Source organism: Streptomyces mangrovisoli, assembly GCF_000974985.2.
GTDB classification, from domain to species: domain Bacteria; phylum Actinomycetota; class Actinomycetes; order Streptomycetales; family Streptomycetaceae; genus Streptomyces; species Streptomyces mangrovisoli.
This window is the reverse complement of the sequence record NZ_LAVA02000015.1, coordinates 1-56595: the sequence shown is the minus strand read 5'-3', so window position 1 is coordinate 56595 and position 56595 is coordinate 1. Positions and strand designations below refer to the sequence as shown.

The following is a 56595-nucleotide window of genomic DNA, read 5'->3' as shown; positions in this document are numbered from 1 at the left end:
GCGCGGCCCGCCGCGGCGGCACCGCGCGCGGCGGACGACGCCGCCCCGGCCGACGGCACCCTCGCCCTCCCGGACACGGGCCGGCGTCCCGCCTTCCGGTACTGGTGGCCGGGCGGGGGCGTGACCCCGCAGCAGATCGCCAAGGAGGTCGACGCGATGGCGGACGCGGGCTTCGGCGGCTTCGAGATAGCCGACGTCCGCAACAGCGAGATGGTCCCCATGCCGGTCCGCAGCTACGGATGGGGAACCCCCGCCTGGAAGGAGGGGGTCATCGCCGCCCTGCGCACCGCCGAGCGGCGCGGGCTGCACGTGGACCTGACCCTGGGCCCGTACTGGCCCGCCGTGGTCCCCGGGGTGCGGCCCGACGACGACGCGGCCATGAAGGAACTGACGTACGGTCAGGTCGCCGTCACCGGAGGGGAGATGTTCGACGCGGCCGTGCCCGCGCCGCACTCGGCGCCGAGCGGGGTCAAGGACGGACTCCCCGCCGTCGCCGTGACATTGGTCCTCCAGGCCGTGCACGCCGCCCGCGTCTCGGGGTCCGCCACCGCGACCCCGCTCGTGCTCGAACAGGCGTCGCTGACCGACCTCACGGACCGGGTGCGCGACGGCCGTCTCCGCTGGACCGCGCCCCCGGGCGGCCGGTGGGTCATCGTGGCGAGCTGGTCCCGCGGCACCGCCATGATCGAGCGACAGGCCTACTACCAGGGCTACTTCTACTCGTTCACCGACCCGCAGGCGTATGTCGTCGACCACTTCGGCGCGGGAGGAGCCGAGGCGATCACCGACTGGTGGGACAAGGACCTGCTCACGCCCGAGATGCGCTCCCTGCTGCGGTCGGTGGGCCGGGACTTCTTCGAGGACTCCCTGGAGTTCCTCACCGAACTGCACTGGACACCGCTGATGCAGCAGGAGTTCGCGGCCCGCCGCGGGTACCGGCTGCGGTCCTTGCTCCCGCTCGTCCACGGGCAGTCCACCGCGGTCTACGTCTTCGAGGACGCGACGGTCGGACAGCGGGTGCGCCGGGACTACTTCCAGACCCTCGCCGACCTCTACCTCGACCACCACCTCGCCCCGCTGGACGACTGGGCCGCGGGCCACGGCATGAGCCTGCGCGTCCAGCCGTACGGCGCCCCGCTCGACTCGGGACTGGCCGCCGCGCGGGCGGGTGTGCCCGAGGGCGAGTCCCTGGCGTTCGGCTCGGAGCCCGACTCCTTCCGCCTGCTCGCGGCGGGCCGAGACCTCGGCCGCCGCGGCCGGGTGCTCTCCAGCGAGATGGGCGCGGTCATCAACGGCGCCTACCGGCTCAGCCTCGCCGACCTCGTCACCACCGCCAACCCCGGCTACGCGCTCGGCGTCAACCAGGTGCGCGTGCACGGCTTTCCGTACGCCTCCTCGCCCGCGGGCCAGTGGCCCGGCTTCTACCCGTGGGCGCCGCTGGGCGAGAACACCATCAACTTCGCCGAGGCGTGGGGGCCGCGGCAGCCGCAGTGGCGGCACGCGGCCGGCACCTCCGGCTATCTGGCCCGGGTCCACGCGCTGTTGCAGTCCGGCACCGGGAAGGTCGATGTCGCCGTCTACCACGAGGAGTTCGACGCGGCGAGCACCCAGTTCGACGGCGCCTCGCTGACCGCGTCCGGCTACTCGTACCAGCGGCTGAGCTGGGGGCTGCTCGGGCTGCCCACGGCCACGGTGAGCGGCGGGCGGCTCGACGCCAAGGGCGGCGCGTACAAGGCGCTGGTGGTTCCGCAGTCGTCGACCATGCTGCTCGACAGCGCACGGCGCATCCTCGCCCTCGCGCGCGCCGGACTGCCCGTCGTCCTGGTCGGCGACCTGCCCACCACGGCCTCCGGTTACGGCGACGTGGCGCGGCGGGATGCCGAACTGGAGTCGGTGCTGGCCCGGTTGACCGCCGACGCGCACGTCAGCCGGGTGGCCGACCCGGCCGGCGTCCCGGCCGCCCTCGGCCGGCGCGGGCTGACCGGCTCCGCCGTACCCGACGGCATCGGCGGCCTGCTCCACGTCCGCCGCGCCGAGGGCGACACCACCCACTACTTCCTGCTCAACACCACCGGCGCCGCCGTGCGCGGGACGGTCACCCTGGAGGGCGGCGGCAGCCCGTACCTCGTCGACCCCTGGACCGGGAACGTCGTACCCGTCGCGGTCCACCACGCCCCGCAGCCCGGTCGCGTCGCCCTGGAGATCGCGGCGCAGGCCGGCGAGGCCGTGCTCGTCACGCTCTCCCCGCGCCCCTTCCACGGCGCGCGCGGCGGCGCGACGCACGCCGTCTCGGCCGGCACCACCGTCCGGTACGCCGGGCGCGGGCTGGTCGCGCGGGCGGCGAAGGCGGGGACGTACAGCGCGCGCCTGAGCGACGGGAGGACGGCGACCGCCACGATCGGCAGGGTTCCCGAGGCGCTGACCCTGTCGTCCTGGAAGCTCACCGTCGAGGACTGGCGCCCGGCGCACCCCGGCGAGACCGAGGCCGCGGCCACCGGCACCGTCCGGACCGTGCACCACGCCTCGCTGAGCGAACTGGTCTCCTGGCAGCACATCGACGGGCTCGCGGACGTGTCCGGCGTGGGCACGTACACCGCGACCTTCCCGCTCTCGACGGCGCAGGTCCCGTCGGCGGGCGCCGTGCTCGACCTCGGAGGGATCGGCGCGGGCAGCGTCGCGGTCCGGGTCAACGGCCACGACCTGCCGCCGCTCAACCAGCTGCATCCGGTGGCCGACCTCGGCACACGGCTGCGGGCGGGCACCAACACCGTCGAGGTCGTCGTCGCCACCACCCTGCTCAACCGCCTCAAGGTCACCCGGCCCACGGTCTACAGCCAGCCGAAGCAGGAGTACGGCCTGCTGGGACCGGTCACGGTGACGCCGTACGGGGAGGGTGCCCTGCGGTGACCCGGGCCGCCGACGGTGACGGAACGGGCGGCGGCGACCGGGTGAGCCGGTAGCCGCCGTCGCCCGTCCCCGGGGCGCCCGGAGGTCGCATGCCGGGCGCCCCGACCGGTCGGCTTTGGTAATCAAACCGCACAGCGCGATACTGGCCGGGTGACGACGACACGAATCGATCCCGCCGGACTGACGGGACGCCCCTGCGCGCTCACCGCCTCCCTCCAGCTCATCGGCGATCGATGGGCCCTGCTGGCGATCCGCGAGGTCATGCTGGGCAACCACCGTTTCCGGCAGATCGCCCGCAACACCGGCGCCCCCACCGACCGCCTGTCCGCCCGCCTGAAGGACCTGGTCGCCGCCGGCGTCCTGGAGCGGCGCCCGCTGCCCGACGAGTCCCGGCACGAGGGCTACCACCTCACCGAGGCGGGCCGCGACCTGACCGGGGTGGTGCGCGAGCTGCTGCGCTGGGGCGACCGGTGGGCCGTGACCTCGCAGCCGATGCGGATCATGCACCACGAGCACGAGTTCGAGCCGCGTACGGCGTGCGCGGCGTGCGGCGAGACGGTCGACCAGAGCGAGCTGCGCACGGAAGTGATCGCGCCGGGCTGGGACGCGGCAGGGCCGGTGGCCTGAGCCGGGTCCAGTGGGCTGGTCCGCTCCCGTGTGAGGGTGTGTGATCCGCTCCCGCGAGGGTGCGACCCTGATGGTTTGAATTTCAAATCGTCCTGTGCTTGGGTGGCCCCATGCCCAAGGTGATTGGACTTTCAAAGCGCACCGTCGCCACGACGGTGATCCTCCTCGCGGTCTTCATGACCAACCTCGACCTGTGGATCGTCAACGTGGCGCTGCCCGCCATGGGGACCTCCTTCGCGTCGCACCCCGGCGGCGCCGCGAGCCTCGGTTCCCTGTCCTGGGTCCTCAACGCCTACGCCATCGCCCTGGCCGCCCTCCTGGTGGTGGCGGGCCGGGCCGGGGACCGGCTGGGCCAGCGGCCCGTCTTCCTCGCCGGGGTCTCCGTCTTCACGCTCGCCTCGCTCGCCTGCGCCCTCGCGCCCGACCTGGGAAGCCTGGTGGCGGCAGGGCGGTGCAGGCGGTCGGCGCGGCCGCCCAGCTGCCGACCTCGCTGGCGCTGCTGCTGGCCGCCGTACCGGCCGAGGACCGCACCCGCGCCACCCGCAACTGGGCGGCGATCGGCGGGCTCGCCGCGGCGGCCGGACCGGTCGCGGGCGGCCTGCTGGTCCAGGTCGACTGGCGCTGGGTGTTCGTGATCAACGTGCCCATCGGCATCGCGGCGGTGCTCGCGGGCCGCGCGGTACTGCCGCGGACCACCGCGCGGGAGAAGGGCCCGCTCCCCGACGTCCTGGGCGCCGTCCTCGTCACGATCGCGGTCGCGGCCCTCTCCGGGGCGCTCGTGCAGGCCCCGGACTGGGGCTGGCTGGACGGGCGCATCCTGCTGCTGTTCGCCGTGGCGGCGGCCGGCGCCGCGGTGTTCGTGCTGCGCTCCCTGCGGCACAGCCACCCGCTGTTCGAGCTGCACCTGCTGCGTCTGCCGCGCTTCGGCACCGCGAACGTGGGCACCTTCCTCTTCGGCATCGCCTTCGCGATCATGCTGCTGTCGAACGTCCTCTGGTGCCAGGAGGTGTGGCACTGGAGCGCCCTGCGGACCGGCGTGGCGATGGTGCCGGGGCCCGCGCTGGTGCCCGTGGTCACACTGCTCACCGCCCGCGCGGCGCAGCGCCTGGGACACGGCCCGCTGGTCGCCACGGGCGGTCTCCTCTTCGCCGCCGCCATGGTCTGGCGCGCCTGCTTCGCGTCCCTCACCCCGGAGTACTGGCTCGACCTGTTCCCCAGTCAGGTCCTCGGCGGCGTCGGAGTCGGCCTGACCCTGGGCACGCTGGTGGCCGCGGGCGTCAGTGCGCTGCCGGGACACCGCTCCGCGACCGGCTCCGCGCTCGTCAACTCCACCCGTCAGATCGCCGCCACGGTCGGGGTCGCGCTGCTCGTGGCCATCGTCGGCGCGCAGGTGGGGCCGGAGCGGCGCCAGGACTTCCGGGCCGCCTGGGTGGTCGCGGCGGCGCTGGCCCTGCTCTGCACGGCGGTGGGCGTACGCCTGACGCGCGACGCGACGCGGGAGCGCGCGGCGGCGGAGCGCGGGACGGACCTCGCGGCGGACGGCGCCGGGCCGGGGGCCACGGACGCGGCCCCGGCTCCGGCCCTGGCTCCGGCTCCGGCTCCGGCTCCGGCGGACACCCCCTGACCTGCCGAAACCGCCCGCACGCGCCGCCCGCTGAGGGATTGTCAGTGGCGGATGGCAGGGTTGTCCCCATGACCGACCGCAGCCTCACCTGGGCCGAGACCGTCGCCGTGTTCGAGCGCCGGGGCCTGCCGGAGTCGTCGTACGGCAATCTCTACGACGAGAGCTACGACGTGCGCCCCGGCCCGCTCGCGATACCGGGCCCGCTCGATCTCGACGCGAAGGGGTGGACGTCCGCCACCGGGGTCGTCGTCGACGGCGACCTGACCGTCGACGGCGCTCTGCTCAACGTGGACGACGGCTGCCCGGCGCTGATCGTGCTCGGTGACCTGAAGGCCGCCGACGTCTACCTGGAGGGGGACGTGAAGCTGCTGGTGCTCGGCGATGTCACGGTGACCGGCGCGTTCATCGGCAACATGACCGAGAAGCTGGTGATGGTCCACGGCGACCTCAGCGCCGCGGTGACCGTGCTGTCCGACGAGTTCGCCCCCGACCTGATAGGGGGGACACTGCACGGCCCGGTCCTCGCACCCGCGTATCTCGGCTACGACCAGGACACCGACCCGGCAGCCGTCCTCGTCCCCGAGGTGCTGCGCGCCGACGGCGCGGACGGTGACGGACAGGACGGCGACGACGAGGACGGCGACGACGGCGGCCTGCGCTGCTTCGACGCTCCGCGAGTGCACGGCGGCAGGCTGCTGCGGCGCGTCGTGGAGGGGCTGCCGGTCGCGCTGCGCTGAGGCCCCGCGCGGGCCGGTCCGGACGTGGCGGGCTGGGCTATCGTCGGCACATGCGGATCTCCGTCTCCTCCGACATGGACGAACCCGTGGCCCGCTCCCTAGTCGCGCAACTGCGGGAGCGGGGGCACGAGGTGCGGACACACGGGGCGCTGCGCCCGGGGGCCGACCCGCAGTGGGCCGTGTGCTCCGAGACGGCGGCCCGGGACGTCGCCGAGGGGCGGGCCGACCAGGCCGTCGTGTGCTGCTGGACCGGGACCGGCGCGTCGATCGCCGCGAACAAGGTGCCGGGCGTCCGCGCGGCCCTGTGCGCGGACGCCTACACCGCCGACGGCGCTCGCCGCTGGAACGACGCCAACGTCCTCGCCCTCAGCCTGCGGCTGACGTCGCAGCCGCTGCTGGCGGAGATCCTCGACGCCTGGTTCGGCGCCGCGGCCAGTGAGGACGCGGAGGACCGGGGCAACGTGGCACACGTCGAAGGGCTGGACGGCGCGCGGCGCGCCTGAGGCGGCCTGGTCCGTCGAGCCGTCGGACTGCGGACTCCGGCTTGCGGACCGCGGACTCCGGACCGCGGCCTGCGGCCTCCGGCCCGCGGACTGCGGTTGCGCGGGCAGACCGCGGCCCGCGGCCCGCTCCTCCGTCCGCGGGCACTGCGGCCCGCGGACGGCCTGGTGCGGATGACCTGGCTTGCGGTAGAGGTCAGCCCGCCGTGGCGTGCCGGGCGCCGAAACCGATCGCGGCGGCGACGGCGGCCAGCAGCGCCACACTGGTGAGCGCGATCGGCAGGGAGAGCCCCTCGGCCAGGAACCCGATCGCGGGCGGTCCGAGGAGCAGGCCGCCGTAGCCGAGGGTGGACGCGGTCGCCACGCCGCTCGGACCGGCGAGCGCCCCCGCGCGCTCGATGGCGATCGGGAAGATGTTGGCCAGCCCGAGCCCGGTGACGGCGAAGCCCAGCAGCACCGCCCAGGTGGCCGGGGCGAGCGAGCCGAGCAGCATCCCCGCTGCGGCCGTGGAGCCGCCGACGACCAGGGTGCGGGAGCGGCCCAGGCGTTCGAGGAGAGTCGTGCCGCAGAGCCGGCCGACCGTCATGGCGAGCGCGAAACAGGAGTAGCCCGCGGCGGCCAGGCCGGGGGAGGTGTGGAGGTCCTGGGTGAGATGCAGGGCGCCCCAGTCGGCGAGGGCGCCCTCGCCGTAGGCGGTGCACAGCGCGATCAGCCCGAGGACCAGCACGATCGTGCGGGTACCGGAGTCGAGCCCGCGCCGGTCGGCGGCGCGGGCGGGTGTGTCGGGTGCGTGGGACGTGTCGGGCGCGTCGCCGTCCTGCGGGCGCTTCGCGGGCGGCGGTGGCTCGCAGCGCAGCAGCACGCGCCCGGCCACGGCCGTCACGACCAGGCCGACGACGGCCAGCCCGAGGAGATGGCGGGTCGGCGACAGTGAGCCCGCGACCAGCCCGCCCAGGGCGGCCCCGGTCATGCCGCCCAGGCTGAAGGCCCCGTGGAAACTGGGCATGACCGGTCGCCGCAGCGCGGCCACGATGTCCACGGCGGCGCTGTTGATGGCGACGTTCAGACCGCCGTAGGCCGCGCCGAACAGCAGCAGCACGGAGCCGAGGGCGAGTACCGAGTGGGTGAGCGGGGGCAGCGCCACGCCGAGACAGAGCAGCAGCGCGCAGACGACGGTCATCGGGTGGCTGCCGTAGCGGCGGCAGAGGCGGCCGGTCAGGGTCATGGTGACGACGGCGCCGGCGGACACCCCGAGGAGGGCGAGCCCGAGGGCACCGGCGGAGGCACCGGTCTGGTGCTTGATGGCGGGGATACGGACGACCCAGCCCGCGAAGACGAAGCCGTCGAGAGCGAAGAAGACGGTCACGACGGCGCGCAGCCGGGCGAGGTCGGTCCCGCGCACGACGCTGTGCGTACGGGTTTTGTTTATTAGCGGCACAAAGTCAGGCTAGGTGGCGGCCGGAGCGGGGGCAAGGTCGGGGTGCGTTTGTGGGGGCGATGGGCGATGGGCGAGGCACAGGACGCCGACCTTGCCCTGCCCTGGGGTGGCCCCCGAATATCCGGTCGCCCCGCGCCCGGCCCCCGCCTACCGTGGTGCCCCGTGCTGAGCGACGAGCAACTCGACGAGTTCGCCGAGCGGGGTTTCGTGCTGGTCCCGCACGCGGTGCCGGACGACGTCCTGGGGCGGGCGGGGCGCCGCCTGGACGAGGTCGTGGCGGCCGATCCGCCCACGGCCGGGACCCACGGCAACCACTTCTACTTCCTGCCCACCGAGGACGAGCCCGCGCTGCTCGCGCCCCTCGTCGAGGGTCCCGCGTTCCGGCTCGCCGAGGAGCTGGCCGGGGCGGGCACGCTGGAGCCGCCCGTCCAGGTCCAGGTCGCGCTGAACATCCCGCCGTTCCCGCACCGGCCCGGCATCCCCCATATCGACGCGCCCCACGCGGAGCCGAGCGGCGAGCCGGTGCGGAACACGTTCACCCTCCTCGCCGGGGTCCTGATGACCGACCAGCTCGCCGAGAACTCGGGCAACCTCTGGGTCTGGCCGGGCACCCATCTCACCCACGCCGCCCACTTCCGGGAACACGGCCCGGGGAGCTTCTGCGCGTACCCGCCGATCGAGCTGCCCGAGCCCGAGCAGATCACCGGGCGCGCCGGTGACCTGCTGCTCGCGCACTACCTGCTCGGCCACAACATCGGCGGCAACTACGCCTCGGAGCGGACCCGCCGGGCGCTGTACTACCGGATCAGCGCGGCCGGCCACGCGGACCACCGGGAAGCGTTCCTCCAGGACCCCTGGCTGGACTACCCGGCCCTGCGTTCCCGGACGGCGTCCCGGACGGCGTCCCGGACCGGGCGGCCGGAGGCCCGCCGGGCGCCCGAGGCGACCTGATGGCCACCGGCTGGGAGTGGGACGAGACGCTGTTCGCGGGTACGGCCACCCACTACCGGCGCGGGCGGCTGCCGTACGCCCCCGGGCTCACCGCCCTGCTCGCCGAGGCCCTGCGTCCCGACGGCCGTGGCCGACTGCTCGACGTCGGCTGCGGGCCGGGCGTCCTCGCCCTGGACCTGGCCGGACACTTCCGTGAGACGGTCGGCGTGGACCCGGACACCGGGATGATCGCCGAGGCCCGGCGGGCGGCGGCCGAGCGCGGTCTGTCCGGCCGGACGCGCTGGGTGCGGGCCCGGGCCGAGGAACTGCCCGCGGGACTCGGCATCTTCACCGTGGCGACGTTCGGCCAGTCCTTCCACTGGATGGACCGCGCGCTCGTGGCGGCGACGGTCCGCGGGATGCTCGCGCCGGGCGGGGCCCTGGTGCACGTCTCCGACCTGAAGACGCAGAGCCCGCCGGCCGGCGGCCCACCGGGTGGAGTACCTCCGAGGCCGGCCGATCCGGGGCCTGGCGATCCGTGTGCGGCCGATCCGGGGCTGGGCGATACCGGGGCCGCCGATCGGTGTGCGGCCGATCCGGGACCCGGCGTTCCAGAGCCGGGCGATCCCCGCGCGACCGATCCCGCTCCCGCCGATCCGTCCCCGGAGGCGCTCCACGTGGAGGCACCCCACCCGGAGGCGCTCCACGTGGAGGCACCCCACTCGGAGGCGCTCCACGTGGAGGCACCCCACTCGGAGGCGCTCCACGTGGAGGCACCCCACTCGGAGGCGCTCCACGTGGAGGCACCCCACTCGGAGGCGCTCCACCCGCAGGCGCCCCACCCGAAGGCGCTCCACAAGGAGGCCCTCCACCCGGACGCGCTCCACCTGGAGATGCCCGACCCGAAGGCGCCCCACCCGCACCCGCCCCACCCGGCCGTCCCTCACCCGGCCGTCGCGGAGCTGATCGCGCACTACCTGGGACCCGTGCGCCGGGCCGGACGCGGGGTACTGACCGCGGGGACCCCCGGCGGGGAGGCGGGGATTCTGGCCGGTGCCGGGTTCGGCGGGCCGCGCCGTCTCGTCGTTCCGGGCGGCCAGGTGATCGAGCGGACCAGCGACGACGTCGTGGACTGGGTCTTCTCGATGTCGTACGCGGCACCCCCGCTCTTCGGCCCGCGGCGCGGCGCGTTCGAGACGGAGCTGCGCCGGCTGCTCCGGGAGACTTCACCGACGCACCTGTTCTCCGAACGGCAGCCGGACACCGAGGTGTTCATCTGGACCCGCGACGCCACCGCGTACACCTGAGAGGGGCGTGGGGCCGTGGTCCGCGGGACGTGGAGCCACCCGGCGTACGGCAACCAGACGCAGGACTGCGCCATGCGAGCGAACGCGCGGCCGAGGCTGCCCACCGGGTCGGCGGGCGCCCCGTCACCGTGGACGGGCGCCTCACGCGGGCGCACCGGATCCACGCTCCCCTGGAAGGCCCCCATGCCCCGATTGCCCCGCCTGGCCGGTCTGGCCACGGCCACCCTCGCGCTCGGCCTCGTCGCCGCCGCCCCGCCCGCCGCGGGCCGCCCCGCGGTCCCCGACGCGCGCTCCGCGGCCCACCCCACCGTCGCGGGCTCGCGCATCGTCGCCCACTTCGATCTGGCCAAGGGCCAGACCCCGGAGAACATCGCGCTCGAACCCGACGGCTCGGCCGACCTCACGTTCGCCTACGCCCACCAGGTCGCCCACGTCACCCTGGACGGGCACACCCACCGGCGCGCCACGCTGCCCACCGTGACGAACCCGGCCACGCCCGTCATCGGCAGCGCCATCGCCACCGGCATCGCCCGCGCCCACGACGGCACCCTCTACGTCGGCTACGCCACCGGCACCCGCGCCACCGGCATCTGGCGCATCGCGCCCGGCGGCGGACGGCCCCGGCAGATCGCCGAACTGCCGCCGAACGGCCTGCCCAACGGGCTGGTCCTCGACGAGCGCCGGCACGTGCTCTACGCCGCCGACTCCGCGCTCGGCATGGTCTGGCGCATCCCGCAGCGGGGCGGCACGCCCACCGCGTGGGCCAGGGCCACGGCCCTCGACCCGCTGCCCGCGCCGCCCGCGAGCGGCTTCGGCGCCAACGGCATCAAACTGCACGGCGACGCCGTATGGGTCTCCAACACCGACCGCGGGACGCTGCTGCGCATCCCCGTCCGCGACGACGGCTCCGCCGGCCGGATCGAGACCCGCGCGACGGGGCTCGACGGCATCGACGACTTCGCCTTCCCCGGACACGGCGAGAACGTGCTCGCCGCGCTCAACCCGAGCAGCCGGCTGGCCCTGGTGCGTCCCGACGGCAGTCACACGATCGTGCTGACCGGCGACGACGGCCTGTCCAACCCGACCTCCGTCGCCGTGCGCAACTGGACGGTCTACGTGCCCAGCGCGGCGTACTTCACCCAGCACGACCCGAACCTGCTCCTCGCGAGCCTCCACCACTGGACCCGCGACTAGGGCCTGTCCGGCGCCACCCCTCGCCCGCGCCCGGTGCGCGCGTCCGGGCAGGCCGACGCTCCTGAAGCGGCCGCCCGCGACACCCGTACCGGGCACCGGCTCCGCCCGGGGGCGCCGTGCGCTCAGTTGCGCCGCAGCACCCGCCCCGCACCCGCCGCCACCGTCGTCGCGAGCAGCCAGCCCGTGCCGATGAGCGTGATCGCGCACCACTGCATGACGCCCGACGGGGCGTACGCCCGTTCCTGTCCCAGGTCGACCAGGGGCAGCAGCAGATCGAGGGTGTAGACGAGCGGCTGGAAGTGCGGGTAGGGGCCGCCGCCCACCGGTGTCGGGGGACGCAGCGCGAAGAGTGCCGAGCCCGCCGCGAGCAGGCACAGCAGGACCCACAGGGCGCGCAGCGGGCGGTACCCGTAGCCGACGGTGGCGTCCTGCAGGAGGCTCCACAGGCGGGCGGGCGGCGCGAGGGTCGGGCGCAGGCCGCGCTGCTTGGCGACCAGCACGGTCCGCGCCTCGGCGTCACGGCCGTGCCGCTGGTGGACGGCCGCCAGCTGCTCGTACGGCTGCGGCGTGAACCCGGCCGGGTCCCGGCCGAGCCACGGCAGGCGCGCCTTCGCGGTCAGGGCCGGGCGGAGGGTGTCGTAGACGGTGCCGTCCAGGACGAGCGAGGCGGGCCAGCGGGTCGGTTCGTCGTGGAGCAGGCCCACGGACATCCGGCCGAGATCGACCGTGCCGAGCGGGGCCCGACGGGGTCTCAGGAGGAGTACCGCGGCCGTCGTGCCCCAGCAGACGAGGGCCTTCTCGTCGGCCGTCGTGTCCAGGTGCGCCCCCAGGAAGCACAGCGTGCTGCGGATGGTGGCGCTGCTCAGCCGGATCGTGCCGTGCGCGGTGAAGCCGTCGCAGAGGTTCACCACGCCGCCGACGTCGATGCCGTTGGCCCGCAGCACGTGCCCGCCGCCGTCGGGCGCGGTGAGTTCCGCCGCCTCGAACCGGACGGACCCGCCGATCCGGGCGTCGCACAGGTCGATGGTGCCGTGCGCGGTCGTTCCGTCCCGGCAGTCGAGGTCGCCCCCGATGTGCGTGCGGCCCGCGGTGAGCGCCGTGCCGGAAGGGACGGACAGGCGGGCGCCGCGCAGGACGACGCTGCCGCGTACGGACGTGTCGTCGAGTGTGACGGGGCCGTTGACGACGAGCCCCCGTTCGGCCTGGATGTCGCCGCCGATCCGCGCGCAGCCGAGATGGAGGGCGTGCCGTCCGGCGTCGAGGCCCGGTCCGTCGAGGGTGGCGTCGAGCAGTTCCACCGTGGCCCCGATCGAAGCGCCGCAGAGGTTGACCGTCCCCGCGCAGCGGAAGCCGCGTCCGAGGTACAGGCCGCCGCCGACGTTGATCTCGGACATCTGGAGGTTGCCGCGGGGGCCGGTGATCGCCGCTCCGCGCAGCACGAGCGCGTCCTGCACACGGGCGTTGCCGAGGTCGAGGGTGCCCGAGCAGTCCAGGCCCGTCGCCCGCAGGGACTCGTCCACGGCGACGGACCGCGCCATGACGGCGGCATCTCCGGGCGCCGGGCGCACCGTTGTGCCGTCGAGGCAGAGGTGGGCGCCGACGCCGACGGACTCGAGGTTCACGGTGCCGTCCACGGTGCAGCGGGTCAGCCTCATCTCCCGCGCGAAGCGGGCGCCGTGTGCGAACAGCCCCGGCAGCCGGCACTCGTCGAGCTCCAGCGCCTCGAACCGGCCGCCCTCCAGGCGCGGTTCGGCGTCGAAGCGGCAACCGCGCAGCCGTACGGGGGAGTCGACCGTGACCTCGGCCAGGTCGAGGACGCCCCGGACGCGCACGTCGCGCAGACGCAGCCGGGCCAGGTGGCCCGGGTGCGCGGGCGGCGCGGTCAGCAGCAGGACGCGGATCGCCTCCCCGCGCACCTCCGGCACCTGCTCGCACCAGTCCCCGCGGCGGTAGGCCTCCCACATGCGGCGCTCACCCGCGCTCCAACCCTCCGGCGGACGACCCTCGTTGTGCGCCACTCGTGTCCCCTTCCGTCGCGCCCGATCCGTCGGGGCACCCCTTCGCTGCCCACCCCGGGCCGCGCGTATCCGCCGGGCGGCCGCTCGTCCCCGACCGCCGGTGCGCCGCTCTCGCGAGGACCGCCACCAGCGCGGCGAGGTCGGCGGCTCCGGCCGGATCGTCGGCGTGGCGCGCGACGGCGAGCGGGCCGACCTCGTCCAGGCGCACCCCCGCGGACTCCAGGACGTACCCCAGGACCAGCAGGGCCAGTCGGGCGTTGCCGTCGGGAAAGGGGTGGAAGAAGGCCACGTCGAGGTAGGCGCGGGCGGCGCGGGTCGGCGGCGGGAGCGCGAGGTCGCCGCTCTGGCGCAGGCAGCGCGTGAAGTCGCGCCAGGTGGACGGCGTCAGGCCGTAGCGCTCGCGCCCGCCCTTGGCGAAGGCGTCGGTCCGCCGCAGCCGGGCCACGGGCACCCCGAGTACCTGGCGCTGCCAGCCCGCCAGCAGCGGCACGGTGAGCGGCGCGCCCCGGGCCGCGTCGGCGCGGCTCAGGGCCAGCGCGCCGAGCAGCCGGTCGGCCCGCACCGGGTCGCGACGCCGGACCGGACCGTCGCACCAGGCGGCGAGCCCGTCCGCGGGCCGTGGCGAGGGGGCGTGCGCGGCCGCGAGCCCGTCCCGGTCCGGTTGGTGCGGCGGGGGTTCGTGCCGAGCCGCCGGCCCGGCGGGACGGCGCCGCGGCGGTGCGGGCGCCGCCGCCGTCGTCCAGTCCACCTGCTCCCTGACGCGGCACCAGGCCGCCAGCGCGTCGGCCGTCATGGCGCCTCAGAAATCGCGGTAGGGGCGGGTACCGGTCAGGCCGACGGCCAGGTCCTCGCCCACGGAGTCGATCAGCGTGGCCGGCGGGGCCACCCAGCTCTTGAACCGGCCGTCGATCGCCGATTCCGCCGCGGTCCGGGCCTCGTCGGGCGTCAGGCCGGCCGAGGTGAGGAACCAGATGAGCACCAGGCGGCACGTCCTGTACCAGCCGGCCTCGGCGCCGGTGCGGTCGACGACGACCGTCACCAGCCGGGTGGCGGCCCGCTCCAGATGCCAACTGCGGTCCTCGGGGCTCGCGTCGGACGGCGGGGCCAGGGCCGCGAACCGGTCGGCCAGTTCCTCGATCCAGTCCCGCCACTCCCGCAGCGACGCCACGACCCGGGCCGCCGTGTCCGCGGGTTCACCCACCGAATGGCTGTCGCAGCACCAGCTCGCGACCACCCCGCCGCCGCCTCCCTCGCCGATGCCCCAGTCCCAGCCGCAGGCCCACCGGCCGTAGCGGGCCGCGAGGACGACGGTGACCTCGTCCACGAAGCGCAGCGTGTCCGTGCGCGTGGCGCCCCGATCGGGCGTCATGTCCGCGATCAGAGCGGTGAGTCGGGCCTCCTCCTCCGCGTCCAGGGCAAAGGCGTTGACCTGCGGGTCCGCCGTCTGCCACGGCAGGCTGCCGGGGGAGAGTTCGGGGTCGTACGGCGACGTGATGCACCTCCGGGTGCGGGGCGGACGGGGGCCTCGGGCCCGATGGTGCCCGAGGAGCGAGACGACGGCACGCGTATTTCGAGTCGCGCAAGAGGACAAGGCCGAACATTTCGGTACGCACTGACTGAGGCCTGGCGGTTAATAGTTGCTCACGTCCTGGTTGCCGGGCGGTGAGCGGTCCATGATGGGGCCATGACGTTGGCCCTGCGCGCTTTCACGCGCTTGTCGACCTGGCCGGACCTGAGGCAGGTCGCACCCAGCTGCGGTCTGGGTCAGGCGCTCGGCTCGCCGCAGGGGGAGATCGCGCACTTCCACTCGGAGCGGGACGTCGATCTGCACCTCACGGAGCAGGCCATCCGGCGGCTCTCCCGCGACCTGCGCGCCGCGGGCGCGGTGCGGATCGTGCCCGGTTCGCAGTGGGTGACCATACGTCTCGACGCCGTCTCGGACGTCGATCTGCTGATCACCCTCGTGAGCGTCGCGCTCCAGGCCCACCAGGCGCGGCCCGTGCCTCCCGAGGGGACCGCCGGCCCCGGCTGCAACGACCAGCGCGGCGCGGGGTTCGTCAAGGTCGACTTCGGCAGCGTCTGAGGCCGGTCGGCCCCGGCGGCTTCTGCATCCGGTCGGCCCCGGCGGCTTCCGACCCTGCGTCCGGGTGGAGCCTCGGGCCGCGCCCGGGGGAGTCTGGGACCGCGCCAGGGGGGAGCCTCAGACCGCGATCACTTCGACCCCCGCCTCCTCGAACCGCCGTACCGCCTCCGGTGCCGCCGCCGTGTCCGTCACCAGGGTGTCCACCGCGTCGGCCGCGCAGATCCGGGCGAACGCCCGCCGGTCCAGCTTGCTGGAGTCCGCCGCCACGACCACGCGCTCCGCCCGATCGCACAGCAGCCGGTTGATCGCGGCCTCCGCCTCGTCGTGTGCCGCCGCGCCGTGCGTGGCGTCGAAGGCGACCACGCCCAGCACCGCCACGTCGACCGTGATCTGCCCCAGCACCCCGTCCGCGAGCGGCCCGACGAGTTCGTACGACTGCGGGCGGGCCACCCCGCCGGTCACCACGATCTTGAACTGGGGCCGTACAGCCAGCTCGTTGGCGATGTTCAGCGCATTGGTGACCACGGTCAACGCCGGTGTGCCGGAGGCGAGGTCGGCGCGCACGGCCAGCGCGCGCGCCACCTCGGTGGTGGTCGTGCCGCCGGTCAGGCCCACCGCGTCGCCCGGCGCGACGAGTCCGGCGACCGCCCGCGCGATGCGCTGCTTCTCCGAGGCGCGGCGGGCGGTCTTGTAGCGCAGCGGCAGTTCGTAGGAGACGCCGTGCACCACGGCGCCGCCGCGGGTGCGCACCAGCATCTGCTGGTCGGCCAGTTGGTCGAAGTCGCGGCGGATCGTCGCCGCGGAGACGTCCAGTTCGGCCGCCGCCGCCTCGACGTCCAGCCGGCCGCGCTCCACGAGCAGCTCCAGCAGCGCCTTCCAGCGGGCGTCCCGCGACATGCGGCCTCTCCGTTCCTCTCCGCTTCTCTCTGTTTCCCGATCTCCGAGTGACCCTAGCGCACCCCATTGCGGCGCCCTATGCTTGTTTCTGCTTGAAAGCTCGCTGATTCTTGCAAGAAACGTCATGAGAGTCGCGTCCTCGGGCGCGTCCTCGACGTTCGACCGGGAGGGGCCGGGCATGACCCATGTCGAGGACGAACTGCGCAGCCAGCCCGCGTGCTGGACGCGGGCGGCACAGGAGGCGGCCGGTCACGGCGGCGCACTGCCCGCACCGGGGGAGCGGGTCGCGATCGTCGGCTGCGGCACCTCCTGGTTCATGGCCCAGTCGGCCGCCGCGCTGCGCGAGGGCGCGGGCCAGGGGGAGACCGACGCCTTCGCCGCCTCCGAGTTCCCCCACCACCGCGCCTACGACCGGGTCCTCGCCCTGACCCGCTCCGGCACCACCACCGAAGTGCTCACTCTGCTACGGCGGTTGCGCGGCCGCGTCCGCACCACGGCGATCACGGCCGACCCCGGGACGCCCGTCATGGCGGCCGCCGACGAGGTGGTGGTGCTCGGCTTCGCGGACGAACGCTCCGTCGTGCAGACCCGGTTCGCCACCACCGCCCTCACCCTGCTCCGCTCCCACCTCGGGCTGCACGACGAGGCCGCCGTGGCCGACGCCCGGACCGCCCTCGACGCGCCGCTGCCCGAAGGACTGGTGGAGTGCGGGCAGTTCACCTTCCTCGGCCGGGGCTGGACGGTCGGCCTCGCCAACGAGGCGGCGCTGAAGATGCGCGAGGCGTCGCTGTCGTGGACGGAGTCCTATCCGGCCATGGAGTACCGGCACGGCCCCATCAGCGTCACCACGAAGTCCACGGCCACCTGGATGTTCGGCGAGGCGCCCGACGGACTCGCCGAACAGGTGCGCGCCACGGGCGGGTTGTGGGTGAGCGGAACCCTGGACCCGCTCGCCGAACTCGTCCGCGCCCAGCGTCTGGCGGTCGCCGTCGCCGCCGCGCGCGGACTGGACCCCGACCGCCCGCGCCACCTCACCCGCTCGGTGATCCTCGGGCCGTGAGCTCCGGCGATCCGCCCGCCTGGATTCCCGGTGACTCCCCCGCCTTGAGCCCCGCCGGTCCTCGCGCCTCGGCCCCGCCCGTCCTCGTCGGTCCGCGCGCCCGGACGCCCGCTGATTCCCGCGCCCCGAGCCCGAGCGGCTCGGGGCTCCCACACCCTGAGCCGCCCCGCGGAGGAGACCGCACGTGCCCCTCGTACCGACCGGTGAGCTGATCACCCGGGCCGCCGCCGCGCGCACGGCGGTGGCCGCCTTCAACATCATCACCCTCGAACACGCCGAGGCCGTCGTCGCCGGCGCCGAGGCGGCCGGCGCCCCCGTCGTGCTCCAAGTCAGCGAGAACGCCGTCAGGTTCCGCCTCGGCCGGCTCCGGCCGCTCGCCCGCGCCGCCGCCGAGGCGGCCCGGAGCGCCGCCGTACCCGTCGCGTTGCACCTCGACCACGTGCAGAGCGACGAGCTGCTGCGGCAGGCCGCCGACGCCGGGTTCGGCTCCGTGATGTACGACGCCTCCCGCCTGCCGTACGCCGAGAACCTCGCCGCCACCCGCGCCGCCGCCGACTACGCGCACGCCCAAGGGCTCTGGATCGAGGCCGAGTTGGGGGAGATCGGCGGCAAGGCGGGCCGGCCCGCGCTGGACGCCCACGCACCCGGCGCGCGGACCGACCCCGCCGAGGCGCACGCCTTCGTCCGCGATGCCCGGGTGGACGCCCTGGCCGTAGCGATCGGCAGCGCGCACGCCATGACCACCCGCACCGCCACCCTCGACCACGACCTGCTCAAACGCCTCGCGACGGCGCTCGGCGTGCCGCTCGTCCTGCACGGCTCCTCGGGGGTCGCCGACGGCGAACTGGGCAGGGCGGTCGTCGGCGGCATCGCCAAGGTCAACGTCGGCACCGCCCTCAACCTCGCCATGACGGCCGCGATCCGCGACCATCTCGCCGTCCACCCGGACGCCGTCGACCCGCGCCGCTATCTCGCCGCCGCCCGCGAGGCGATGACGGGGGAGGTGGCCCGGATCATCGCGGTGCTGGGCACGGCCTGAGCGTCCGGGGACGTCCGGGGACTTCCGGAGGCTTCCGGGGACGGCGAGGTGTCAGAGGGGGCGCCCGTTACCGCTTCACCGCGCGCAGCAGCACGAACTTCGGGTCGCTGGCCACCAGTTCGCAGGTGCCGAACAGCCGCTTCAGCTTGACGTGGTAGCCGAGGTGCCGGTTGCCGACCACCCACAGCTCGCCGCCGGGCCGCAGCACCCGCTGCGCCCCGGTGAACATCCGCCACGCCGTCGCGTCCGTCGTCGCCTGGTGCGAGTGGAACGGCGGGTTGTTCAGCACGAGGTCGACGCTGCCCGCCGACACGCCCGCGAGGCCGTCCCCGACGCGGAACTCCGCGTGTCCGGGCACCCCGTTGGCCTTGAAGGTGGCCTCGGCCGACGCCACCGCCTGGAACGACTCGTCCACGAACAGCACTTCGGCCTCCGGGTCGGCCATCGCCACCGCCGTGCCGACCACTCCGTTGCCGCAGCCGAGGTCCACCACCCGGCGGGCGTCCCGCGTGGGCGGCAGATGCCGGAGCAGGAACCGGGTGCCGATGTCGAGCCGGTCGGCGCAGAACACACCCGCGTGGTTGACGACCATGCCGCCCGAGACCGCGCCGATGTCCCCGGGGAGCGTGTACTCGTACGGCCACGGGTTCGCGGGCCGGTCGAGCGAGGGGTCCGGGGCGGTGTGGATCAGCCGGGCCTTGCGGACCGCGAGCGAGGTCCGGGTGGGGCCGAGGATCTGCTCGAACAGGCGGAGCGTGGAGGTGTGGATCTCCTTCACCATGCCGGTGCCGACCACGACCGTGCCCGCGTGCACGGCGGGCGCGAGCCGCAGCAGCTGGTCCTCCAGCAGCGCGAGGCTCTTGGGCACCCGTACCAGCAGCACGTCGATCCGCTCGGGCGGCGGGTCCTGCGTGGTCAGCAGGGACACGGCACCGGGCTCGGCGCCGGCCCGCGCGAGGTTCGCCCGGGTCGCCTCGCGGGTCAGGAAGGAGTCGGTGATCTGCACCAGGTGCGCGCCGCCGTCCCGCGCCGCCTCGTCGTGCGCCGGCTCGTCCCGCGCCGCCTCGGGCTGCGCCGCTTCCCGTGCCTGTTCCCGCGCCGCGCGCCGGGCCGCGAGTGCCGTGGCCAGCGCGCCCCAGCGGTCCCCGAGGACCACGACCGTGCCGTCGAGCGGCACCCGCTCCTCGACGAGATGCGTCAGCAGATAGGCGTCGGAGGCGTCCCAGGCGCGCAGCCGGTCGCGCGGATCCTCCGGGAACCTGTCCAGGTCGAGCTCGCCCCACGGCGTCGTCATACGGTCGTTCATCGTGCGTCCAGGCTATCCGAGGCGCGGGGGCGCACCGCGTCCGGCGGAGCCCGCCCCTGCCGGGGCGTCGGCGCCGAGCACCCTGCGGGCAGGATGGAGGGCATGGACGCCGAGCTGTTTCCCCGTGAGCGCGTCGAGGTCGCCCCCGGCGCGGTGCATGTGCCGGACTGGCTGTCCGCCGACCGGCAGCGCGCCCTCCTCGACGCCTGCCGGGAGTGGGCGCGGCCGCCCGCCGGACTGCGCACCGTCCGCACCCCCGGCGGCGGCACGATGACCGCCCGGCAGGTCTGCCTGGGATGGCACTGGTACCCGTACGCCTATGCCCGCACGGTCGTCGACGGCGACGGGGCGCCCGTCAAGCCGTTCCCGGAGTGGCTCGGCGACCTCGGCCGCCGCGCGGTGACCGACGCCCTCGGCCCGCCGGGGACCTCGCACGACACCGAGGGCGCGGGGACCTCGCGCGACACCGAGGGCGCGTCGACGGCGCCGTACGACATCGCGCTGATCAATTTCTACGACGGCGACGCGCGGATGGGGATGCACCGCGACGCCGACGAGCGCTCGCCCGACCCCGTGGTCTCGCTGAGCCTCGGCGACACGTGTGTCTTCCGCTTCGGCAACACCGAGAACCGGGCGAAGCCCTACACCGACGTGGAGCTGCGCAGCGGCGACCTGTTCGTCTTCGGCGGGCCCGCCCGGCTCGCCTTCCACGGTGTGCCGCGGGTCTGCCCGGGCACCGCGCCGCCCGGCCTCGGACTCACCGGGCGGCTCAACGTCACCCTGCGGGTCGGCGGGCTGCCGGGGGCGTGAGTCCGGCCCGTGGGCCCGCCGCAGACGCGGTGCTGGTCACCCCGTGTGCGGATCATGGGAGACTCGCCCTCATGAGCGGTACGGCGGACCCCCGGCACGCGGGGGATGGGACCACCTCGAGAACGCGGCTGGACCGAGGGCGCGGCGCGCTCGGGCCCGCGTTGGAGCTCGTCCACACCGGGCGGGCGCCGACCCGGGCCGTGCTCACCGCCGAACTGGGCGTGACCCGGGCGACGGCCGGCGCGGTCGCCGCCGAGCTGGAGGCGCTCGGCCTGATCCGGGTGGACGCCCGGCCCGGCGCGGCGGCCGGTTCCCAGGGCCGCCCCTCGCACCGGCTCGCGGTCGCCGAGGACGGCCCCGTCGTGCTGGCCGTGCAGATCCACGCCGACGGCTTCCGCGCGGCGCTCGTCGGCCTGGGCGGCCGTATCGTCGCCACCGCCCCCGGCTGCGAGACCGTCGACTCCGATCCGTCGAAGGTGCTCGCCGCCGTCGTGGAGGTCGGCGCGGACCTGCTGCGCACGACCGGCCGCCGATGCGTCGGCGCGGGCCTCGCCGTGCCGTCCGCCGTCGCCGAACCGGACGGGCGCGCCCTCAACCCGCTGCATCTCGCCTGGCCGGTGGGCGCGCCCGTGCGGCGGCTGTTCACGGAGTGCGTGCGCGCGGCGGGTCTCACCGGTCCCGCCTTCGCGGGCAACGACGTCAACCTCGCCGCGCTCGCCGAGCACCGGCACGGCGCCGGGCGCGGCGCACGGGACCTGCTGTGCGTGGCCACCGGGCACCGGGGCGTCGGTGGCGCGCTGGTCCTGGACGGGCGCCTGCACACCGGGAGTTCGGGCCTGGCACTGGAGGTCGGCCATCTCACGGTCAACCCGGAGGGGCGCCCCTGTCACTGCGGCAGCCGGGGCTGCCTGGACGTCGAGGCCGACCCGCTGGCGCTGCTCACCGCGGCCGGCCGGGTCCCGGGCCCCGAGGTGTCGCTGCTGCGGCAGGCCGACGACCTCGTCCGCCACCACTACGACGACCCCGCCGTCCGCACCGCGACCGAGGCGCTCATCGACCGTCTGGGCCTCGGCCTCGCCGGCCTGGTGAACATCCTCAACCCGGACCGGATCATCCTCGGCGGGCTGCACCGCACGCTGCTGGACGTCGACCCGGAGCGGCTGCGCGCGGTCGTCGCGGACCGCAGCCTGTGGGGGCAGAGCGGTGGAGTGCCCATCCTGGCCTGCACGTTGGAGCACAACAGCCTGGTCGGCGCGGCCGAGCTGGCCTGGCAGCCGGTCCTCGACGACCCGCTGGCGGCACTGAGTTGATCAGGACCGGGTGACGCGGGCGGGGCGGCGGCCCGGGTGAGCCCAGCGGGCCGGCGTCACCGGGGTCCGTGCCGGTGCCGTGGCCACCGAGGAGGTCAGCCCTCCGCGGCCCACTCCACCGCGAACGCCTCCGCCGGATTGGCCGTGAGGATCCGTTCCACCGCCTCCGTGCCGAACTCCGCGGCCAGCCGGGGCCGCAGCCGCCGCAGCAGATAGGGCATCCCGGGCCCGCCGTCCACCGAGCGTGCGCCCGCGACGACCGTGTCGCCGCCCAGCAGCAGCCGGTCGCCGTACCCGGCGTCCACCAGGGCCGCCATCGCCTCCGGCATCCGCCAGTCCGTGGCGTGATGGGCCCGGGAGGGGCCGTCGAAGGCCAGATAACAGCCGACGGCCGCGGCCTGGCGATGCACCACGGGGTCGGGGGAGCGGTTGAGATGCCCGAGGATCACCCGGTGCGGCGGCACGCCCCCGGCGCCGCACAGCAGGTCCAGCACGTCGAGCGCGGCGGTGCCGTGTTCCAGGTGGACGGCGACGGGCGCACCCGTCGCCCGGTGCGCCTCGGCCGCGGCCGTCATGGTCCAGCGGGCGTGCGCGTCCAGACCGTGGAAGCCGCCCGCGACCTTGATGAGCCCGGCCCGCACCCCCGACGTGCCGATCCCGTCGGTCAGTTCGGAGACGAACAGGTCGGGAAGCCGGCCGCGCAGCGCGTCGAGCGTGTCCGGGGTGTAGTGCGCGGCCTGGTGCAGCCCGGTCGCGCACACCACGTGCACCCCCGCCGCACGGGACAGTGCCGGCAGGTCCGCGGCCCGCCGCCCCATGCCGTACGGCGTCCACTGCACGACGGCCGCCCCGCCCGCCGCGCCGAACGCGGCCAGTTCGGCCCGCGCCGCGGCCGCGTCGTTCAGCTCCCGTCCCGCCAACTGCGGGCTGCCGAGGAAGAGATGGTCGTGCGCGTCGCACACGCCGAGGCGGTCGGCGGGCAGGTCCCCGAGGACCGTGCGCACGGCGCTCACCACTGGCGCCCCCGCCGCAGACCGGCCGCCCCGGGGGCCGACAGGTGCAGCACCTCGAACACGTCGCCCTCGGCCTTCGGGGCGTCCCCCTCCGCGAAGGTCTCCCAGAGCGAGAAGTGCACGAGTTCCCAGGCGCGCGTGTCCACGGCGGCGGCCGCGAGGACGGCCCCGTCCAGCCCGGCCAGCCGCCGGGTCTCGGCCACCGCGTCCGCCGCCCACTCCGCCAACTCCCTCTGAGGGACGGGCTGTCGATGCCGTACGGCGAAGGCTGTCGCCGAACGCGGCGCGCTTCCCTCCTCGTACGCGAGCCCCGTCCACTGGCGTACGTCCGGGCGCCCGAAGTCGTTCGCGAGCCCCTGGAAGGCCCCGCCGAAGAGGAAGGCGTTCATGCCCTCGACGGTGTCCCAGAGATAGAACGGCGCGTACTGGTTGACCCGTGAGCCGTGCCGGCCGCGCTCCCGCAGCAGGTAGGCCTTGGTGCCGAGGCCGTCCCACGTGTCGAGCAGATGGCCGACGCGGGCGACGCGGGCGCGGATGATCCCCATGTCGTGGTCGGCGGGCAGGGTCAGTTCGTACTGCATGGCGTGCATGTCTCGTCCTCCGACGGGTCGGTGGGGCGGCGGGTGCGTGGGTCGTCACGTGTCCATGGGGCGGCGGGTGCGTGGGTCGTCACGTGTCCGTGGGCGGCGGGTCGGCGAGCGCGGCCGGGGCGGGTGACGCGGCCGGTCAGCAGGGGTACTCGGGCACGTGCGCGTGCTCGTGCCACTCGATGGTCGTGCCGTCCTCGGCGGCCTCCACGACCGCGAGATGGGTCATGAACGTGCGGGGCGCGGCGCCGTGCCAGTGCCATTCGTCCGGCTCGATCGACACGGTGTCGCCCGCCCGGATCTCCTCCACCTCCCCGCCCCTGCGCTGCACCAGCCCCTCGCCCTCCAGGACATGCAGCACCTGGCCGTGCGGATGCCGGTGCCAGGCGGTGTGCGCGCCGGGCGCGAAGTGCACGTTGAACATCCGCAGCCGGGACGGGGGTTCGGGGGCGGCGACCACGTCCATCCACACCGTGCCGTTGAAGTTCTCTGCGGGGCCCTGCTGTGTGTCGGGGCGCTGTCTCGTGATGTGCACGGGTACGGACTCCTGTCGGGGTGTGCTTCAGGGGTGTGGGGTGCCGCGGGGTTCGAGGAGCGACAGCAGTCCGCGCACCCCCGCGTCGAACGCGGCGGGGGAGCCGGAGGCGCGGGCGAGGACATAGCCGCCCTGCACGGTCGCCAGTACGGTCGCCGCGATCTCCGCGCCGTCCAGCGAGGGCGCGAACTGGCCCTGCTCCTTGCCCTCTTCGACGATCGCCGCGATCAACTCACGGATGCGGTCGAGGGTTTCGTCGACCGGTGCGCGCAACTCGTCGTTCGCGACGATGTCCGGGTCCATCGTCAGCCGGCCGACCGGGCAGCCGCGCAGCACGTCGCGCTCGCGGGTGAGATACGCCGTGATCCTGTCGTACGGCGTGCCCGGCCCGGTGAGCACGGCCTCGGCGGTGGCGCCGAGTTCCTCGGCCGTCCGCCGGATCGCGGCCAGCGCCAGATCGGGCTTGCCCTTGAAGTGGTGGTACATGCTGCCCTGCCCGGCGCCCGACCGCTCCAGGATCGCCTTGGGGCTGGTGCCCACGTAGCCGCGCTCCCAGAGCAGCTCCCGGGTCGACTCGATCAGCCGCTCCGAAGTGCTCATGCGCTCACTGTACATACTAGTAGTTACAGAAACCACTCCGATCGGAGCAGCCGCGGCGGCCCCCCGTACTCCCGGGGAGGTACCCGCACTGCCGCTGGCCGTACGACGACCGGGACCCCCCTTCCGCGACAGTCTCGAGGCATCCCTGGAGGACCGTGAACGAGGAGATGACCCGAGATGGAGACCCTGGCGAACTGGGGCGGTGGCGGACCCGGCCCGTGGATCCTGTTCTTCCCGCTGATCTGGGCGGTCGTGGTGTTCGGCGGCATCCGGCTGCTGCGCCGCACCGCCTGGCGCGGCCGGGGCGGCGGCCCCTGGCGGCCGACCGCGGGCGACAACTCGCCGCTCGCCGTGCTCGGCCGCCGGTTCGCGGCGGGCGAGATCGACGAGGAGGAGTACTGGCGCCGGATGTCCGTCCTGGAGGAGCACTTCGGCCGGATCGGCAAGGGGGGACCGGCATGACGGGCACGGCTCCCGACGTTCGTACGACATCGGCCACGGCCACGGCGGGGCGGGTGAGTCCGGCGGACCGGGCGAGCGCGGACCCCGGCGACCCCGGCGAATCCGGCGCGTCCCCCGTGGCCGCCCGGGTCACCGACGCCGTGAAGGTCTACGGCCGCGGCGACACCACCGTGCGGGCCCTGGACGGGGTGAGCGTCGGCTTCCCGGCCGGACGCTTCACCGCGATCATGGGCCCCTCCGGCTCCGGCAAGTCCACCTTGATGCACTGCGCGGCCGGCCTCGACACGCTCACCTCGGGCACCGCCCGCATCGGCGACACCGATCTGGGCGACCTCGACGACCGCCGCCTGACCCTGCTGCGCCGCGACCGCGTCGGATTCGTCTTCCAGGCGTTCAACCTGGTGCCCACGCTCACGGTCGCCGAGAACATCACCCTGCCGCTGGACCTCGCGGGCCGCGGCGGCGACCCGGAGTGGATCGACGCCCTCGTCGACGTCGTGGGCCTGCGCGACCGGCTGCGCCACCGGCCCGCCGAACTCTCCGGCGGGCAGCAGCAACGCGTCGCCGTGGCACGGGCGTTCGCCGGACGGCCGGAAGTCGTCTTCGCCGACGAACCCACCGGCAACCTGGACTCCCGCTCCGGGCAGGAGGTGCTCGGCCTGCTCGGCCGCGCCGTACGCGACATGCGGCGCACGGTCGTCATGGTCACGCACGACCCGGTGGCTGCCGCCCACGCGGACGAGGTCGTCTTCCTGGCCGACGGCCGACTGGTCGACCGGATGGCGTCGCCGACCGCGGACAAGGTCCTGGACCGGCTGAAGGCGTTCGAGGTGAGGTCGCCGTGAGAACCCTGCTGCGCCTGAGCCGGTCCTCCCTGCGCGCCGACAAGCGCCGCTTCGCCGGCACCTTCCTCGCCGTGTTCCTCGGCGTCGCCTTCCTGGCCGGCACCCTCGTCATGGGCGACACGCTGCGCTCCGCGTTCGGCACGATGTTCGGTGACGCGACGGCGGGGACCGACGCGGTGGTGCGCGGCGCCGACGTCATCACCACCCCCGGCGACAGCCGCGGTCAGCGCAGCCCCGTCGACACCTCGCTCGTGCGGACCGTCGAGCGGGTCCCCGGCGTCGCGGCCGCCGCGCCGCAGATCCAGGGCGCGGGGCAACTGATCGGCTCCGACGGCAAGCCCGTCGGCGGCCAGGGGCCGCCCACCCTCGCCGGGAACTGGATCACCGACACCCGGCTCAACCCCTACCGGCTCGCCGAGGGCCGCGCGCCCGCCCGGTCCGGCGAGGTCGTGGTCAACCGCGGCACCGCCGAGAAAGGCCGTCTCAAGATCGGCGACACCACGGTCCTGCGCACCCCCGACCCGGTGCGGGTGACCGTCGTCGGCCTCGCCACCTTCGGCGGCGAGAACGGCATGGGGCAGGTGACGTACACCGGCATGACCCAGACCGACGCGGAGAAGTACCTGACCGCGCGACCGGGCCGGGCGTCGAGCATCCAGGTGCGGGCCGGTCCCGGCGTGAGCCAGGAGGAGCTGGTGCGCCGCCTGGACCGCGTGCTGCCCGAGGGCGTCGAGGCGATCACCGGCCAGGAGTCGGCGCGGGAGAACACCGACCTGGTCTCCGGCCAGTTCCTGACGATCTTCACCACCTTCCTCCTGGTGTTCGCCGGGGTCGCCCTGCTGGTCGCGACCTTCTCCATCCACAACACCTTCGCGATCGTCGTCGCCCAGCGCGCCCGGGAGAACGCCCTGCTGCGGGCGCTCGGCGCGGTCCGCGGGCAGGTCGCCGCGGCGACCCTGACGGAGGCGAGCGCCGTCGCGGTCACCGCGTCCCTCGCCGGACTCGCCGGCGGGATCGGCGTGGCGGCCGGACTCCAGGCGCTGTTCCCCGCGATCGGCTTCCCGTTCCCCGGCGGCGACCTGGTGCTGAGGCCGCTGTCGCTGATCCTGCCGCCGGTCGTGGGGGTCGCCGTCTGCCTCGGCTCCGCGCTGATGCCCGCCCTGCGTGCGGGCCGTACCGCGCCGCTGGCCGCGCTCCGCGAGACGGCCGTCGACACCTCGGGAGCCTCGCGCCCGCGCGCCGTCGCGGGGGGAGCGCTGCTGGCGGTCGCCGTCGCCACGACGCTCACCGGTGTCCTGGTGTCCCCGTCGGTGTGGCTGGCCGGAGGCGGCGCCGTGCTCGCGCTCGTCGCGTTCGTGGTGCTCGGGCCGGTCGCCGCGGGGACGGCCGTACGACTGCTCGGCGGCCCGCTCGACCGGCTGCGCGGCGTCACCGGCGGGCTCGCCCGGCGCAACGCCCTGCGCAGCCCCGGGCGAACCGCCGCCACGGCGAGCGCGCTGATGATCGGGGTCGCGGTCGTCTCGCTGTTCACGGTGTTCGGCGCCTCGCTGAAGGCCACCATGGACCGGACCGTGTCGCGGTCGTTCGCGGGCGATGTGGCCGTCAGCACGCCGTCGTTCGGGGCGGGCGGCAGCGGGCTCAGCCCGCGGCTCGCACCCGCGATCGCCCGGCTGCCCCAGGTCGCGACGGCCGTGGGGCTGGGCCGGGGCGTCGCGGAAGTCGACGGGAAGGGGCGGGCGTTGACCGTCACCGACCCGGTCGCTCTCCAGCGGACCTTCGACCTCGGCCGGGTCTCGGGCGATCTGCGCGGCCTCGGTGCGGACGGCCTCGCCGTCACCCGCGACGAGGCCGCACGCCGGCACCTCGCCGTCGGGGCCACGGCCCGGCTCGCGTTCACCGACGGCACGGTGCGGACCTTCACGGTGCGTGCCGTCTACGGCCGGTCCGAGCTCGTCGGCGACTACGTCGTCACCCGCGCCGCCTGGGCACCGCACCGTACCCAGGACTCCGACACGGTGATCGCCGTCGGCTTCAAGCACGGCGTGGGCACGGCGGCGGGCGAGGCCGCGGTGCGCAAGGTGGCCGCCCACTACGGGGATCCACAGGTGCAGACCCGTGCCGAGTACGCGCGGTCCTCGGCGGGCGGGATCGACATGATGCTCACGCTCGTCTACGCGCTGCTCGCCCTCGCGGTGCTCATCGCGCTGCTCGGCATCGCCAACACGCTGACCCTGGCGATCCACGAGCGCACCCGCGAACTCGGGCTGCTGCGAGCCGTCGGGCAGACCCGCGCCCAACTGCGGGCGATGGTCCGCTGGGAGTCGGTCCTGGTCGCCGCGTTCGGCACGGCCGGCGGACTCGGCCTCGGCGCGTTCCTCGGCTGGGTGCTGGTCGAGGCGTCGGACGGGGCGAGCGACAGCTCCTTCACGTTCGCCCTGCCGCCGGTGCGGTTCGCGGTGGTGGCCCTCGTCGGCGTCACGGCGGGCGCCCTCGCGGCCCTGCGCCCGGCCCGCCGGGCGGCCGGCCTGGACGTCCTGCGAGCCATAGCGGAGTGACCTGCGGTCGGCTCGGCGGGGCGGGGGAGGAGCCCTCACCGGGCCCGCGGGCGGGAAGTGTCGTCCAACCTGCGGCCGGTGGGGGCTGAGCGCGCAGTTCCCCGCGCCCCTGGGGGGTTGGGGCGCGGGGAACTGCGCGGAAGGGCCCCGCCGGGCCCGCGGGTGACATGCGACGACTGATCTGCGGGCCGGTGGGGGCTGGGCGCGCGGTTCCTCGCGCCCCTGGGGGGTTGGGGGCGCGGGGAACTGCGCGAAGGGGCCCCGCCGGGCCCGCGGGTGGGATGCTGCGGTCGATCCGCGGCGCGGTGGGGGCTGGGCGCGCGGTTCCTCGCGCCCCCTGAGGGCGTGGGCGGTGGTGCTGCCTTTTAGGGGCGCGGGGAACTGCGCGAAGGGGGCCCACCGGGCCGCGGACGGTACTCGACGGGCGGGTCGGGCCGCGGGAAGCGGGACGTCAGCCCGCCACGGCCGACCCCGCCGGCGCATGGGCCGGCGCCCGCCCCACCTCGCCCGCGGGCTCGAGCTCGACGAACACCGGCGCCGCCTTCTCCGGCACCGAGTGCACGACCGGCCGCACAGGCGGAGCCGGCCGCGCGGTCGCCGCCGTCGTCGGCAGCGTGAACCAGACGACCTTGCCCGCGTCCCCGTCCGGCCGCACGCCCCAGCTCTCGCTCATCGCCGCGACCATGGAGAGCCCGCGGCCGGTGGTGGCCTCCGGCGTGGCCTCGGCCACGACCGGAATCCGCGGATCGTGGTCACGCACCGAGACGGTGAGCCGGTCCAGCAGCAGCTCGATCTCGACGGTGCACGTCTTGTCCGTCCGGGCATGCAGATGGACGTTGGTGAGGAGCTCGGTGACACCGAGCGCCGCTTTGTCTATCAGGGGATCCAGATGCCAGTAGCGCAACTGCGCCGATACGATTCTGCGGACCTGGCCGATCCGCGACGGCAGGGCTTGGAGCTCCACCGTGCAGTGCCTGCTTGGATGACTGATCACGGCTGCGACTCCCCGACGTGAGGTCCGGAAGAACACGGAGTTCGGATCGATCCAGCGAGGCGCTGGCGGGACGCCGCCGCCCGCTGTCGTGGCCGGCGGGCTGGTTCGCAGCGTTATCGCCGGTAAACCCAGAGTGACGTGAGACAAGCGTGGCCCAAGGGGTCCCGTCCCGCAACTCGCGGTCCGGTCAGCCTCGACGACGGCCCGACGCCTGGCGCACGGCCTCGATGAACCGGCGTGCCGCGGGCGGCCCCGGCTCACCCGGCGCGGGGTCGTGCGCGCCGAGCGTGAGCAGATACCGCTGGCCGTTCAGATCGGCCAACGCCCGGTCCGGTGCGGCGAACCACGGCCGCGACGCGCGCACGGCCTGCACCGGTGCCGAGTCGATCTCGCTGCCGTAGCTGGTGAGCAGTTCGAGCCTGCCGTCGTTGATGCGGACCTGCCCGGCCCGGGTGAGTGAACGCAGCCTTTTCCCGATCCGCACGCCCGTTGCCGTGAACTCCGGCTCCGCCATGCTGACCCGCCCCCTCGCGCGTGTCGTGTCCCGCCCGGCCGTACCCGCGCGGGGCGCGATCCGGCCGGTGGGTGATCCAGTGTGCGCCCCCGTTCGGGACGTTCGTCCCGTCCCGGTGCAGTCTGCCCCCCACCGGCGCCACGCACCAGTACACATGGCTCGCCGGTGTCCGATACCCGGAGCATTTCCCGGAGTGCGCCCCCCGGTTGCCTCGCGCGCCGCTCCCCAGGGCTGCCTTTGGGCTTGTCAAAGAGGCGTTTATGCAGGTGGGAAGCGTTTCGAATGGTGCTTATGATCGAAGTGTCGGCCGCGCCGCGCGCCGCCGGCGCGACGTGTAAGGAGCCCCGCCGTGAGCACCACCCCACAGATCCGCACCGGCGACACCCTCGATGTCGACCGCAGCGACACCGCCTACCGCAGCTGGCTGAAGGAGGCGGTCCGCAAGGTCCAGGCCGACGCGAACCGCTCGGCCGACTCGCATCTGCTCCAGTTCCCGTTGCCCGAGCGCTGGGGGATCGACCTCTACCTCAAGGACGAGTCGACCCACCCCACCGGAAGCCTCAAACACCGGCTCGCCCGCTCGCTCTTCCTCTACGGCCTGTGCAATGGCTGGATCCGTCCGGGCCGCCCGGTGATCGAGGCGTCCAGCGGCTCGACGGCCGTCTCCGAGGCGTACTTCGCGAAGCTGATCGGCGTGCCGTTCATCGCCGTCATGCCCCGTACGACCAGCGCGGAGAAGTGCCGGCTCATCGAATTCCACGGCGGGCGCTGCCACTTCGTCGACGACTCGCGCCGGATGTACGAGGAGTCGGCCCGCCTCGCGGTGGAGACCGGCGGCCACTACATGGACCAGTTCACCTACGCGGAGCGGGCCACGGACTGGCGCGGCAACAACAACATCGCCGAGTCCATCTTCCGCCAGCTGCGCCTGGAGCGGTTCCCGGAGCCCGCGTGGATCGTCGCCACGGCCGGCACCGGCGGCACCTCGGCGACCCTCGCCCGCTATGTGCACTACATGCAGTACGACACCCGCATCTGCGTGGCCGACCCGGAGAACTCCTGCTTCTTCGAGGGCTGGACTACCGGCGATCCGGACGTCACCTGCGACTGCGGCTCCCGTATCGAGGGCATCGGCCGGCCCCGCATGGAGCCCAGCTTCGTGCCCGGCGCCATCGACCGGATGATGAAGGTGCCCGACGCGGCCGCGATCGCCACGGTCCGCGCGCTGGAGGGCGCCATCGGCCGCAAGGCGGGCGGCTCGACCGGCACCGGGCTGTGGAGCGCCCTGCGGATCGTCGCGGAGATGGTGGCCGAGGGGCGGCAGGGCAGTGTCGTGACCCTGCTCTGCGACCCGGGCGACCGGTATCTCGACAAGTACTACTCGGACGCGTGGCTGGCCGAACAGGGCCTGGACATCGCGCCGTACGCGGCGACGATCGCGACCCTGCTGGAGACGGGCGTGTGGCCGCACTGACCGTCTCGTGGCGCCACGGCCGCACGGCTCCGGGCGCCCCGGGGGGCCCGGCCCTTACCGGGGCGGGCTCATGCCGCCGCGAGCCGCCGGTCCAGCGCGGTGACCGCACCCCGGAAGGAACGGCCGAGACCGGGCCGGGCCAGGCGCAGAACGGCCCGGAAGGGAGCGGCGCCGTCGGCGGCGAACGTCCACTGCACCCGTGTGCCGCCGCTGCCCGCCGGAGCGAGCCGCCACTCCTCGACCAGCGCGCGCATCCCCGGAGCGTTGGTGGTGTCGACCCGGTAGGCGTACAGCTCGTCGGGCTTGGCCGCGAGGATCGTCTCCGTGAAGCGCGTGCCGCCCTTCAGCCGGATCTCGCGCCCCGCGCCGTCACCGGCCGGCCGTGCGGAGGCGACCGCCGTGAACCACTCGGGCCACCCGGCCACGTCCTCGGCGAGCGCGTGGAAGACCCGCTCGGGCGATGCCGCGATCTGCCGGGCGAAGACCAGCCGCACCGGCGCCGTCCCCGCGAAGTCGAGCCCCTCCGGGCGCAGTCGGTGAACCATGACCGGGACCTCCTCGCCGAAGCCGCCGGGCGACGGGCGGTCGACCGGGGCACCACACCTTAGTTGACGTGCCGTCAGATGTCTGTGGCCTCGTGCGTCTCGCCCGCCACGATCAGCTGCGGCAGATGCTCCGCGATCTCCTCGCGCGCGTCGGCCGGCAGCCCGGCGTCCGTCACCAGCGCGTCGACCTGCTCCAGCGCGGCGAAGGAACTCAGGCCCACCACACCCCACTTGGTGTGGTCCGCGACCACCACGACCTGCCGCGCCGACTGCACCAGGCGCCGATTGGTCTCGGCCTCCGCCAGGTTGGGTGTGGACAGACCGGCCTCGACCGATATCCCGTGCACGCCGAGGAAGAGCAGATCGAAGTGGAGCGCCGCGATCGCCTGGTCCGCGACCGGTCCCACCAGCGAGTCCGACGGCGTGCGCACCCCTCCGGTCAGCACCACCGTCGCCCCGCCCTGGCGCGGTCCCGAGCTGCGCTGCGCCGCGTGGAAGACATCCGCGACCCGCACCGAGTTGGTGACCACGGTCAGGTCGGCCACGTCGAGGAGTTGGTGCGCCAGCGCGAACGTCGTCGTACCGCCGGACAGCGCGATCGCGGAACCCGGCTTCACCAGCCCGGCGGCCGCCCGCGCGATGTCCTCCTTGGCGGTCAACTCCAGGCCCGACTTGGCCTCGAAGCCGGGCTCGTGGGTACTCGCCTCCACGACCGGCACCGCGCCGCCGTGCACCTTCTCCAGCACGCCCTGGCGGGCCAGCGCGTCCAGATCGCGCCGCACCGTCATGTCCGACACGCCGAGTTTGCGGGTCAGTTCGTTGACCCGCACCCCGCCGCGGCGCCGGACCTCGTCCACGATCAGAGCGCGCCGCTGCTCCGCGAGGAGGTTCTGATTCTCACTCACGTACGCTCCGGTCCTTTCGCCTCAAGCCGTCCGTCCCGCGCCCCGCACCCGCTCCGACCGTGCCGTGCGGCCCGTACCGGTGCGCGGACGTCTCATACTCGCACGGGTCGCCCCCGGGTGCGCACACCTGTCCGGGCACAGATCCGCAGGCCGGGCACCTTGTGGAACGGCCGCTTGTCACACGGATCGGGGAGTTTCCGTGACGAGTGGTGCGCGAAGCGACGCCCCCGGACATCCTGGTGGCCGCACGGACACACCGGCGGCGGCCCGAGGCGGAGGTGCGAGGAGAAGTGGAACGCGCGCAGGAGGGTGCCCACCCCCACGCCACCGTGATCGCTCTGGAGCTGCTGGTGCACGGGGTCGGCGGCACGACACCGCAGAAGATGCTCGGCGACCCCCGCACCGTGCGGATCACCGGCGACGACACGGCGGCCGTGTTCCGGCGCGCGGAGGACGCCGACGCGGAGGACTCCCAAGGGGCGGACGCCGCCGCGGAAGAAGCGGCCGAGGACCGGGCCGACGCGGCGGAAGCGGCCGCGGAGCAACCCCCCGCGGACCGAGCCGCCGCCGAAGAAGCGGAATCGGAAGCGGACGCCGATGCCTCGCCCCGCCCCCGCGGCAACCGCACGGGCCCGGTCCGCGAGGCGTACGTCTGGTGCAACCTGACCTCAGGCAACGGCGCCCGCGCCCTGTGGCTCCTGCTGCTGCCGTTCATGGTCGTCAACCTCGCCCACTGGATGCGCCCCGCCGCCCGCGGCAGACGCCGCACCGTGCGCTGCTACGGCCTGCTGGTCCGGCTGGCCGGGCTGACCCTGACCGTGCTGCTGGTGGCCGCCGCCTGCGAGGTGGCGCTGGACCTGGTCGCCTGGCAGTGCGCGGGCACCCCCGCCTGCGCCCGCCGCCACTCCTGGCTCGGCCCCGTCTCGCCCGTCGGCTCCGGCGCCGGCTGGTGGAGCGCGCCCGGCCGCAGACTCGCCCTGGCCGCCCTCGCGCCCGCCACGCTCGTCGCCCTGCTCTGGTACCTCTCCCACCGCACCTGGGCCGCCTACGAGTCCCAGCGGCCGCCGACCCCCGCCGCGGCCGACGACGGCGACCGCACCGCGCTCGGCAGACCGGGCTTCTGGTACGGCCGTCGGCTGGTGGCCCGGCTGCGCGCCGCGCACACGGCCGCGGGCCTGCTCACCGTCGCCGCCGCGGTCACCGTGCCGGTGACCCGCCTCGACGACGGCCCCGGCGGCGGCCCGAGCGGCCGGTTCGGCGGCCTGCTGGAGGCCGCGCTGGCCGCGGCGGCGGCCGTCGTGGTCGCCGTGGTCTGCCGCCGCGGCCGCAGCGAGCACCGCCTCGACCGGCGCATCGACGCCCACCTCGTACGCGGGCTGCCCCTCGGCGCCCTGGCCCTGCTGCTGCTCGCCCTGGCCCACGCGGTGCTGTCCGCCCCGGGCCGAGCCTCCGCCGGACGGCTGCCCGGCGAACCCGCCTTCGCCGCCCTCGCCCTCACCCAGGGCGTCCTGGTCCTCGCCCTCGCGGCCTGCGCGCACCTGCTGCACCGCACCCACCCCGCGCCCCGCGCCGCGCTGCACGGCCTCGTCGGTCCCGCGGTCGCCCTGCTCGGCTGCGCCCTCGGCGGTGTGATCTCCGCGGGTCTCGCGCAGCGCGTGGCGGACTGGCTGGATGGCACCGCGGCCTCGATCCCCGGCCCGCCGGTGCTGCTGACCTGGCAGTCCTCCACCATCCCGGCGCTGCTCGCGATCCTGCTGCCGCTCGGCGCCCTGCTCGCCCGGCGCACCCGTCTGCTCGCCCGTACGGAACGCGCCGCCGTACGGCCCGACCGGCCCGACGAGCCGCGGGATCCCGCCCGCACCCGCCGTATCGCCCGCACCCGCGCCCTGGCGCGGCTCACCGACCGCGGACCCCTGGTCGCCGGGGTCACCGCGGCCGGCACCTTCCTGCTGGGCGCGGCGGCCCTGGCGGGCGCGCAGGCCACCGGCGAGCCGCCGGCCGCGGCCGCGCGGGACCTGCCCGCCCTGCTCCGCGGCGCCGCCGAGGCCGCGCAGACCCTCGGCTCCTGGCTCGTCGGGCTCGGCTTCCTGCTGTTCGTCACCTGGGGCAGACGCGCCTACAAGGACGCCGCCGCGCGCCGCACCATCGGCATCCTCTGGGACGTCGGCACCTTCTGGCCGCGCGCCGCCCACCCCTTCGCGCCGCCCTGCTACGCCGAGCGCGCCGTACCGGACCTGACCTGGCGGATCACCACCTGGACCCGCGCCACGGGCGGCCGGCTCGTGCTCTCCGGTCATTCCCAGGGCAGCGTCCTCGCCGCCGCCGCGGCCTGGCAGCTCACCCCGGCCGTCCGCCGCCGCGTCGCCCTGCTCACCTACGGCTCCCCGCTGGAACGCCTCTACGGGCGCTGGTTCCCCGCCCACTTCGGCCCGGCCGCGCTGACCGCGCTCCACCACGAGGTGGCGTGCTGGCGCAATCTGTACCGGCTCACGGATCCCATCGGCGGCCCGATCCTGCTGCCCGGGGCCTGCGGACCCGAGGTGGACCGCGCCCCGCTCCGGGATCCGCTCGCCTACGGCCGCACCGCGCGGTATCCGCTGCCCGCCCCGATCCTCGGCCACTTCGACTACCCGGCGGACCCGGTGTTCGCCGAGGAGCGGGCCCGGCTGCTGGCCCGGCTGCCCGCGGCCCTGCCCGGCCAGCGCCCCGGTGCCGGGAGCGGGCGGCGCCCCGGTGCCGGGACCGGTCAGGACGGCTCGGGCAGGTCCTCGGCGTAGAGCAGGGTGAGATCGTCGGTGCTGGGCTCGTCCAGCTGGGCCACCCGGCTCGCGTGCCGCTCCACCATCGCCTCGAAGGTCTGCCGCGCGGTGCGCCCGTTGCCGAAGGCCGCGCCCTTCGGGATCGCCGTGAAGTACCGCACCAGCGCCTGCGCCGCGCCCGGCGTCAGCCGGTACTCGTGCTCGTCGGTCTGCTGCTCCACGATCCGCAGCAACTCGTCGGGGCCGTAGTCGCTGAAGGTGATGGTGCGCGAGAAGCGGGAGGCGACACCCGGGTTCACCGAGAGGAACCGCTCCATCTCGGCCGTGTACCCGGCGACGATCACCACCACGGCGTCGCGGTGGTCCTCCATCAGCTTCACCAGGGTGTCGATGGCCTCCTTGCCGAAGTCGCGCCCGGCGTCCTCCGGCGAGAGCGCGTACGCCTCGTCGATGAACAGCACGCCGCCGCGGGCCCGGTCGAAGGCCTCCTGGGTGCGGATCGCGGTCGAGCCGATGTGCTCGCCGACCAGGTCGACCCGGGACACCTCCACCAAATGCCCCTTCTCCAGGACGCCGAGGGAGGCGAGGATCTCGCCGTAGAGCCGGGCGACCGTGGTCTTGCCGGTGCCGGGGGAGCCGGTGAACACGAGGTGCCGCTTGACCGAGGCGGCCTTCAGGCCCGCCTCGCGGCGGCGCCGGCCCACCTCGATCATGTCGGTGAGCGCGCGCACCTCCCGCTTGACGCTCTCCAGGCCCACCAGCGCGTCCAGTTCGCCCAGCACGGCCTTCGACGTGCGTGACGACGGCTCCGGTCCGTCCGCGGCGACGGGCTCCGGGGCGGGGGTGACCCGCGGGGCGGGGACGGTGCCGAGCAGCCCGGGGGTCTGGGTGGCCGTCAGCACGGCGGGCTCCGAGGGCGTGCCCGGGGTGCGGACGCCGCCGCTCTCGTCGCTGGTGCAGTCCTCCACGACCGGTCCGCTGCCGGGTGCCGCGTCGGGGGCCTCCGCGAACTCGTAACCCCCGCGCGCGCAGCGCTCGGTGCGGCACTTCCGCAGCGTCGTACGGCAGCCGTCTATGACATGGAAGCCGTAGCCGGCGCTGCCCGTCACCCGGCAGCCGAGGAAGCTGCCTCTGCCGCCCGCCGACACGTACACGCCCGCCTCGGCGGGAGAGGTGACCGTGCAGCGCTCGATGGTGGGGTCGGCGCCCTTGGTGACGATCACGCCCGTCTGGACGGCCTCCACCGTGCAGTTGGCGAGCGTGCCGCCGCTGCCGTGGTCGCGGAACCAGGCTCCGGTGGCCGCCTCCCGGATACGGCAGTCGTCGAGCTGGGCGGTCGCGCCGTCGCTCACCGACACGGCGGTGTTGCGCACCTGGGTCAGGTCGCTGTCGACGACGTCCGCGCGTGAACCGCGGTCCAGCACGAACAGCGCGTCCGGCACGTCGTGCACCCGGCACGCGTCGAGCACGGCGGTCGCGCCGTCGCTCACCCACACCGCCGGATAGTCGCCGGTGCTGTCGAAGATCTCGCACTGGTTGGCGTCCACCCGCGTGCCCGGGTCCCACACCGACAGGCCGTTGCGCCCGAACCGGTGGACGGTCGTGCGGGTCAGCGTCAGCACCGAACGCGAGCGCAGGTCCACCGCGTTCTCGGGGATGTCGTGGATCCGGCAGTCCGCGAGCGTCAGGACGGCGTCGGTGTCCAGGGTGACGCCGTCCGCGTCGGTGCGGTGCACCTCGCAGTCGGTGAGATGCGCCGTGGCACCCGAGGTGACCTGCACCCCGCTGTTGCGGACCTCGTACACCTCGCAACCGACGGCCTCCACCGCCGAGTTCTCCCCGGTCACGGTCAGACCGGCGCCGGTGGCATGGTGCATCCGGCAGCGCTCGAGGCGCGGGTGCGCGCCCCCGCGCACGGCCACCGCGGACTGCCCGGCGGCGACGACCTCGCACTCCTCGAACACCCCGCCCGCGCCGTCGTACACGGCGATGCCGATGCCGGCCGGGTTGTCCACGGTGCAGCGGCGCACCGTCGGGCGGGCGCCGCCGCGGACCTCGATCCCGGCCGCGGAGCGGGTCACGATCCGTACGTCCAGCAGCTCCGGGGTGCCCTCCTCCACCAGCAGCGCGGGGGCGGCCGCGTCCTGGCCCTCGACATGCAGGTCCTGGACGATCGCGGAGGCCCGCACGGTCAGCGGCACGCCGTCGGCGGGCGCGATGCGCACCGCGCCGGGCGCGCCCTCGGGGCCGCGCAGCGTCACGGCCCGCTGGACGACGAGATTCTCCCGGTAGGTGCCGGGCGCGACGGTGAGGACATCGCCGTCCGCCGCGGCCTCCAGGGCGTCGGCGAGCGAAGCGTACTCACCTGTGCGGCGCCGCCACCGCGACGTGCCGGTGTGCGTCACCTGGACCGTGCCCTGTGCCATGGTGTTGCCGTGCCCCCACCTCGTCGTACCGGACTGCTCGTTCGCCTTCGGGGCGCCACGGGGCCGCCCTGCGGCTCGCTCGCGCGCGGGTCGATGCCGAAGAGTCTCGGCGGTCCACCGTAGCGTGCGCGCAGGCCGCGGGTTGACCAGAGGCCCAGTGCCTTTCGCCGAAAGGCACTGGCGCGGTCAGCTGCCGGTTCCGGTCCTGCCCCAGTCCGGACCGGCCTTGTCCCATGCCTGGTCCCATCGCGCGTACCGACGGCGGACCAGGCGCCAGACGATCAGTCTCCGCGCGCCCTCCACCACGGCCGCCGCGAGCATCGCGGCCCCGAACCCGGCCAGCACGGCATGGGTCGTGGCCGTCGCGGCGTCCAGCGGGCGGGTGACGAGACGGCCCTGACGGTCCGTCCATATCGCGAAGTGGTCCCCCTTGTGCGGGGAGCCGAGCGCGGTGGTCAGCGCGCCGCGGTGCGCGGAGCCGTCCGGCGCGGTCCAGTCCGCCTCCACGCGGCTGCGGGTGTCGTGGGCGGAGGTGGTGTCGGGGTCGGACTCGACCGGGTTCCCCTTCAACGGCCGTACCACCGTGGCGGTCACCAGCCGGTGGGAGCGCTGCTGGTCGTGCACCGAACGCTGGAGGGCCCGTTGGGCCACGTCGCCGACGACCGCGCCGATCACCGGTGCGGCCACCAGGATCAGCAGCGTGGCCACCAGCGCCACCCACGCCTCGACCAGATCGGTCGTGCGGCGCAGCGGATTGCGCCGCCAGCGCCAGAGTCCGCCGAGAGCTCGCACCGATCCGCACCCCCCTTCCCCGCTACCAGACAACCCCTGGCGGAGCCGTCCATGCCGGGCCCGGTCAGGGCGACGTCGTCGCCCGCGACCGACCTCTCATGGACTTCTCACGAAATCCCCAACGTCCGGGGCCCGCCTCCGGTTCCCCGCACCGCCCGCCACTTCCGGGTGAACCGGTGCACGGCCTGGCATGCACGGCCTGGCCGGGCGAAGCCGCGCGCGGCCGCGCGCGGTGAAGGATCGTGAAGGCCGATCTCGGTCCGGGATCGTCACCGCCGCGCTCAGTCCAGGATCGTGACCGGGTCGCCGACGTGGACCGTGCCGGTGCGCTCCGGCACCAGGTTCTGGCCGAACATCAGCTTGCCGTCCAGCCGCCGGTGCCGGGCCAGGGTGCGCAGGGGTTCCTTGCCGCGGTGGGCGGTGTGCTGGTCGGTCGTGGTCACCACGCAGCGGCCGCACAGCTTCGTGACACGGAAGGCGACTTCGCCGATCGCGATGCGCCGCCAGCCGTCCTCCGCCCACGCGGCGGTGCCGCTCACCACCACGTTGGGCCGGAACCGGTTCATGGGCAGCGGACCCTCCTCGGCGTGGTCGCCCTGTGCGATCAGCGCGTTGAGGGCGTCGAGCGAGGCGAGCGTCGTGACGAGGAGGGGATAGCCGTCCGCGAAGCTGACCGTCTCTCCGGGCAGCGCGTAGTCGGGGTCGATCGGACGGCTGCGGGCCGGATCGTCCATGTGCACCAGCCGGACCGGTGCCCCGAGGTAGGCGCTGCACCAGGCGTGCGCGGCGGCGTCGGCGGCCGCGCCCTCCACCGTCGTACCGAAGATCTCCGCCTTGACCCGGTCCCCGCCGTGCGGCGGGTGCACCGTCAGCGGATCGCGGCCGGGCCCGGACAGCACGACGCCGCCGTCGGGCAGGAGCCCGGCGGCGGCGAGTGCGAGACGTGGCTGTTCGCGCTGCGTGACGACCTTTCCCCCGTCGTCGATCAGGACCCAGCGCCGGTCCCCGGCAAGCCCCCAGGGCTCCACGACGGCCTGCTCGGGTGAGAACCCCCGCAGTGCCTTCGCCGGATGGACGTGGATCGAGTGCAGCCGTGCATTCCCCATGACGCCATCGTGCCAGGTGGAACGGACCTCCGGAGGAGCAGGTCAGTAGCCTCGGTACTGAGTCTGCTGATTGTTGTACGGATCCTGGTACGGAGCGGGCGCGGGGCGCGGCGCTGCCGGGCGCATCGCCTCGTAGCCGGTGCCGGCCGCCATCGGGCGGGGCGGCAGCGGCTGCTGCGGGGCCGGGTAGCCCCGCGGCGCCGACGCCTGCTGCGGGATGTACGCCGCGGGCGCCTGCTGGAGCGGAGCCGGCTGCTGCGCCTGCGGATACCCGTACATGGGCATCTGCTGGGACGGGCCGGCCGGGAGGGCGGGGAGCGCCGACGGGAGCGCGGGCAGGTGGCTGCTCGACTCGTACGCGGCGGGGACCCGGATCGGGGCGATCTGCGGGGTGCCCCGCTCGGCCACGAGCGAGTCGTAGATCGGGGTGTCCGGGAAGGAGGCGGAGTAGTAGCCGCCGCCATAAGTGGAGCGGGGGGAGGTCATGGCACATAAGTTAAGCCCACGATGTGCTCATTGGGGAGACCGATAAGAGGGTTGTTTTCCGTGTCGACGCCGCCCCTGGATCCCCAATGCGAGCGAACTTGGCAAAAAAGGGCAGCGAACGGCGTCTGGATCCTGTAAAGGCCGAGTTCCGAGCGGGTTACCCGGGGTTGCCCGGCAGGGTCCGGGGCCGGCGGACAGCCCCAGCTCACGGCCGGGTCGAGGGGTTTCCGCGACAGTGATGGGCACCCGCCGCCCGGCGGGATTAGGTTGTCCGGGAGACCGGTCCTGGGGCAGGTCGGTGGACAAGGTGAGAACGGCCGGGAACGGCCCGGCGCGGTGATCCGTAATGGGGGCGGACATGTCAATGCCGAAAGGGTCGAACACGCCGGTGCCGACGGCGGCCCTGCGCGTCGAACTGGGGTGGCGAACCGGACCCGGGGTGCCCGACGCGGACGCCTCGGCGCTGCTGCTCGTGGCCGGAAAGGTGCGCTCCGACGGAGACTTCGTCTTCTACAACCAGCCGGCCCACGCCTCGGGCGCGGTCCGCCACGAGGGCAAGCGCACCACCGGCGGGCAGGTCACCGACACCCTTCTCGTCGACCTTGCGCGCGTGGAGCCCGCGATCCAGACCGTGATCCTCGCGGCCTCGGCGGACGGCGGCTCCTTCGGCCAGGTGCCCGGACTGTACATCCAGGTCACGGACAGCGCGCAGGGCGCGGTGGTCGCCCGGTTCGACAGCACCGGAGCCACCGTCGAAACCGCCTTCGTCCTCGGCGAGTTCTACCGCCGCCAGGGCGCGTGGAAGTTCCGCGCCGTCGGACAGGGCTACGGCAGCGGCCTCGAAGGGCTCGCCAGGGACTACGGCATCACCGTGGACGAGCCGCAGCACCCCGGGCAGCCCGCCGCCGGCCCCGCCCCGGCCGCGGGCCCTCTCACGCCGCAGCCGTCCGCACCCGTCTGGCCCGCGGCCGGGACCGGGACCGGACGGCAGGTCGCCACGCCGCCCACCGCGCCGACCCCGACCCTCGCGGCCACGCCCGTACCGCCGGCGGCGCCCACCCCGCCCCCGGTCACCCCGCCCTACACGGCGGCACCGCCGCCGTTCACCGCGGCGCCGCCGCCCACCGGCCGGCCGGCCGTCGGGATGCCCCCGCCCCCGGCCACCCCGCCGACCCGGCCCGTCAGCCTCGGCAAGGTCACGCTCACCAAGGCCGCGCCCGCCGTGTCGCTCGCCAAGCAGGGCGGCACCTCCGGCACCCTGCGCGTGAACCTCAACTGGCAGGTCCGCAAGCAGTTCTCCGGCTGGGGCAGCAAGCGCGGCCGCGCCGTCGCCCTCCATGCCGACCTCGACCTCGACCTGTGCGCGCTGTACGAACTCGCCGACGGCCGCAAGGGAGTCGTCCAGGCGCTCGGCAACGCCTTCGGCTCGCTGCACCAGCCGCCGTACATCCACCTCGACGGCGACGACCGCACCGGGGCCGTCGAGAGCGGCGAGAACCTCACCGTCAACCTCGACCACAAGCAGGACTTCCGCCGCATCCTGGTCTTCGTGACCATCTACGAGGGCGCCCGGTCCTTCGCCGACCTGCACGCCACGGTCACCCTCCAGCCGCAGCACGGCGCGCCCATCGACTTCTCCCTCGACGAGTGCACGGTCCCCTCCACGGTGTGCGCGCTCGCCCTGATCACCAACACCGGCGGCGACCTGCTCGTACAGCGTGAGGCCCGCTACCTCGTACCGGAGCGCGGGGTCAGCCCGCAGCGGACCATCGACCGCGTCTACGGCTGGGGCATGAACTGGACCCCGGGCCGCAAATAGCCACCCCCCCCGGGGACCCGTCAGCCGTCCTCCGAGACGGTTTCCGGGCGGGCGTAGGTGCGGCCCTTCCAGGCCGCGCCGCGCCCCCGGTAGTGCTGCACGGCCGAGTCGACCGTCATCAGGAGATAGAGGAACGCCGTCCCCGGCAGCAGCGGAGCGAGCCACAGCGGCAGGCGGTAGTAACGGAGCATCGGCACGTACGTCGCGGTCATCGTCAGCCACGCCAGGCCCCCGGCCGCCGCGGCCGGCCCGCTGCCCGCCGCCAGGCCCACGACCAGCGCGACCGGCGGCACCAGATACACCAGCGCGAGCCCCAGAACCGTCCCCGCGAGGAGCACGGGACTGTGCCGCAGCTGCGCGTAGGCGCTGCGCGCGACCATCCGCCACAGGTCGTGCAGCCGCGGGTAGGGGCGCACGCTGTCCACCCGGTCGGCGAGCCCCAGCCAGATGTGCCCGCCGCCGCCCTTCACGGACCGCGCGAGCGCCACGTCGTCGATCACCGCGTGCCGGATCGCGTCCGGGATCCGCGCCCGCTCGGCGGCCTCGGTCCGGATCAGCACACAGCCCCCGGCGGCGGCCGCGGTACGGGACCCCCGCCGGCCGATGCGGCGGAAGGGATACAGCTGCGCGAAGAAGTAGACGAACGCGGGCACCACGAGCCGCTCCCACAGGCTCTCCACCCGCAGCCGCGCCATCTGCGACACCACGTCGAATCCGCCGGTACGGGCCGCCGCCACCAGCTCCCGCAGACTGTCCGGGGCGTGCGCGATGTCCGCGTCCGTCAGCAGCAGATACTCCGGTCCCCGCGCGCGTGCCCGCGCGACGCCGTGCCGCACGGCCCACAGCTTGCCCGTCCAGCCCGCGGGCGGCTCACCGGGGGAGTCCACCGTCAGTGGCAGCCCGCCGTGACGCCGGGCCAGCTCGTGCGCCAGGTCCCCGGTGCCGTCCGTGCTGCCGTCGTCGACCAGGAACACCTCGGCCCGCCCCGGATACTCCTGCGCGAGCAGCGACGGCAGACTCGCGGGCAGTACGGCCGCCTCGTCGCGCGCGGGCACGACGACACAGACGTACGGCCACTCCCCGGGGTCCCGGCGCGGCGGCAGACGCACGTCCGTGCGCCAGAAGAAGCCCTGGCACAGCAGCAGCCACAGCCAGGCGGCCAGGGACACGACGGCGATCCACACGAGGGCGCTCACTCCCGCAGTCTGCCCCACGCCACCGGCCCGCGGACGGCCATCGTCTATCGTTGCCGCGTGAAGATCGCGCTCATGGACTCCGGAATCGGCCTGCTGGCGGCCACCGCCGCGGTACGGCGCCTGCGGCCCGACGCGGATCTCGTGCTCTCCCTCGACCCCGACGGAATGCCGTGGGGTCCGCGCACCCCCGAGGACCTCACCCGGCGCGCCGTCGCCGTCGCCGAGGCCGCCGCCGCGCACGCGCCCGAGGCCCTCATCGTCGGCTGCAACACCGCGACCGTGCACGCCCTGCCCGCCCTGCGCGCCCGCCTCGAACCCGGGCTGCCGGTCATCGGCACCGTCCCCGCGATCAAGCCGGCCGCGGCGGGCGGCGGACCCGTCGCGATCTGGGCCACCCCCGCCACCACCGGAAGCCCCTACCAGCGCGGCCTCATCGAGGACTTCGCGGACGGCGTACGGGTCACCGAGGTGCCCTGCTGGGGCCTGGCCGAGGCCGTGGAGCACGCGGACGAGGCCGCCGTGGCCGCCGCCGTCTCCGCGGCCGCCGAACTGACCCCCGACGACGTCACCACCGTCGTCCTGGGCTGCACCCACTACGAACTCGTCGCCGAGCACATCCGGGCCGCCGTGCAGCGCCCCGGAGCCGCCCCGCCGGCCCTGCACGGCTCCGCCGAGGCGGTGGCCGCCCAGGCGCTGCGCCGGATCGGCGTCGAGGCCGCCCCCGGCGCACCGGCCCGCGGCACCGTGACGGTGCTGCTCAGCGGCCGCGAGGGCGAGCTGCCCGTCGCCGCGCTCGCCTACGCCGAAGGCCGCCTGCTGCGGCCGGCGGCCAGCCCGGCCCACTGACCGGACGCGACCTTCGAGGTCTCCCGGTCCCCTGACCGGACGCAACCTGCGAGATCTCCCGGTCCCTGACCGGACGCGACCTGAGCGGGCCTCCCGGTCCCCTGACCCGACGCGACCTGAGCGGGCCTTCCGATCCCCTGACCCCACGCGACCTGGGCGGGCCTTCCGGTCCGCCGGCCGCGTCACCGACGGGCCGTCGTCGCCCGCTCACCCCGTGCGACTCGCGGAGCCGTTCCGGCCGCGCGGGCACGGCCGGTCGCCGTCACCCTGCGCGACGTCCTCCGCGCGCAGGGAAACCTGAGTAGTCTCATCACCATGAGGGACCATCCCCCGGACGAGGAGAGTCCGCACCCCGAGGTGTGGACCGGACGCGCCACCAACCGCTTCCAGTGGCTCACCGCGCTGGCCGGAGCGGCCTGCCTGGCCCTCGGCATCGAGCTCGCCGTGGACTCCGCCTGGACCTCGGGCACCGCCGCCCTGCTGATGTCCGTCATCGGCTGCATCGCGGCCGGACTGCTCGTCCTCTACGGCACGCTCGCGTTCGTGAACGTCGCCCTGAAGGTCGACCGGGAGTTCCTCGAGGTGCGCTGCGGCCACATGGGACTGCCGCGCCGCCGCATCCCGCTGAAGAACGTGGCGGGCGCCGAGTTCGAGCCGCACGTCACCCCGCGCCAGTGGGGCGGCTGGGGCTACCGCTGGCGGCCCGAGAAGGGCACCGCGGTCATCGTGCGCCGGGGCGAGGGCATCGTGCTGAGCCTGTGGGACGGGCACACCTTCACCATCACGGTGGACAACGCGGAGACGGGCGTACGCGTCATCCGGGACCGGCTGCGCCCGCCGACGGCGTCCGGCCGGCTGAACTGAGCGCCGCCGCCTCCTGCGTCTCGTCGGCGATCGGGCGGGCCGTGGCCAGCCCCGCCAGCACGCCGATCCCCACCGTCACGGTGGTGAAGCTCAGCGCGTCGCCCACGGCGGCGATCGCGGCCAGCGCCGTCAGCGCGGCGCCCGCGGTGAGCGCGACCGGGGTGGAGCGCGGACCGCGCCACAGCGCGTAGAGCAGCCAGCAGAACGCCCCAGCCAGCAGCAGCACCCCGACGAGCCCCTGCTCGGCCGCCAGCTGCAACGGCGCCGAGTGCGGCTTCCCGTCGGGCAGCAGCGACTGCGCCGCCGTCCGGCTCAGTTCGCCGAAGCGGCCGGGGCCCACGCCCGAGCCCGGATGGCCGTGCGCCAGGTGCAGGGCGTCGCGCCACAGGCGCACCCGGCGCTCGGACAGCTGGCCCTCCAGCGACGCGGACAGGCCGTCCGGCAGGACACCGCCCGCGACGGCCCACGCCGTCCCGGTCACCACCCCGGTCGCCAGCAGCAGACCCGCGATGCCCACGCCGCGGCGGCGCATCCGCCCCGCCGCCAGCGAGCACAGCAGCACCCCGCCGCCCGTCACGGCCCCGGCCGGCGAGCCGACGGCGACCGCGCCGGCCACGATCCCGCCCGCCAGCAGCCGTAGCGCCAGCCGCAGGGCGGGCACCGGCGTCGCCCAGGCGGCGCAGCAGGCCGCGCCGGTGGCGAGGACCAGCAGTCCGGCCGTGGCCCCGGCACCTCCGAGCGGTGTGGCGAACTGCGGTCCCGGCGCGAGATGCGGCAGCGCCACCGCGAGGCCGAGCCCGGTGAGCGCGGCGGCGCACGGCGCGGCGACCGGCAGCAGCGCGCCGACGATCCGCCCCGCGGCGAAGCCGGCGCCCACGGCGAGCACCGCGAGCAGCACGCCCTCCGGGCGGCCGTCGTGCGCCGCCGCGGTGATCATCGACCACACCGCGCCCGCCCCCAGCAGCGCGACGCCCACCGCGTCCGCGACGTTCCGTCTGTCACCGTCCACGGCCGGCTCGGCCATGGACGTCATGTGCGTGGTCCCCACCCGTCGCTCCCAGAACCCCGGTCGTCCCCCGGTCGTCCCCCGGCCGAGGCCCCCCAGGCCGCGACCGGCCCGACTGGCCGAGGCTTCGCACACCGTAACGGCTGATGGCCGGTTTGTGGACGTGTTGGGCAGGAACGGCATGCTCACGGGGGAGGCCGCCGCCCGTACGGCGGGAGCCCGGGAGAGCCGGGATCCCGCCCCGCCGAACGCCCGGATCCCGGCCGGCGGAAAGGCCGAAGCCCGCCCCTGTGACCAGGGCCATGCTTGTCGGCGCCCCAGGCGGCCGTCTTACACTCCCGGAGTGACCGTCACCGCAACATCCGTGGACCAGAGCGACCAGCTGGATCCGCAGCCCGCACCCGCCCGCCGCCGTCTCCGGCTCGCCGGCCTGGTCCGGCCCGCCGTCGCGGCACTCTCCGGAGTGCTCCTCTACGTCAGCTTCCCGCCACGCACCCTGTGGTGGCTGGCCCTGCCCGCCCTGGCCGTCTTCGGCTGGGTGCTGCGCGGCCGGAGCTGGAAGGCCGCCCTCGGCCTCGGCTACCTCTTCGGCCTGGGCTTCCTGCTGCCGCTGCTGGTGTGGACCGGCGTCGAGGTGGGCTCCGTGCCCTGGCTCGCCCTGGTCGCCGTCGAGGCGGTGTTCCTCGCGCTCGTCGGTGTCGGCATCGCCGCCGTGTCCCGGCTGCCCGTGTGGCCCCTGTGGGCGGCCGCCGTGTGGATAGCGGGCGAGGCGGTACGCGCGCGCGTACCGTTCGGCGGCTTCCCCTGGGGCAAGATCGCCTTCGGGCAGGCCGACGGCGTGTTCCTGCCGCTCGCCGCGGTCGGCGGCACCCCGGTGCTCGGCTTCGCGGTCGCCCTGTGCGGCTTCGGTCTCTGCGAGGTCGTCCGGGTCGCGGTCGAAGGCCGCCGTACCAAGGCCGTACGGCGGGGCGCCGCGGCGGCCGCGCTGCTCAGCGTCGCCGTGCCCGTCGTGGGTGCCGTGTCCGCGCGCTCCCTGGTCAGCGACAAGGCGGAGGACGGCACCGCGACCGTCGCCGTGATCCAGGGCAACGTGCCGCGCTCGGGCCTCGAGTTCAACGCCCAGCGCCGTGCCGTGCTCGACTACCACGTGAAGGAGACGGCCAAGCTCGCGGCCGACGTCAAGGCCGGCAAGGTCGCCAGGCCCGACCTCGTGCTGTGGCCGGAGAACTCCTCCGACATCGACCCCTTCGCCAACCCCGACGCGTACGCCGTCATCGACGACGCCGCCCGCGAGATCGGCGTGCCCATCTCGGTCGGCGCCGTCGTCGAGCGCGGCGGCAAGCTCTACAACGAGCAGATTCTGTGGGACCCGAAGAAGGGCCCGACCTCGACGTACGACAAGCGCCAGGTCCAGCCGTTCGGCGAGTACCTTCCGCTGCGCTCGCTCCTCGGGGACATCAACAAGAACTGGACCACGATGGTCCGCCAGGACTTCAGCCGCGGCACCAAGCCCGGTGTCTTCGACATGAACGGCGCCAAGGTCGGCCTCGCCACCTGCTACGAGGCGGCGTTCGACTGGGCGGTGCGCGACACCGTCACCCACGGCGCGGAGATGATCTCCGTGCCGAGCAACAACGCGACCTTCGACCGCAGCGAGATGACCTACCAGCAGCTCGCGATGTCCCGCATCCGGGCCGTCGAGCACAGCCGCACCGTCACCGTGCCGGTGACCAGCGGGGTCAGCGCGGTCATCATGCCCGACGGGAAGATCACGCAGAAGACGGGCATGTTCGTCGCGGACTACCTGGTGCAGAAGGTGCCGCTGCGCACCTCCGAGACGCCCGCCACCCGGATGGGCATCCTGCCGGAGATGGCCCTGGTGCTCGTCGCGGTGGGCGGGCTCGGCTGGGCCATCGGCTCGGGGCTGCGGGCACGGCGCTCGACGGAGGCCTGAACCTCCCGGGGCGCGACGGCGCTCCACCGCCTGAACGGCCGGGGGCCGCGGACGATGTTCCGCGGCCCCCGGCCGTTCGCGGTTCCGCAGCCCGCGCCCGTTAGGGTCGGCACATGCCGACTCCTGACTTCATCCGAGAGATCCGGGCCACGGCCGGGCACCAACTGCTCTGGCTGCCCGGTGTCAGCACCGTCGTGTTCGACGACCGGGGGCGGGTGCTCCTCGGCCAGCGCGCCGACAACCACGAGTGGGCGCTGATCTCGGGGATCCCCGAGCCGGGCGAGCAGCCCGCGGACTGCGCCGTGCGTGAGGTGTACGAGGAGACGGGCGTGCACTGCGTGCCCGAGCGGGTGGTCGTGGTGCGGGCGGGCAAGGAGGTCGCCTACCCCAACGGCGACCGCTGCCAGTTCATGGACATCACCTTCCGCTGCGGCGCGGTCGGCGGCGAGGCCCGCGTCAACGACGACGAGTCCCTGGACGTCGGCTGGTTCGAGCTGGACGCGCTGCCCAAAATGCGCGACGGGATCCACTTCCGGATCAAGCAGGCCCTGGCCGAGGAACCCACATGGTTCGAGACCACGACCTGAGTATGAAGTATGGGTGGTGACCACATGGGGCGAGGTGAGGGCGCTGCCTAGTCTGGCGGCATGACCTCACCCACCCCCCTCGCCGGTCCTACGGCCCCCGGGCTCGAACTCGACGGCCGTACTGCCCTCGTCACCGGCGCCGCCAGCGGCATCGGCCGCGCCTGCGCGCTGCGGCTGGCGGGCGCCGGGGCCAAGGTGCGGGCGGTCGACCGGGACGCCCGCGGGCTGGACGCCGTCGCCGAGGACGCCCGGGACCTGCGCGGCACCCTGGAGCCGCAGGTCCTCGACCTCACCGACCTGGACGCCGCCGAGTCCGCCGCCGCGGGCACCGACGTGCTGGTCAACAACGCCGGACTGCAATTGGTACGGCCCATCGAGGACTTCCCGCCGGACGTCTTCCACACCGTGCTGACGGTCATGCTGGAGGCCCCTTTCCGGCTGATCCGCGGCGCCCTGCCGCACATGTACGGCCAGGGCTGGGGCCGGATCGTCAACATCTCCTCCGTGCACGGGCTGCGCGCCTCGCCGTACAAGGCCGCCTACGTCTGTGCCAAGCACGGCCTGGAGGGCCTGTCCAAGACGGCCGCCCTCGAAGGCGCGCCGCACGGCGTCACCTCCAACTGCGTCAACCCCGGCTACGTCCGCACCCCGCTGGTCGAGCGGCAGGTCGCGGACCAGGCCCGCGCCCACGAGGTCCCGGAGGAGCGGGTGCTGCACGAGGTGTTGCTCCAGGACAGCGCCGTCAAGCGGCTGCTCGAACCGGAGGAGGTCGCCGAGGCGGTCGCCTACCTCTGCTCCCCGCAGGCGTCCTTCATGACCGGCACCTCGCTGGTGCTCGACGGCGGGTGGACGGCGCACTGAACGGCCGCGCTCCCGCCGGGACCGGAGTTTTCCACAGGGCGGCCACGGCGGGCGGGCGATGGTGAATCCTGTGAGCATGTCTCGTGATCACGTGCAGGGGGATCGGCCTACGGGCGGCGGCGACGGCGCTTCGGTGGCCGTCTCCGGCGCCGACGGCGCTTCGGTGGCCGTCCCGGACGCCGAGGACGCTGCGGTGGCCGTCTCGGATGCCGACGACGCGCAGGCGCCGTTCCTCGAACTGCTCGCCCGTGGCGCCTCCGCCGAGGCCTACGACCAGCCGGTGCTGCTGGCGCGCGCCGAGGGCCGGTCCGCCGCGCGGATCGCCGCGCTCGCCCGCGCCCGGCACCTCGCGCTGCGCGTGCGCTCCGAACTGGAGGGGCGACGGCGCCGCGAGGCCGAGCTCTCCGCCCTGTTCGAGACCGCCCACGACCTCGCCGGCCTGCGCGACCTGGACGCGGTGCTCCAGGCGATCGTCCAGCGTGCCCGCTCGCTGCTCGCCACGGACATCGCCTACCTCACGCTGAACGACCCCGACCACGGCGACACCTACATGCGCGTCACCGAGGGCTCGGTCGCCGCCCGCTTCCAGCAGTTGCGCCTCGGCATGGGCGAGGGGCTCGGCGGACTGGTCGCGCAGACGGCCCGGCCGTACGTCACCGACGACTACTTCAAGGACGCCCGCTTCGAGCACACCCTCACCATCGACACCGGCGTGCGCGACGAGGGCCTGGTCGCCATCCTCGGTGTGCCGCTGATGCGCGGGCCGCACGTCATCGGGGTGCTGTTCGCGGCGGACCGGCGGGCCCGCGTCTTCGAGCGGGAGGAGATCGCGCTGCTCGGCTCCTTCGCCGCGCTTGCCGCGGCCGCCATCGACAGCGCCCACCTGCTCACCGAGACCCGCTCGGCCCTCGCCGGCCTGGAGCGCGCCAACGAGATCATCCGGGACCGCAGCAGCGCCGTCGAACGCGCCGCGGACGTCCACGACCGGCTCGCCGAACTCGTGCTGCGCGGCGGCGGCGTCCACGACGTGGCGGCCGCGGTCGCGCAGGTCCTCGAGGGAGCCGTCGAGTTCACCGAGGCGGCGAGCGCGCCCGCCGGCCCCCTGGAGACCTCCCGCGCCGAAGGCCACGCGGTGCGCCACCGGGACGACTGGATCGCCGCGGTCACCGCGAGCGGCGAGCTGCTCGGCGCGCTCGTGCTGCGCGGCCACCCCGGCCTCGACCCGGTGGACCAGCGCACCCTGGAGCGCGCGGCGATGGTCACCTCGCTGCTCCTGCTCGCCCGCAGGTCCGCCGCCGACGCCGAGCGGAGGGTCCGCGGCGAACTGCTCGACGACCTCCTGGACGCCCGCGACCGCGACCCGCGCCTGCTGCGGGACCGGGCCGCCCGGCTGGACGCCGACCTCGACGCCACCCATGTCGTGCTCGCCGCCCGTCTCGACTCCACGGCCGCCGACGCCGACCAGGAGGCCGACGCCCGCCGCCGCCTGTGGTCGGCCGCCTCCCACCTCGCCGCGACCCGGCGCGGCCTCGCCGCCGCGCGCGACGGCGGCACGGTCCTGCTGCTGCCGCTGGCCTCCGGTGACGGCGCGGGCGACCTGGCCCGCCGCACGGCCCGGCACCTGGGCACCGCCGTCCACGGGGCCGTCACCGTGGGCGCGTCGGCCCCCGTGCCCGGCCTGGTCGCCGACCCCGACGCGGCCGGGACGGCGTACGCGGAGGGCCGCCGCTGCCTGGACGCGCTACGGCTGCTCGGCCGCACCGGCGACGGCGCCGCCGCCGAGGACTTCGGCTTCCTCGGGCTGCTGCTGGCGGGAGACCGCGACATATCCGGCTTCGTGGCGCGCACGATCGGCCCGGTCGTGGACTACGACGAGCGGCGCGGCACCGACCTCACGCAGACCCTCGACGCCTACTTCGCCTGCGGCATGAGCCCGGCGCGCACCAAGGACGAACTGCACGTCCACGTCAACACGGTGGCCCAGCGCCTCGACCGGGTGGCCCGCCTGATGGGCGCCGACTGGCAGTGCCCGTCCCGCGCCCTGGAGATCCAACTGGCCCTGCGTCTGAACCGGTTGTCCGCGCCGAGCGGCCAATGACCGGACCCCCGCGCGAGATGCGCGAGGGCCCGGCAGCAGGCGGTCATCGGCCATCGGTCTCAGACGGTACGGGGGCCATCGGTCTCAGACGGTACGGGCGTCGGAGTCGGCGTCAGCTTTGGCGGCCGCCGCCCCGCCCCGGCCCGTCCCTGCTCCTGCTCCTGCCCCCGCTCCCGTCCCTGCCGCCCGCTCGGCGACCGACGCGAGGTCCCGGTGCCGGGTCTCGGCGGCCACGCCCACGGCGACCAGGGTCAGTACGGCCGCGGCGATGACGTAGAGCGCGATCGGTGTCGAGTCGCCGTAGTCGGACAGCAGCGCCGTGGCGATCAGCGGGGCGGGCGCGCCCGCGGCGACCGAGGCGAACTGCGCGCCGATGGAGGCCCCCGAGTAGCGCATCCGGGTCGCGAACATCTCGGAGAAGAAGGCGGCTTGGGGCGCGTACATCGCACCGTGCAGCACCAGTCCGACGGTCACCGCGAGCACGAGCCCGCCGAAGTCCCCGGTGTCGACGAGCGCGAAGAACGGGAACATCCACAGCCCGATCCCGGCCGCGCCGAGCAGATAGACGGGCCGGCGGCCCACCCGGTCGGAGAGCGCGCCCCAGGCCGGGATGACGGCGAAGTGGACGGCGGAGCCGATGAGCACGGCGTTGAGCGCGGTCTGCTTGGTCACCCCGGCGGACGTGGTGGCGTAGACGAGGATGAAGGCGGTGATGACGTAGTAGCTGATGTTCTCGGCCATGCGGGCGCCCATCGCGACGAGCACGTCCCGCCAGTGGTGCCGCAACACCGAGACCAGGGGCGGCTGTTCGGCCGGATCCCGCCGGGCCTCGGCCTGTGCGAGGGCCTGCCGGAAGACTGGGGACTCGTCGACGGAGAGCCGTACCCACAGACCGACCGCCACCAGCACCCCCGACAGCAGGAACGGGATGCGCCACCCCCAGCTGCCGAAGGCGTGGGCCGAGAGCACGGCGGTCAGCAGGGACAGCACGCCGGACGCGAGCAACTGCCCCGCGGGCGCGCCGGTCTGCGGCCACGAGGCCCAGAAGCCGCGCCGCCGCGCGTCGCCGTGCTCGGAGACGAGCAGCACGGCCCCGCCCCACTCGCCGCCCAGCGCGAAGCCCTGCACCAGCCGGAGCGCGGTGAGCAGGACGGGCGCGGCGGCACCGACCGTGGCATGGGTCGGCAGCAGCCCGATCGCGAACGTGGCCCCGCCCATCATCAGCAGGCTGAGCACGAGCAGCCGCTTGCGCCCGAGCCGGTCACCGAAGTGCCCGAACACCAGCGCCCCGAGCGGCCGCGCGGCGAACCCGACGGCATACGTCAGGAACGACAGCAGCGTGCCGACCAGCGGGTCGGAGTCGGGAAAGAACACCTTGCCGAAGACGAGCGCGGCCGCGGAGCCGTAGAGGAAGAAGTCGTACCACTCGATGGTGGTGCCGATGAGACTGGCGGCCACGATGCGGGAGAGGCGGGCGGGGGGTGGGGGAGCGGTGGTTCCGGAGGCCATGTGCGCCACTTCCTCGTGTGCGGTGGGGACGGGTACGTGTCGGCACACCGTAGGAAGACGCAGATCAGGGGCACATGTGGTGGGGCACCATAGTTCGGGCGGCGGGTATACGGGCGGGCACCATGCCGGTCAGGGTGGCCGGCACTCCTCGGACGGGTGCGGCGGACGCGGACGCCCCCCGAGGTCTTCGGCGTCCCGCCACCCCGTCACCGGCCACCACCGAGTGCGAGCGCGCTACGTGCCGTTCGTCGTGCCGAAGGTGATGCGGTAGTAGCAGGCGCCCTTGCAGGACATGGTGGCCGCGTCGTCGAAAGCGTAGGAGTAGGCGTAGGGCGCGGCGCGCTTGAAGACCTGGGTGTAGTCGACGGGCCACTTGGCGGGCAGGCAGTTGGTGCGGCCGGCCCAGGCGCCGCGGCAGCAGTAGGTGTCGCCGCCGAAGGCCGCGCAGGGCGGCTTGCAGCCGATCTCCCGGCCGCCGTCGAGGGCCCGCATCGCCTCGGGGCAGTCGATCGCGGTGGTGCAGGTGCCCCGGTAGCAGCCGGAGGAGCTGACCGGGTCGGTGGTCGTGGTGTGGGAGACGTTGATCCACATGGGCAGGTTGGCGCCGTCGACCATACTGACGTCGTAGAAATCCATCCCGGCATAGGCGTCGAAGGTGAACTCGCCCAGTGTGGTGGGTGGGTTGGGTCCGTCGCACACGCTGGTGCAGTCACCGGAGGCGCAGTGGCCCGCGGCCGTCGTGGCGCATCCGGTGCGGCCCCAGACGCGGCCGCCCCAGTCGTTCGCCACGGTGACGGACATGCTCCGGCCGGGGGCGAGGGCGCGGCCCGCCGGATAGACGGGGGTGTCCGTGACGACCGCCCAGACGGTCTGCCGGGTCCTGTTGACGACGGTGATCAGCCGCTTGCCCGCAGGCACCGCGGCGGACGGGCTCTCCTCCGGCCCGCCCTTCGCGGCGTTCCGTGGCGACGACGTGCGCACGGGCGAGGCCTTGGGGCCGGCGGAGCGGGAGGGCGAGAGCGAGTCCGAGGGCCCGGTCGAGGGCGACGCGTCCCCGCCCGCGGAAGGGGACGAGCCGGACGGCGTCCCGGACGCGACGGCCACGCCCGCGCGGCTGCCGCCCGCACCGATCACGCCCGCACCCGACGACGGCGACCAGATGCCGTAGCTGGCCAGAGCGACGGCCGCCGTCGCGAAGGCGGCCGCCCCGGCACAGCGCCAGCGGGGTCTCGGTGGCCTCGCGTCGTGTCGCCTGCGTCCTCGTGCCATTCTTGTGCCTTCCTCGGGCTGCGCCAGTCCTGTCGCCTGCCTCTCGGTGACCGGGGCGGTGGGGGCCGTACAACAGAAATTCCGGAGCGGAACAGGTTTTCGGCGTCGAGTCCCCGATTTTTTGTTGTTCCCGGGTCGGTCGGGGGGTCTCCGTACCGACAGCCCGAGCCTGTGCGGAGGGACAGACCCATATGTTCAGCAAGCAGCGGAGTGGACCGGACCCCGGCGTGGTCACGGCCGCCCGCGCGGGAGACAGACCTGCCCTGGAACACCTGGTGGCCCAGTGCCTGCCGCTGGTCTACAACATCGTCGGCCGGGCCCTGAACGGTCACGCCGATGTCGACGACGTCGTACAGGAGACGCTGTTGCGCATGGTGCGGGGACTGCCGACGCTGCGCGATCCGTCGGCGTTCCGGTCATGGCTGGTCGCGATCACGGTGCGGCAGGTACGGAACCGGGAGGAGTCACGGGTCACGGACCGCGACCGCAGGGCCCTGTTGGAGGGCGCGGAGGCGATCGGCGACCCCGCCCTGGACTTCGCCGAGCTGACCATCCTGCGGCTGGGTCTGACCGAACAGCGCCGTGAGGTGGCCGAGGCGACGCGCTGGCTCGACACCGACGACCGGGAACTGCTGTCGCTGTGGTGGCTGGAGGAGACGGGGGAGTTGGAGCGCGCCGAACTCGCCGGCGCTCTCGGGCTGTCCGACCGGCACGCGGCGGTGCGGGTGCAGCGGATGAAGAAGCAGATGGAGGTCTCGCGGTGCGTGGTGCGGGGACTCGGCGCGGACCCGCGCTGCGCGGAGCTCGCCGAGATCGCCATGCCGTGGGACGGCACGCCGAGTCCCCTGTGGCGTAAGCGATTCGGCCGCCACATACGCGGGTGCGGCGTGTGCGAGGGGCTGGAGCGGGGGCTGCTGCCGATGGACCGGCTGCTGAGCGGGCTTCCGCTGGTGGCCGTGCCCGCCACGCTCGACCCGGCGCGGGTGCTGGCGCTGGCCACCGGGGGGTCCGGGGCGGGGGGTTCCGGTACGGCTTCCGGTGGTTCCGGTACGACGGCTTCCGGGGGCGGCGGAGCGGAGCCTGGGCCTTCCCGGACGGGCCGCGGTCGTCGACGGCGGCACGGGCGTACCGGCCGGCCGACGGGGAGCAGGCGGGCGGTCGTGGGCGGTCTGGCGGCGGTCGCCGTTCTGGCGGCGGCCGGGCTGATCGCCATGCGGCTGCCTACGGGTTCGCCCGCCCCGGTCGCGGGGGCGGCCCCGGCGACGCGCGCGGCCGCCGGGCCCGCCGGCCCGAGTCCCGCGGTGAGCCGGACGCGCGCGCCGTCCCCCTCCGCGTCCCCCTCCACCTCCCCTTCGGCGTCACCGAAGCGGACGGCGAAGCCGAGTGCCTCGAAGCACGTCACGACGCCGGTGCAGGTCGCCTCCGGAGCCAAGAAGGGTGTCGGGGTCTGGTCGTTCGGCGGGGTCAGCCAGGCGCTCGCCGCGAGCGGGGCGAGTTGGTACTACACCTGGAACTCCCAGCACCAGGGCGTGACGACCCCGGGGTCGGCCTCCTTCGTGCCGATGATCTGGGGGGCCTCGTCCGTGACGGACGCGTCGCTGGCGCAGGCGCGCGCACAGGGGCCGTACCTGCTCGGCTTCAACGAGCCCGACATGGCGCAGCAGTCGAACATGACGGTGGATCAGGCACTGTCCCTGTGGCCGAAGTTGATGGCCGCGGGCAAGGTGCTGGGCAGTCCGGCGGTGGCGTACGGCGGGGACACGGCCGGCGGCTGGCTGGACCGGTTCATGTCCGGGGCCGAGGCGAAGGGGTACCGGGTCGACTTCATCACGCTGCACTGGTACGGCGGCGACTTCCGCACCCCGCAGGCCGTGCAGCAGCTGACGTCGTATCTGTCCGCGGTGTACCAGCGGTACCACAAGCCGATCTGGCTCACCGAGTTCGCGCTGATCGACTTCTCGCAGGGGACGCGCTTCCCGACCGCGCAGGAGCAGGCGGACTTCGTCACCGCCTCCACCAAGGCGCTCGACGCGCTGCCGTACGTCCAGCGTTATGCGTGGTTCGGGCTGGGGGCGGACCCGTCGAAGCCGAGCAGCGGGCTCTTCACGGACGGTACGACGACCACGGCCGCGGGCCGGGCCTTCCAGGCCGCGCGCTGAGCGGAGGGGCAGGCCGGGGCCGCGCTGGGCGGAGGGGGGGGC

General features: G+C 74.7%; 47 protein-coding genes and 3 pseudogenes (1 of these 50 only partly in view). 28 read left to right on the top strand and 22 right to left on the bottom strand.

Features of this window, described 5'->3' with window-relative positions; all coding sequences use genetic code 11:
* The 5 genes and pseudogenes from WN71_RS06960 to WN71_RS06935 form a co-directional block, all read left to right on the top strand.
* Positions 1-2907, top strand: partial view of a glycosyl hydrolase gene (locus WN71_RS06960; RefSeq protein ID WP_046585163.1) — the 3' portion only. Its footprint begins 93 nt before the window's first position; the window shows 2907 of its 3000 coding nt (coding positions 94-3000); the start codon falls outside the window, past its left edge; the stop codon is at positions 2905-2907.
* Between the two features lie 150 nt (positions 2908-3057).
* On the top strand, positions 3058-3534 hold the full coding sequence (locus tag WN71_RS06955; protein WP_046585167.1) for a winged helix-turn-helix transcriptional regulator: 477 nt from the start codon (positions 3058-3060) through the stop codon (positions 3532-3534).
* A gap of 110 nt (positions 3535-3644) precedes the next feature.
* Positions 3645-5158, top strand: a pseudogene (locus WN71_RS06945) (MFS transporter).
* A gap of 68 nt (positions 5159-5226) precedes the next feature.
* Positions 5227-5895, top strand: coding sequence for a hypothetical protein (locus WN71_RS06940; RefSeq protein WP_046585169.1), 669 nt, complete (start codon positions 5227-5229; stop codon positions 5893-5895).
* A gap of 50 nt (positions 5896-5945) precedes the next feature.
* Positions 5946-6398, top strand: coding sequence for an RpiB/LacA/LacB family sugar-phosphate isomerase (locus WN71_RS06935; protein WP_046585172.1), 453 nt, complete (start codon positions 5946-5948; stop codon positions 6396-6398).
* Positions 6399-6591: 193 nt separating this feature from the next.
* On the opposite strand, the gene WN71_RS06930 is transcribed toward WN71_RS06935, so the two are convergent.
* On the bottom strand, positions 6592-7797 hold the full coding sequence (locus WN71_RS06930; RefSeq protein WP_046585174.1) for an MFS transporter: 1206 nt from the start codon (positions 7795-7797) through the stop codon (positions 6592-6594).
* A 198-nt stretch (positions 7798-7995) separates the two neighbouring features.
* On the opposite strand from WN71_RS06930, the gene WN71_RS06925 reads away from it, so the two are divergent.
* The 4 genes and pseudogenes from WN71_RS06925 (at position 7996) to WN71_RS06910 (ending at position 11264) form a co-directional block, all read left to right on the top strand.
* Positions 7996-8784: a phytanoyl-CoA dioxygenase family protein gene (locus WN71_RS06925; protein ID WP_046585177.1), complete on the top strand. Its 789-nt coding sequence runs from the start codon at positions 7996-7998 to the stop codon at positions 8782-8784.
* Positions 8784-9269, top strand: a pseudogene (locus WN71_RS06920) (class I SAM-dependent methyltransferase); the annotation flags it as partial. The gene WN71_RS06925 and the pseudogene WN71_RS06920, both read left to right, overlap by 1 nt.
* A gap of 420 nt (positions 9270-9689) precedes the next feature.
* Positions 9690-10070: pseudogene (locus WN71_RS06915) on the top strand (SAM-dependent methyltransferase); the annotation flags it as partial.
* A gap of 183 nt (positions 10071-10253) precedes the next feature.
* Positions 10254-11264 (top strand): SMP-30/gluconolactonase/LRE family protein, encoded by a 1011-nt coding sequence (locus tag WN71_RS06910; protein ID WP_046585180.1) that lies wholly within the window; start codon positions 10254-10256, stop codon positions 11262-11264.
* 122 nt (positions 11265-11386) lie between these two features.
* On the opposite strand, the gene WN71_RS06905 is transcribed toward WN71_RS06910, so the two are convergent.
* The 3 genes from WN71_RS06905 to WN71_RS06895 are packed head-to-tail and all read right to left on the bottom strand — an operon-like array spanning position 11387 to position 14651.
* A complete protein-coding gene (locus WN71_RS06905; protein WP_052743027.1) occupies positions 11387-13228 on the bottom strand; it encodes a translocation/assembly module TamB domain-containing protein in 1842 nt (613 codons plus the stop codon).
* A gap of 7 nt (positions 13229-13235) precedes the next feature.
* Positions 13236-14075, bottom strand: coding sequence for a Fic family protein (locus tag WN71_RS42215; protein ID WP_063777697.1), 840 nt, complete (start codon positions 14073-14075; stop codon positions 13236-13238).
* Between the two features lie 6 nt (positions 14076-14081).
* The gene (locus tag WN71_RS06895) at positions 14082-14651 is read right to left on the bottom strand and encodes a hypothetical protein (RefSeq protein ID WP_079177696.1); all 570 of its coding nucleotides are present in this window, start codon (positions 14649-14651) and stop codon (positions 14082-14084) included.
* 315 nt (positions 14652-14966) lie between these two features.
* Here WN71_RS06895 and WN71_RS06890 point away from each other — a divergent pair, with 315 nt between their 5' ends.
* Positions 14967-15365 (top strand): luciferase domain-containing protein, encoded by a 399-nt coding sequence (locus WN71_RS06890; RefSeq protein WP_046585182.1) that lies wholly within the window; start codon positions 14967-14969, stop codon positions 15363-15365.
* A gap of 117 nt (positions 15366-15482) precedes the next feature.
* Here the strand turns inward: WN71_RS06890 and WN71_RS06885 are convergent, their stop codons facing one another.
* Positions 15483-16262 (bottom strand): DeoR/GlpR family DNA-binding transcription regulator, encoded by a 780-nt coding sequence (locus WN71_RS06885; protein ID WP_046585185.1) that lies wholly within the window; start codon positions 16260-16262, stop codon positions 15483-15485.
* 178 nt (positions 16263-16440) lie between these two features.
* Between WN71_RS06885 and WN71_RS06880 the strand changes: the two genes are divergently transcribed.
* Both WN71_RS06880 and WN71_RS06875 read left to right on the top strand, forming a co-directional pair.
* The gene (locus tag WN71_RS06880) at positions 16441-17322 is read left to right on the top strand and encodes an SIS domain-containing protein (RefSeq protein WP_046585186.1); all 882 of its coding nucleotides are present in this window, start codon (positions 16441-16443) and stop codon (positions 17320-17322) included.
* 184 nt (positions 17323-17506) lie between these two features.
* A complete protein-coding gene (locus WN71_RS06875) occupies positions 17507-18361 on the top strand; it encodes a class II fructose-bisphosphate aldolase (protein WP_046585189.1) in 855 nt (284 codons plus the stop codon).
* 67 nt (positions 18362-18428) lie between these two features.
* Here the strand turns inward: WN71_RS06875 and WN71_RS06870 are convergent, their stop codons facing one another.
* Positions 18429-19655, bottom strand: a complete 1227-nt coding sequence (locus WN71_RS06870) for a methyltransferase (protein WP_046585191.1) — start codon at positions 19653-19655, stop codon at positions 18429-18431.
* Between the two features lie 114 nt (positions 19656-19769).
* Between WN71_RS06870 and WN71_RS06865 the strand changes: the two genes are divergently transcribed.
* Both WN71_RS06865 and WN71_RS06860 read left to right on the top strand, forming a co-directional pair.
* Positions 19770-20477, top strand: a complete 708-nt coding sequence (locus WN71_RS06865; protein WP_046585192.1) for an alpha-ketoglutarate-dependent dioxygenase AlkB family protein — start codon at positions 19770-19772, stop codon at positions 20475-20477.
* A 71-nt stretch (positions 20478-20548) separates the two neighbouring features.
* Entirely contained in the window at positions 20549-21787 is a 1239-nt protein-coding gene (locus WN71_RS06860; RefSeq protein ID WP_079177695.1) for an ROK family protein, read from the top strand.
* Between the two features lie 95 nt (positions 21788-21882).
* Here the strand turns inward: WN71_RS06860 and WN71_RS06855 are convergent, their stop codons facing one another.
* The 4 genes from WN71_RS06855 to WN71_RS06840 form a co-directional block, all read right to left on the bottom strand.
* Entirely contained in the window at positions 21883-22800 is a 918-nt protein-coding gene (locus WN71_RS06855) for a phosphotriesterase family protein (protein ID WP_046585354.1), read from the bottom strand.
* Positions 22797-23390: a DUF4865 family protein gene (locus WN71_RS06850; RefSeq protein ID WP_046585197.1), complete on the bottom strand. Its 594-nt coding sequence runs from the start codon at positions 23388-23390 to the stop codon at positions 22797-22799. The genes WN71_RS06855 and WN71_RS06850 overlap by 4 nt, the downstream gene beginning before the upstream one ends.
* Before the next feature lie 136 nt (positions 23391-23526).
* Positions 23527-23922: a (R)-mandelonitrile lyase gene (locus tag WN71_RS06845; protein WP_046585198.1), complete on the bottom strand. Its 396-nt coding sequence runs from the start codon at positions 23920-23922 to the stop codon at positions 23527-23529.
* A gap of 27 nt (positions 23923-23949) precedes the next feature.
* Complete coding sequence (locus WN71_RS06840; RefSeq protein ID WP_046585200.1) at positions 23950-24537, bottom strand: TetR/AcrR family transcriptional regulator; 588 nt, start codon at positions 24535-24537, stop codon at positions 23950-23952.
* A 162-nt stretch (positions 24538-24699) separates the two neighbouring features.
* Between WN71_RS06840 and WN71_RS06835 the strand changes: the two genes are divergently transcribed.
* From WN71_RS06835 to WN71_RS06825, 3 genes are read left to right on the top strand one after another with little or no spacing between them, the layout of a single operon-like run.
* Positions 24700-24984, top strand: a complete 285-nt coding sequence (locus WN71_RS06835) for an SHOCT domain-containing protein (RefSeq protein WP_046585203.1) — start codon at positions 24700-24702, stop codon at positions 24982-24984.
* Positions 24981-25829, top strand: coding sequence for an ABC transporter ATP-binding protein (locus WN71_RS06830; protein ID WP_240529582.1), 849 nt, complete (start codon positions 24981-24983; stop codon positions 25827-25829). Before WN71_RS06835 ends, WN71_RS06830 begins: the two co-directional genes overlap by 4 nt.
* Positions 25826-28384 carry an ABC transporter permease gene (locus tag WN71_RS06825; protein WP_046585204.1) on the top strand — a complete coding sequence of 853 codons (2559 nt, stop codon included), beginning with the start codon at positions 25826-25828 and terminating at the stop codon, positions 28382-28384. Before WN71_RS06830 ends, WN71_RS06825 begins: the two co-directional genes overlap by 4 nt.
* A gap of 451 nt (positions 28385-28835) precedes the next feature.
* Here the strand turns inward: WN71_RS06825 and WN71_RS06820 are convergent, their stop codons facing one another.
* Positions 28836-29378 (bottom strand): ATP-binding protein, encoded by a 543-nt coding sequence (locus WN71_RS06820; RefSeq protein WP_206300030.1) that lies wholly within the window; start codon positions 29376-29378, stop codon positions 28836-28838.
* 187 nt (positions 29379-29565) lie between these two features.
* Entirely contained in the window at positions 29566-29892 is a 327-nt protein-coding gene (locus WN71_RS06815) for a hypothetical protein (protein ID WP_046585206.1), read from the bottom strand.
* 349 nt (positions 29893-30241) lie between these two features.
* On the opposite strand from WN71_RS06815, the gene WN71_RS06810 reads away from it, so the two are divergent.
* Complete coding sequence (locus WN71_RS06810) at positions 30242-31366, top strand: PLP-dependent cysteine synthase family protein (protein WP_046585208.1); 1125 nt, start codon at positions 30242-30244, stop codon at positions 31364-31366.
* A 68-nt stretch (positions 31367-31434) separates the two neighbouring features.
* Here WN71_RS06810 and WN71_RS06805 read toward each other — a convergent pair whose 3' ends face one another.
* A complete protein-coding gene (locus tag WN71_RS06805; RefSeq protein ID WP_046585210.1) occupies positions 31435-31911 on the bottom strand; it encodes an SRPBCC family protein in 477 nt (158 codons plus the stop codon).
* 74 nt (positions 31912-31985) lie between these two features.
* The gene (locus WN71_RS06800) at positions 31986-32816 is read right to left on the bottom strand and encodes a DeoR/GlpR family DNA-binding transcription regulator (protein WP_046585213.1); all 831 of its coding nucleotides are present in this window, start codon (positions 32814-32816) and stop codon (positions 31986-31988) included.
* A 290-nt stretch (positions 32817-33106) separates the two neighbouring features.
* On the opposite strand from WN71_RS06800, the gene WN71_RS06795 reads away from it, so the two are divergent.
* On the top strand, positions 33107-35593 hold the full coding sequence (locus WN71_RS06795) for a hypothetical protein (RefSeq protein WP_420856468.1): 2487 nt from the start codon (positions 33107-33109) through the stop codon (positions 35591-35593).
* Here the strand turns inward: WN71_RS06795 and WN71_RS06790 are convergent.
* The 4 genes from WN71_RS06790 to WN71_RS06775 all read right to left on the bottom strand — a co-directional run bounded on the left by WN71_RS06790 (position 35563) and on the right by WN71_RS06775 (position 40385).
* A complete protein-coding gene (locus WN71_RS06790) occupies positions 35563-38001 on the bottom strand; it encodes a right-handed parallel beta-helix repeat-containing protein (RefSeq protein WP_046585214.1) in 2439 nt (812 codons plus the stop codon). The genes WN71_RS06795 and WN71_RS06790 overlap by 31 nt on opposite strands.
* 186 nt (positions 38002-38187) lie before the next feature.
* Positions 38188-38793, bottom strand: coding sequence for an Rv1733c family protein (locus WN71_RS06785; protein ID WP_046585217.1), 606 nt, complete (start codon positions 38791-38793; stop codon positions 38188-38190).
* Between the two features lie 281 nt (positions 38794-39074).
* Positions 39075-39899: an MOSC domain-containing protein gene (locus WN71_RS06780; protein WP_046585219.1), complete on the bottom strand. Its 825-nt coding sequence runs from the start codon at positions 39897-39899 to the stop codon at positions 39075-39077.
* 42 nt (positions 39900-39941) lie between these two features.
* Complete coding sequence (locus WN71_RS06775; RefSeq protein ID WP_046585221.1) at positions 39942-40385, bottom strand: DUF6643 family protein; 444 nt, start codon at positions 40383-40385, stop codon at positions 39942-39944.
* A 364-nt stretch (positions 40386-40749) separates the two neighbouring features.
* Here WN71_RS06775 and WN71_RS06770 point away from each other — a divergent pair, with 364 nt between their 5' ends.
* Positions 40750-42204, top strand: coding sequence for a TerD family protein (locus WN71_RS06770; RefSeq protein ID WP_046585223.1), 1455 nt, complete (start codon positions 40750-40752; stop codon positions 42202-42204).
* 20 nt (positions 42205-42224) lie between these two features.
* Here the strand turns inward: WN71_RS06770 and WN71_RS06765 are convergent, their stop codons facing one another.
* The gene (locus WN71_RS06765) at positions 42225-43418 is read right to left on the bottom strand and encodes a glycosyltransferase (RefSeq protein WP_046585225.1); all 1194 of its coding nucleotides are present in this window, start codon (positions 43416-43418) and stop codon (positions 42225-42227) included.
* Positions 43419-43457: 39 nt separating this feature from the next.
* On the opposite strand from WN71_RS06765, the gene WN71_RS06760 reads away from it, so the two are divergent.
* Together WN71_RS06760 and WN71_RS06755 are read left to right on the top strand one after the other, a co-directional pair.
* Positions 43458-44246 (top strand): glutamate racemase, encoded by a 789-nt coding sequence (locus tag WN71_RS06760; RefSeq protein ID WP_107469582.1) that lies wholly within the window; start codon positions 43458-43460, stop codon positions 44244-44246.
* A 315-nt stretch (positions 44247-44561) separates the two neighbouring features.
* Complete coding sequence (locus WN71_RS06755; protein ID WP_046585227.1) at positions 44562-45110, top strand: hypothetical protein; 549 nt, start codon at positions 44562-44564, stop codon at positions 45108-45110.
* On the opposite strand, the gene WN71_RS06750 is transcribed toward WN71_RS06755, so the two are convergent.
* Positions 45061-46134 carry an O-antigen ligase family protein gene (locus tag WN71_RS06750; protein WP_046585229.1) on the bottom strand — a complete coding sequence of 358 codons (1074 nt, stop codon included), beginning with the start codon at positions 46132-46134 and terminating at the stop codon, positions 45061-45063. The two genes, WN71_RS06755 and WN71_RS06750, sit on opposite strands and share 50 nt — an antisense overlap.
* Positions 46135-46459: 325 nt before the next feature.
* Between WN71_RS06750 and lnt the strand changes: the two genes are divergently transcribed.
* From lnt to WN71_RS06730, 4 genes are all read left to right on the top strand, one after another.
* Positions 46460-48070 (top strand): apolipoprotein N-acyltransferase, encoded by a 1611-nt coding sequence (gene lnt / locus WN71_RS06745; RefSeq protein ID WP_046585231.1) that lies wholly within the window; start codon positions 46460-46462, stop codon positions 48068-48070.
* 113 nt (positions 48071-48183) lie between these two features.
* Positions 48184-48657 carry an NUDIX hydrolase gene (locus tag WN71_RS06740; RefSeq protein ID WP_046585233.1) on the top strand — a complete coding sequence of 158 codons (474 nt, stop codon included), beginning with the start codon at positions 48184-48186 and terminating at the stop codon, positions 48655-48657.
* A gap of 60 nt (positions 48658-48717) precedes the next feature.
* Positions 48718-49518 (top strand): 3-hydroxybutyrate dehydrogenase, encoded by an 801-nt coding sequence (locus WN71_RS06735; protein ID WP_046585235.1) that lies wholly within the window; start codon positions 48718-48720, stop codon positions 49516-49518.
* A gap of 76 nt (positions 49519-49594) precedes the next feature.
* A complete protein-coding gene (locus tag WN71_RS06730; protein WP_240529581.1) occupies positions 49595-51616 on the top strand; it encodes a helix-turn-helix domain-containing protein in 2022 nt (673 codons plus the stop codon).
* Positions 51617-51700: 84 nt separating this feature from the next.
* Here WN71_RS06730 and WN71_RS06725 read toward each other — a convergent pair whose 3' ends face one another.
* Positions 51701-53125, bottom strand: a complete 1425-nt coding sequence (locus WN71_RS06725; protein ID WP_046585238.1) for an MFS transporter — start codon at positions 53123-53125, stop codon at positions 51701-51703.
* 234 nt (positions 53126-53359) lie between these two features.
* On the bottom strand, positions 53360-54043 hold the full coding sequence (locus tag WN71_RS06720; protein WP_240529580.1) for a thaumatin family protein: 684 nt from the start codon (positions 54041-54043) through the stop codon (positions 53360-53362).
* Between WN71_RS06720 and WN71_RS40750 the strand changes: the two genes are divergently transcribed.
* Together WN71_RS40750 and WN71_RS06715 are read left to right on the top strand one after the other, a co-directional pair.
* Positions 54030-54293 carry a hypothetical protein gene (locus tag WN71_RS40750; protein ID WP_143074800.1) on the top strand — a complete coding sequence of 88 codons (264 nt, stop codon included), beginning with the start codon at positions 54030-54032 and terminating at the stop codon, positions 54291-54293. The two genes, WN71_RS06720 and WN71_RS40750, sit on opposite strands and share 14 nt — an antisense overlap.
* A gap of 292 nt (positions 54294-54585) precedes the next feature.
* Positions 54586-56553 (top strand): sigma-70 family RNA polymerase sigma factor, encoded by a 1968-nt coding sequence (locus tag WN71_RS06715; RefSeq protein ID WP_046585243.1) that lies wholly within the window; start codon positions 54586-54588, stop codon positions 56551-56553.
* Positions 56554-56595 lie beyond the last annotated feature (42 nt).

What these genes read in the sequence shown, in the direction of transcription:
- WN71_RS06895 (WP_079177696.1), bottom strand. Translation starts at nt 14,651, where the DNA reads ATGACGCCCGATCGGGGCGCCACGCGCACGGACACGCTGCGCTTCGTG.
- WN71_RS06725 (WP_046585238.1), bottom strand. Translation starts at nt 53,125, where the DNA reads ATGGCCTCCGGAACCACCGCTCCCCCACCCCCCGCCCGCCTCTCCCGC.
- WN71_RS06735 (WP_046585235.1), top strand. Translation starts at nt 48,718, where the DNA reads ATGACCTCACCCACCCCCCTCGCCGGTCCTACGGCCCCCGGGCTCGAA.
- WN71_RS06830 (WP_240529582.1), top strand. Translation starts at nt 24,981, where the DNA reads ATGACGGGCACGGCTCCCGACGTTCGTACGACATCGGCCACGGCCACG.
- WN71_RS06750 (WP_046585229.1), bottom strand. Translation starts at nt 46,134, where the DNA reads ATGGCCGAGCCGGCCGTGGACGGTGACAGACGGAACGTCGCGGACGCG.
- WN71_RS06715 (WP_046585243.1), top strand. Translation starts at nt 54,586, where the DNA reads ATGTTCAGCAAGCAGCGGAGTGGACCGGACCCCGGCGTGGTCACGGCC.
- WN71_RS06905 (WP_052743027.1), bottom strand. Translation starts at nt 13,228, where the DNA reads ATGTGGGAGGCCTACCGCCGCGGGGACTGGTGCGAGCAGGTGCCGGAG.
- WN71_RS06770 (WP_046585223.1), top strand. Translation starts at nt 40,750, where the DNA reads ATGCCGAAAGGGTCGAACACGCCGGTGCCGACGGCGGCCCTGCGCGTC.
- WN71_RS06840 (WP_046585200.1), bottom strand. Translation starts at nt 24,537, where the DNA reads ATGTACAGTGAGCGCATGAGCACTTCGGAGCGGCTGATCGAGTCGACC.
- WN71_RS06860 (WP_079177695.1), top strand. Translation starts at nt 20,549, where the DNA reads ATGAGCGGTACGGCGGACCCCCGGCACGCGGGGGATGGGACCACCTCG.
- WN71_RS06870 (WP_046585191.1), bottom strand. Translation starts at nt 19,655, where the DNA reads ATGACGACGCCGTGGGGCGAGCTCGACCTGGACAGGTTCCCGGAGGAT.
- WN71_RS06790 (WP_046585214.1), bottom strand. Translation starts at nt 38,001, where the DNA reads ATGGCACAGGGCACGGTCCAGGTGACGCACACCGGCACGTCGCGGTGG.
- WN71_RS06935 (WP_046585172.1), top strand. Translation starts at nt 5,946, where the DNA reads ATGCGGATCTCCGTCTCCTCCGACATGGACGAACCCGTGGCCCGCTCC.
- WN71_RS06740 (WP_046585233.1), top strand. Translation starts at nt 48,184, where the DNA reads ATGCCGACTCCTGACTTCATCCGAGAGATCCGGGCCACGGCCGGGCAC.
- WN71_RS06780 (WP_046585219.1), bottom strand. Translation starts at nt 39,899, where the DNA reads ATGGGGAATGCACGGCTGCACTCGATCCACGTCCATCCGGCGAAGGCA.
- WN71_RS06890 (WP_046585182.1), top strand. Translation starts at nt 14,967, where the DNA reads ATGACGTTGGCCCTGCGCGCTTTCACGCGCTTGTCGACCTGGCCGGAC.
- WN71_RS42215 (WP_063777697.1), bottom strand. Translation starts at nt 14,075, where the DNA reads ATGACGGCCGACGCGCTGGCGGCCTGGTGCCGCGTCAGGGAGCAGGTG.
- WN71_RS06850 (WP_046585197.1), bottom strand. Translation starts at nt 23,390, where the DNA reads ATGCACGCCATGCAGTACGAACTGACCCTGCCCGCCGACCACGACATG.
- WN71_RS06910 (WP_046585180.1), top strand. Translation starts at nt 10,254, where the DNA reads ATGCCCCGATTGCCCCGCCTGGCCGGTCTGGCCACGGCCACCCTCGCG.
- WN71_RS06885 (WP_046585185.1), bottom strand. Translation starts at nt 16,262, where the DNA reads ATGTCGCGGGACGCCCGCTGGAAGGCGCTGCTGGAGCTGCTCGTGGAG.
- WN71_RS06805 (WP_046585210.1), bottom strand. Translation starts at nt 31,911, where the DNA reads ATGGTTCACCGACTGCGCCCGGAGGGGCTCGACTTCGCGGGGACGGCG.
- WN71_RS06835 (WP_046585203.1), top strand. Translation starts at nt 24,700, where the DNA reads ATGGAGACCCTGGCGAACTGGGGCGGTGGCGGACCCGGCCCGTGGATC.
- WN71_RS06755 (WP_046585227.1), top strand. Translation starts at nt 44,562, where the DNA reads ATGAGGGACCATCCCCCGGACGAGGAGAGTCCGCACCCCGAGGTGTGG.
- WN71_RS06865 (WP_046585192.1), top strand. Translation starts at nt 19,770, where the DNA reads ATGGACGCCGAGCTGTTTCCCCGTGAGCGCGTCGAGGTCGCCCCCGGC.
- WN71_RS06815 (WP_046585206.1), bottom strand. Translation starts at nt 29,892, where the DNA reads ATGGCGGAGCCGGAGTTCACGGCAACGGGCGTGCGGATCGGGAAAAGG.
- WN71_RS06940 (WP_046585169.1), top strand. Translation starts at nt 5,227, where the DNA reads ATGACCGACCGCAGCCTCACCTGGGCCGAGACCGTCGCCGTGTTCGAG.
- WN71_RS06880 (WP_046585186.1), top strand. Translation starts at nt 16,441, where the DNA reads ATGACCCATGTCGAGGACGAACTGCGCAGCCAGCCCGCGTGCTGGACG.
- WN71_RS06730 (WP_240529581.1), top strand. Translation starts at nt 49,595, where the DNA reads ATGTCTCGTGATCACGTGCAGGGGGATCGGCCTACGGGCGGCGGCGAC.
- WN71_RS06775 (WP_046585221.1), bottom strand. Translation starts at nt 40,385, where the DNA reads ATGACCTCCCCCCGCTCCACTTATGGCGGCGGCTACTACTCCGCCTCC.